Annotated in this window: 51 protein-coding genes, 1 CRISPR repeat array and 1 riboswitch (2 of these 53 only partly in view); of the genes, 42 read left to right on the top strand and 9 right to left on the bottom strand. The window is 34.0% G+C overall.

Going from position 1 to position 57,671, the window contains the following annotated elements; all coding sequences use genetic code 11:
• Together C7P63_RS04165 and C7P63_RS04160 are read right to left on the bottom strand one after the other, a co-directional pair.
• Positions 1-2,320, bottom strand: the 5' portion of a protein-coding gene (locus C7P63_RS04165; RefSeq protein ID WP_279386792.1) for a CRISPR-associated endonuclease Cas3''. The gene continues 20 nt to the left of window position 1, outside the view; only the first 2,320 of its 2,340 coding nucleotides appear in the window; its start codon is at positions 2,318-2,320; the stop codon falls past the left edge of the window.
• Positions 2,321-2,452: 132 nt separating this feature from the next.
• Positions 2,453-3,280: direct repeats of the CRISPR family, unit length 36 nt; unit sequence GTTTTAATACTATGACAAATAGAATGGTTCTAAAAC.
• A gap of 186 nt (positions 3,281-3,466) precedes the next feature.
• A complete protein-coding gene (locus tag C7P63_RS04160; RefSeq protein ID WP_125942889.1) occupies positions 3,467-4,201 on the bottom strand; it encodes an SDR family NAD(P)-dependent oxidoreductase in 735 nt (244 codons plus the stop codon).
• A gap of 456 nt (positions 4,202-4,657) precedes the next feature.
• On the opposite strand from C7P63_RS04160, the gene C7P63_RS04155 reads away from it, so the two are divergent.
• The 7 genes from C7P63_RS04155 (at position 4,658) to C7P63_RS04125 (ending at position 13,157) form a co-directional block, all read left to right on the top strand.
• A complete protein-coding gene (locus C7P63_RS04155) occupies positions 4,658-5,863 on the top strand; it encodes an NAD(P)/FAD-dependent oxidoreductase (RefSeq protein ID WP_125942888.1) in 1,206 nt (401 codons plus the stop codon).
• 120 nt (positions 5,864-5,983) lie between these two features.
• Positions 5,984-6,514: an NfeD family membrane protein gene (locus tag C7P63_RS04150; RefSeq protein ID WP_125942887.1), complete on the top strand. Its 531-nt coding sequence runs from the start codon at positions 5,984-5,986 to the stop codon at positions 6,512-6,514.
• Positions 6,515-6,526: 12 nt separating this feature from the next.
• The gene (locus C7P63_RS04145; RefSeq protein ID WP_125942886.1) at positions 6,527-7,996 is read left to right on the top strand and encodes a flotillin family protein; all 1,470 of its coding nucleotides are present in this window, start codon (positions 6,527-6,529) and stop codon (positions 7,994-7,996) included.
• A 234-nt stretch (positions 7,997-8,230) separates the two neighbouring features.
• Positions 8,231-9,292 (top strand): ABC transporter substrate-binding protein, encoded by a 1,062-nt coding sequence (locus tag C7P63_RS04140; RefSeq protein WP_125942885.1) that lies wholly within the window; start codon positions 8,231-8,233, stop codon positions 9,290-9,292.
• A gap of 64 nt (positions 9,293-9,356) precedes the next feature.
• Positions 9,357-11,009 (top strand): ABC transporter permease, encoded by a 1,653-nt coding sequence (locus C7P63_RS04135; RefSeq protein ID WP_125942884.1) that lies wholly within the window; start codon positions 9,357-9,359, stop codon positions 11,007-11,009.
• A complete protein-coding gene (locus C7P63_RS04130; protein ID WP_125942883.1) occupies positions 10,993-11,943 on the top strand; it encodes an ABC transporter ATP-binding protein in 951 nt (316 codons plus the stop codon). Before C7P63_RS04135 ends, C7P63_RS04130 begins: the two co-directional genes overlap by 17 nt.
• Positions 11,944-11,945: 2 nt before the next feature.
• A complete protein-coding gene (locus tag C7P63_RS04125) occupies positions 11,946-13,157 on the top strand; it encodes a glycosyltransferase family 4 protein (protein ID WP_125942882.1) in 1,212 nt (403 codons plus the stop codon).
• Positions 13,158-13,209: 52 nt separating this feature from the next.
• Here C7P63_RS04125 and C7P63_RS04120 read toward each other — a convergent pair whose 3' ends face one another.
• A complete protein-coding gene (locus tag C7P63_RS04120) occupies positions 13,210-13,863 on the bottom strand; it encodes a hypothetical protein (RefSeq protein ID WP_125942881.1) in 654 nt (217 codons plus the stop codon).
• Between the two features lie 243 nt (positions 13,864-14,106).
• Here C7P63_RS04120 and C7P63_RS04115 point away from each other — a divergent pair, with 243 nt between their 5' ends.
• The 9 genes from C7P63_RS04115 (at position 14,107) to C7P63_RS04075 (ending at position 22,614) form a co-directional block, all read left to right on the top strand.
• Positions 14,107-15,108 carry an aromatic acid exporter family protein gene (locus tag C7P63_RS04115; protein ID WP_125942880.1) on the top strand — a complete coding sequence of 334 codons (1,002 nt, stop codon included), beginning with the start codon at positions 14,107-14,109 and terminating at the stop codon, positions 15,106-15,108.
• Between the two features lie 49 nt (positions 15,109-15,157).
• Positions 15,158-15,721, top strand: a complete 564-nt coding sequence (locus C7P63_RS04110) for a hypothetical protein (RefSeq protein WP_125942879.1) — start codon at positions 15,158-15,160, stop codon at positions 15,719-15,721.
• A gap of 3 nt (positions 15,722-15,724) precedes the next feature.
• Positions 15,725-16,519, top strand: coding sequence for a M15 family metallopeptidase (locus C7P63_RS04105; protein ID WP_125942878.1), 795 nt, complete (start codon positions 15,725-15,727; stop codon positions 16,517-16,519).
• Positions 16,520-16,549: 30 nt separating this feature from the next.
• Entirely contained in the window at positions 16,550-17,158 is a 609-nt protein-coding gene (locus C7P63_RS04100; protein WP_125942877.1) for a glycoside hydrolase family 73 protein, read from the top strand.
• Positions 17,159-17,238: 80 nt separating this feature from the next.
• A riboswitch (purine riboswitch) is annotated at positions 17,239-17,334 on the top strand.
• A 68-nt stretch (positions 17,335-17,402) separates the two neighbouring features.
• Positions 17,403-17,981 (top strand): xanthine phosphoribosyltransferase, encoded by a 579-nt coding sequence (locus tag C7P63_RS04095; protein ID WP_125942876.1) that lies wholly within the window; start codon positions 17,403-17,405, stop codon positions 17,979-17,981.
• Positions 17,982-17,984: 3 nt separating this feature from the next.
• On the top strand, positions 17,985-19,298 hold the full coding sequence (locus C7P63_RS04090; RefSeq protein ID WP_125942875.1) for a nucleobase:cation symporter-2 family protein: 1,314 nt from the start codon (positions 17,985-17,987) through the stop codon (positions 19,296-19,298).
• 132 nt (positions 19,299-19,430) lie between these two features.
• Positions 19,431-20,558 (top strand): 5-(carboxyamino)imidazole ribonucleotide synthase, encoded by a 1,128-nt coding sequence (locus C7P63_RS04085; protein ID WP_243640792.1) that lies wholly within the window; start codon positions 19,431-19,433, stop codon positions 20,556-20,558.
• A gap of 15 nt (positions 20,559-20,573) precedes the next feature.
• Positions 20,574-21,869 carry an adenylosuccinate lyase gene (gene purB / locus C7P63_RS04080; protein WP_125942874.1) on the top strand — a complete coding sequence of 432 codons (1,296 nt, stop codon included), beginning with the start codon at positions 20,574-20,576 and terminating at the stop codon, positions 21,867-21,869.
• Between the two features lie 70 nt (positions 21,870-21,939).
• The gene (locus C7P63_RS04075; RefSeq protein ID WP_125942873.1) at positions 21,940-22,614 is read left to right on the top strand and encodes a GntR family transcriptional regulator; all 675 of its coding nucleotides are present in this window, start codon (positions 21,940-21,942) and stop codon (positions 22,612-22,614) included.
• A 14-nt stretch (positions 22,615-22,628) separates the two neighbouring features.
• Here the strand turns inward: C7P63_RS04075 and C7P63_RS04070 are convergent, their stop codons facing one another.
• Positions 22,629-23,285, bottom strand: coding sequence for an NAD(P)H-binding protein (locus tag C7P63_RS04070; RefSeq protein WP_125942872.1), 657 nt, complete (start codon positions 23,283-23,285; stop codon positions 22,629-22,631).
• A 136-nt stretch (positions 23,286-23,421) separates the two neighbouring features.
• On the opposite strand from C7P63_RS04070, the gene C7P63_RS04065 reads away from it, so the two are divergent.
• Positions 23,422-24,783, top strand: coding sequence for a TrkH family potassium uptake protein (locus C7P63_RS04065; protein WP_125942871.1), 1,362 nt, complete (start codon positions 23,422-23,424; stop codon positions 24,781-24,783).
• Positions 24,784-24,832: 49 nt separating this feature from the next.
• On the opposite strand, the gene C7P63_RS04060 is transcribed toward C7P63_RS04065, so the two are convergent.
• Both C7P63_RS04060 and C7P63_RS04055 read right to left on the bottom strand, forming a co-directional pair.
• Entirely contained in the window at positions 24,833-25,054 is a 222-nt protein-coding gene (locus tag C7P63_RS04060; RefSeq protein WP_125942870.1) for a hypothetical protein, read from the bottom strand.
• A 468-nt stretch (positions 25,055-25,522) separates the two neighbouring features.
• The gene (locus C7P63_RS04055) at positions 25,523-26,281 is read right to left on the bottom strand and encodes an alpha/beta fold hydrolase (protein ID WP_125943074.1); all 759 of its coding nucleotides are present in this window, start codon (positions 26,279-26,281) and stop codon (positions 25,523-25,525) included.
• Positions 26,282-26,442: 161 nt separating this feature from the next.
• Between C7P63_RS04055 and C7P63_RS04050 the strand changes: the two genes are divergently transcribed.
• From C7P63_RS04050 to C7P63_RS04035, 4 genes are all read left to right on the top strand, one after another.
• The gene (locus C7P63_RS04050; RefSeq protein WP_125942869.1) at positions 26,443-27,783 is read left to right on the top strand and encodes a DEAD/DEAH box helicase; all 1,341 of its coding nucleotides are present in this window, start codon (positions 26,443-26,445) and stop codon (positions 27,781-27,783) included.
• A 154-nt stretch (positions 27,784-27,937) separates the two neighbouring features.
• Entirely contained in the window at positions 27,938-29,230 is a 1,293-nt protein-coding gene (locus C7P63_RS04045) for a GntP family permease (RefSeq protein WP_125942868.1), read from the top strand.
• A 39-nt stretch (positions 29,231-29,269) separates the two neighbouring features.
• Positions 29,270-30,409 (top strand): glycerate kinase, encoded by a 1,140-nt coding sequence (locus C7P63_RS04040; RefSeq protein WP_125942867.1) that lies wholly within the window; start codon positions 29,270-29,272, stop codon positions 30,407-30,409.
• Between the two features lie 118 nt (positions 30,410-30,527).
• A complete protein-coding gene (locus C7P63_RS04035) occupies positions 30,528-31,547 on the top strand; it encodes a CdaR family transcriptional regulator (protein WP_125942866.1) in 1,020 nt (339 codons plus the stop codon).
• On the opposite strand, the gene C7P63_RS04030 is transcribed toward C7P63_RS04035, so the two are convergent.
• Positions 31,544-31,981: a GNAT family N-acetyltransferase gene (locus C7P63_RS04030; RefSeq protein ID WP_125942865.1), complete on the bottom strand. Its 438-nt coding sequence runs from the start codon at positions 31,979-31,981 to the stop codon at positions 31,544-31,546. The genes C7P63_RS04035 and C7P63_RS04030 overlap by 4 nt on opposite strands.
• Before the next feature lie 146 nt (positions 31,982-32,127).
• Between C7P63_RS04030 and C7P63_RS04025 the strand changes: the two genes are divergently transcribed.
• Both C7P63_RS04025 and alaS read left to right on the top strand, forming a co-directional pair.
• A complete protein-coding gene (locus C7P63_RS04025; protein ID WP_125942864.1) occupies positions 32,128-33,261 on the top strand; it encodes a DUF7278 family profilin-like fold-containing protein in 1,134 nt (377 codons plus the stop codon).
• Positions 33,262-33,543: 282 nt separating this feature from the next.
• Positions 33,544-36,189: an alanine--tRNA ligase gene (alaS, locus tag C7P63_RS04020; RefSeq protein ID WP_125942863.1), complete on the top strand. Its 2,646-nt coding sequence runs from the start codon at positions 33,544-33,546 to the stop codon at positions 36,187-36,189.
• A 46-nt stretch (positions 36,190-36,235) separates the two neighbouring features.
• Here the strand turns inward: alaS and C7P63_RS04015 are convergent, their stop codons facing one another.
• Positions 36,236-37,060, bottom strand: coding sequence for a Cof-type HAD-IIB family hydrolase (locus C7P63_RS04015; RefSeq protein WP_165863763.1), 825 nt, complete (start codon positions 37,058-37,060; stop codon positions 36,236-36,238).
• A 136-nt stretch (positions 37,061-37,196) separates the two neighbouring features.
• On the opposite strand from C7P63_RS04015, the gene C7P63_RS04010 reads away from it, so the two are divergent.
• The 19 genes from C7P63_RS04010 to C7P63_RS03920 all read left to right on the top strand — a co-directional run bounded on the left by C7P63_RS04010 (position 37,197) and on the right by C7P63_RS03920 (position 56,756).
• Positions 37,197-38,000: a hypothetical protein gene (locus C7P63_RS04010; RefSeq protein WP_125942861.1), complete on the top strand. Its 804-nt coding sequence runs from the start codon at positions 37,197-37,199 to the stop codon at positions 37,998-38,000.
• A 161-nt stretch (positions 38,001-38,161) separates the two neighbouring features.
• Positions 38,162-39,499 (top strand): UDP-N-acetylmuramate--L-alanine ligase, encoded by a 1,338-nt coding sequence (murC, locus tag C7P63_RS04005; protein WP_125942860.1) that lies wholly within the window; start codon positions 38,162-38,164, stop codon positions 39,497-39,499.
• Between the two features lie 20 nt (positions 39,500-39,519).
• Positions 39,520-40,014: a MaoC family dehydratase gene (locus C7P63_RS04000; RefSeq protein WP_424580139.1), complete on the top strand. Its 495-nt coding sequence runs from the start codon at positions 39,520-39,522 to the stop codon at positions 40,012-40,014.
• Positions 40,007-40,690, top strand: coding sequence for a Bax inhibitor-1/YccA family protein (locus C7P63_RS03995; protein ID WP_424580138.1), 684 nt, complete (start codon positions 40,007-40,009; stop codon positions 40,688-40,690). The genes C7P63_RS04000 and C7P63_RS03995 overlap by 8 nt, the downstream gene beginning before the upstream one ends.
• A 107-nt stretch (positions 40,691-40,797) precedes the next feature.
• Complete coding sequence (gene polA / locus C7P63_RS03990) at positions 40,798-43,461, top strand: DNA polymerase I (RefSeq protein ID WP_125942857.1); 2,664 nt, start codon at positions 40,798-40,800, stop codon at positions 43,459-43,461.
• A gap of 58 nt (positions 43,462-43,519) precedes the next feature.
• Positions 43,520-44,344, top strand: coding sequence for a DNA-formamidopyrimidine glycosylase (gene mutM / locus C7P63_RS03985; protein ID WP_125942856.1), 825 nt, complete (start codon positions 43,520-43,522; stop codon positions 44,342-44,344).
• Positions 44,345-44,361: 17 nt separating this feature from the next.
• Positions 44,362-44,979: a dephospho-CoA kinase gene (coaE, locus tag C7P63_RS03980; RefSeq protein WP_125942855.1), complete on the top strand. Its 618-nt coding sequence runs from the start codon at positions 44,362-44,364 to the stop codon at positions 44,977-44,979.
• Positions 44,980-45,101: 122 nt separating this feature from the next.
• The gene (gene nrdR, locus C7P63_RS03975) at positions 45,102-45,590 is read left to right on the top strand and encodes a transcriptional regulator NrdR (protein WP_125942854.1); all 489 of its coding nucleotides are present in this window, start codon (positions 45,102-45,104) and stop codon (positions 45,588-45,590) included.
• A 24-nt stretch (positions 45,591-45,614) separates the two neighbouring features.
• On the top strand, positions 45,615-47,027 hold the full coding sequence (locus C7P63_RS03970; protein WP_125942853.1) for a replication initiation and membrane attachment family protein: 1,413 nt from the start codon (positions 45,615-45,617) through the stop codon (positions 47,025-47,027).
• Positions 47,028-47,034: 7 nt separating this feature from the next.
• Positions 47,035-47,970 (top strand): primosomal protein DnaI, encoded by a 936-nt coding sequence (dnaI, locus tag C7P63_RS03965; protein WP_125943073.1) that lies wholly within the window; start codon positions 47,035-47,037, stop codon positions 47,968-47,970.
• An 89-nt stretch (positions 47,971-48,059) separates the two neighbouring features.
• Positions 48,060-48,623: a YceD family protein gene (locus tag C7P63_RS03960; RefSeq protein WP_125942852.1), complete on the top strand. Its 564-nt coding sequence runs from the start codon at positions 48,060-48,062 to the stop codon at positions 48,621-48,623.
• A gap of 69 nt (positions 48,624-48,692) precedes the next feature.
• Positions 48,693-48,872 (top strand): 50S ribosomal protein L32, encoded by a 180-nt coding sequence (rpmF, locus tag C7P63_RS03955; RefSeq protein WP_125942851.1) that lies wholly within the window; start codon positions 48,693-48,695, stop codon positions 48,870-48,872.
• Between the two features lie 204 nt (positions 48,873-49,076).
• Positions 49,077-50,489 carry an NADP-dependent phosphogluconate dehydrogenase gene (gndA, locus tag C7P63_RS03950; RefSeq protein WP_125942850.1) on the top strand — a complete coding sequence of 471 codons (1,413 nt, stop codon included), beginning with the start codon at positions 49,077-49,079 and terminating at the stop codon, positions 50,487-50,489.
• Positions 50,490-50,646: 157 nt separating this feature from the next.
• Positions 50,647-51,333 (top strand): response regulator transcription factor, encoded by a 687-nt coding sequence (locus C7P63_RS03945; RefSeq protein WP_125942849.1) that lies wholly within the window; start codon positions 50,647-50,649, stop codon positions 51,331-51,333.
• A 5-nt stretch (positions 51,334-51,338) separates the two neighbouring features.
• Positions 51,339-52,853: a sensor histidine kinase gene (locus tag C7P63_RS03940; protein WP_125943072.1), complete on the top strand. Its 1,515-nt coding sequence runs from the start codon at positions 51,339-51,341 to the stop codon at positions 52,851-52,853.
• Positions 52,854-53,501: 648 nt separating this feature from the next.
• Positions 53,502-54,488: a mannose/fructose/sorbose PTS transporter subunit IIA gene (locus tag C7P63_RS03935; RefSeq protein WP_125942848.1), complete on the top strand. Its 987-nt coding sequence runs from the start codon at positions 53,502-53,504 to the stop codon at positions 54,486-54,488.
• Between the two features lie 38 nt (positions 54,489-54,526).
• Entirely contained in the window at positions 54,527-55,330 is an 804-nt protein-coding gene (locus C7P63_RS03930) for a PTS mannose/fructose/sorbose transporter subunit IIC (protein ID WP_125942847.1), read from the top strand.
• Positions 55,331-55,361: 31 nt separating this feature from the next.
• Complete coding sequence (locus C7P63_RS03925; RefSeq protein ID WP_125942846.1) at positions 55,362-56,273, top strand: PTS system mannose/fructose/sorbose family transporter subunit IID; 912 nt, start codon at positions 55,362-55,364, stop codon at positions 56,271-56,273.
• 102 nt (positions 56,274-56,375) lie between these two features.
• Positions 56,376-56,756, top strand: coding sequence for a DUF956 family protein (locus C7P63_RS03920; RefSeq protein ID WP_125942845.1), 381 nt, complete (start codon positions 56,376-56,378; stop codon positions 56,754-56,756).
• Between the two features lie 63 nt (positions 56,757-56,819).
• Here the strand turns inward: C7P63_RS03920 and C7P63_RS03915 are convergent, their stop codons facing one another.
• Positions 56,820-57,671 carry the 3' portion of an inorganic phosphate transporter gene (locus tag C7P63_RS03915; protein WP_125942844.1) on the bottom strand. Its footprint extends 150 nt past the window's final position, so 852 of the gene's 1,002 nt are visible here — the last part of the coding sequence; its start codon lies beyond the right edge, outside the window — the gene reads right to left on this strand; its stop codon occupies positions 56,820-56,822.

The following is a 57,671-nucleotide window of genomic DNA, read 5'->3' as shown; positions in this document are numbered from 1 at the left end:
GCTCAGGTTGAGTATGGAAAGCAATTGGTTCTTCTCCGTATTGTTCTACAAATATTTGTTTTATTTTATAATCTGTTATTTCACGTCGATAGGGATGAAGATTAATGAGAACATTTTTTCGTTTAATGTAATATTCATCATAGAAAGATAAGTCTTCTCCTAATTTTTGAGTGTACTCTTGATATTTTGTCATTAATTGTTTAGCTTCATCATTGCAAATATGATAATAAAAACAACTGTCTGTGGTAATTAGTCTCATCATTTGACTCACGTCTTTGAATGCTAATTGTTGAGTAGCTTGTCGTTGATTAAGATCTTGTTGACTTTTTTTAGCTAAATTTAAGACTTGAGACATAAAAATGGAGTAGTTTTTTTCTTCAAATTGTTGTTGAATAGCATTGACGCCTAGCGAACGGGTATAGGTTGTTTTTATTGGAGATAAAAAATCTGATGGTTCATAATTTATTACATAAATAAGAGAGTCTTCTGGCTTAAATTCATTACTGCGGTTGACTCGACCGCTCAATTGTTCTAATGAATCAAGAGAAGTTAAATTAACAATTGCAAGATTCATAGAAATATCTACTCCAGCTTCAATGGCATTCGTTGTAACTAAAACTAATTGCTTGCAAGTGTAAGAACCATCTGGATTTTTTTCTTTTAATTGGTCAATAATTTTTTGACGATCATGTTGAGAGGTATCTCCAGTATAGAGATGGACTTGCTGATTATTGGGTTTCAAGGCATCATAGATTTCTTGTGCATGTTTTTTTGTAACGGTTTGTATGAGAACTCTTTTATTGCTAATTTCTAATTGATTAAACAAATCTACTGCTGTATATCCTTTGTCATAAAATTCCATATTTAATTTATTTCGCTTAGTAAGTAAGGGTTCTTTTCTAAAAATATCTGGTTCTGACAAAGAAATAGTGGTCTCTAGTTTAGGGAGTGTGGCACTCATGAAAAGTAATTTAAAATGTAGTAATTGTGACATAATGGTTATTTGATTTAAAAATTGATTCATCAACAAAATATCTACACTTTGTAATTCATCAATAATAATTACACTATTTCTAAGAGATAATCTTTTCAGAGCATTTCCTTTAGAATGATTGAATAATAAGTTAAAAAATCTGACAAAAGTAAAAGTAGCATTGCGGTAGTTCATCAATTGATCATTTACGACCATTTTTGAAAAATCTACTTGAAATTCGTGATATTCTGTTCGAATAGGAGTGACACTGTCTAAACGTACTGCTTGGCTATCTAGCTCTTTGTTGGCAAAATCTAATTGGTTAGCAATAGCTAAGTAGGGGACAGACCAGTAAACTTTTTTTATATCATATTGGTTTAATATATAAGTAATAAAACGTTTAGCAGCATGTGTTTTACCAATCCCAACTAATCCTTCTAAATGAAATAAATTATTAATCGGTTTTATTTGTTTAAGGTGTGTATCCATATTTAAAATAAATTTAGACCGAATATCATTAATTGTTTTATCTACTTTAGGTAAAGTCTTTTGATAGTCCATAACTGCCTGACTTAAAGGGGACTGATTATAAGATAGGTTAAGGTATCTTTTTAAGCCATCATCGTAAGTGTCTTCTTCAAATTTAAAATCTTGTGCAAATTTTTTAGTGGCTAAAATATCTGACACACATAAAAGACTGTAAAAAACAAGACCTGCAGAGTAGGCAATCTCTCTAAATTCGGAAGAAGTATTAGTGAGTACCTCCTCAGTAATTCGACTAATATAATTGTTTTTCGCAACTGGTTCATTTAGAAAGTTAGGCATATAAGCAAAATAGTCGAATAATTCTGTTTCCTGTTTTAATGTCACTAAATCAAGTAAGTATTGATCGAAAGATTGTGAAAAAGTTTCAAGATTAGCTAAGGAAGTATGATGTTTAGCTATACATTCAGTCAAAATCAAAAGTAAAAGAGCATAATTAAACATTTCCCCGTTTGGCACATGTTCATTAATGTAAAGCGACATTTGATCAAAATAATAGATAGCTGATAATCTAGAATGATAAGTCAAATGACCACTTCCATGTGGTTTTTTCGCAACTTGTGCCATTTTGTAATATTGAAAATAGGGAGTGGCTTTGCCAAAATCATGCATGTACACTGCACTCTCAAACAGATAAGTCACTATATTTTCATCTAGTTGAAGCTTGTTAGCTATGTGATTAATAGTTCCTTGATTTAGTTGTTGTCTAAAAATTTGTAAGGATAATGCCGCATGGTCTTTTAAGAGTTCGTGTTGTGCTTTGTTTTGATGAGCATAAAGTGTTTCTGTATACTGATTTTTAATAACTTTTTCGAAAAGTCTATCTATATCTATAATTGATCACTCCTTAATTTTTATTGGTTTAAACATGAGATAGTTTTAAAGTTTAATACTATAAGTAAGTAAAAAGTTCGGTAATACAAGTGGTAATACAAGGTTATAATACTGTATCAAATAGAATGATTATAAAATCGCTGCATTATGTATCATAAATTGTCCAGTGTTTTAATACTATGATAAATAGAATGGTTCTAAAACGGGATAAAAATTGGTGGTCGTGATGTTTATGTTTTAATACTATGATAAATAGAATGGTTCTAAAACCTAAACAAAAAAATCAAAGTTTGACATATAGTTTTAATACTATGACAAATAGAATGGTTCTAAAACGTAGAGCTGCTAAAAATCTATCAAGACTTTGTTTTAATACTATGACAAATAGAATGGTTCTAAAACCGGAGGACAAGCAACTAAGACTTTTTACGCGTTTTAATACTATGACAAATAGAATGGTTCTAAAACAGAGAATGAAGTTAACTTAATTGCGTCCATGTTTTAATACTATGACAAATAGAATGGTTCTAAAACAAGCCCACAGACGAATGCGAATACGAGCGAGTTTTAATACTATGACAAATAGAATGGTTCTAAAACATCTTTGAATTTTTCAAAGGCATAGTTTGCGTTTTAATACTATGACAAATAGAATGGTTCTAAAACAGTGACTTAGTTAAAAAGGAGGTGAAATAAGTTTTAATACTATGACAAATAGAATGGTTCTAAAACCTTGCATGGGCGTATTATGTTAAGTGTTGCGTTTTAATACTATGACAAATAGAATGGTTCTAAAACTCCATTTTCTTCATCTTCCGAATAAGCAATGTTTTAATACTATGACAAATAGAATGGTTCTAAAACTTTAAATCGATTTAAATCATCATTTCTTTCGTTTTAATACTATGACAAATAGAATGGTTCTAAAACCTCGGCAAATAAATTTTAGTTAATAAATTTATAAGGTTATCAGCTCTCTAATGATATTTTATCATATTATTTTTCTTTATTCATGTAATAATAGACCTTTTAAAAAATACTGTGCAGTGAGTCTAAAAAATAAATTTTTAAAGCTAATTTTGAAGAGTCGTGGGTTATTTTCTTTAATTAGTCTAATTATTTAGCTGAATAGCCTCCGTCAATCACGACTTCCGCTCCAGTAATATAAGAAGCTTCATCAGATGCTAGGAAAAGAAGGGTGTTCGCCACTTCTTCAGGTTTACCTAAACGACCTAAAGGAGTATGGCTAATTAAGTAGTTAAGAGCTTCTTTCATCTCACTAACTGCTTCTGACATAGGCGTTTGGATGACTCCAGGATACACTGAGTTCACTCGAATATTAAAAGGAGCTAAATCAACTGCAGCTGCTTTAGAAATCGCACGGGTTGCTCCTTTTGAAGCGGTATAAGCATTTGTACCAGAACCAATCAAGGCAGTATAGGAAACAGTATTAACAATGGCTCCTCCGTTATTTTCTTTCATATAAGGAGTGACATGTTTTATCCCTAAAAAAGGTCCTAAAGAATTAATTTTATATTGGAATTCCCAGTCTTTTGGAGTAGTTTGAGCTAATCCTTTATCAGAAGAAACCCCTGCGTTGTTGATTAAAATATCAATTCTACCAAATTCCTCATTAATTTCTTTTAATACTTGTTGCCAATTTTCTTCAGAAGAAATATCTAGTTTTTTAGTAGTAATAGGTACTTCTTTTTTTAGTTGAGTTAAAGCTTCTTCATTAATATCACAAGCAATAACAGTAGCTCCTTCTTGGATAAACAACTCCACAGTTTTTCTTCCGATACCAGATGATCCTCCAGTAACGATAGCAACTTTATTTTGTAGACGGTTCATGTTAATCATCCTTTCCATATTTATTTATATCATTGAGCAGTATACATAAAAAGGTTAATAAAAAGCAAATAAATGAATCGCTTACTTTTGTGAAAAGGTTGTTAGATGATTTTTTTAAAAGTAACTGTTATAATGATGTTGGCAACAACTGTTTCACTTATGTTCTTTTAAAGATGTTTAATCGAATACAAAAACAGTTAATGAAACTGTTTTTCACACAAGAAAAAACGAATAACTGTTGTTATAATAAGGTTATTTCTAAAATGGAATAGAAAAAGTTTGAAATTAAATTAAACAGTTTTTCTGAAAAACAAAACAGATTACTGTATTATTTTTGACAAAAATGGTTTAATATAGTTGATGGGAATTATTTAGTTTAATTCTTAAAAAAGAGTATTACTTAACAAAGATTATAATCATAGATTATTTTAAATCTATTCAGGAGGTAACGAGATTATGAGTAAAACAAAAGTGGTCGTATTGGGTGCTGGTTATGCGGGGATGCGGACTATTAAAGAATTAGAAAAGAAAAATTTAGATATCGACATCACGTTGATCAGTAAAAATAATTATCACCATGAATCAACTGCCTTACATGAAGTAGCTGCAGGTACTTCAACTGCCAAAGATATTACCTTTAAAATTAATGATGTACTAGATCCAAAAAAAGTAACATTTATCGAAGAAGAAGTTACTCTTATCAATAAAGATGACAAAAGTGTCTCATTAAAAAATGGCGAAACAGTTCCTTATGATTTATTAGTTATTGGACTTGGCTTTGAGTCTGAATCTTTTGGTATTAAAGGAGTGGATGAGTTTGGTTGGCCACTAGTAGATATTCCTACTGCTCAAGCAGCTAAAAAACAACTGGATAAAAATCTTAATAATTATCAACTTTCTCAAGATGAAAAAGATTTAAGTATTGTTGTATGTGGAGCTGGTTTTACAAGTATTGAATATCTAGGAGAGATTACTAACCGTTTGCCAAAAATTTCAGATGAATTTAACTTCCCTATTGATAAAGTAAAGATTACTTGTATTGAAGCTATGCCAAAACTTTTACCTATGTTTTCAGAAGAATTATCTGATTATGGTATCGACGTATTGAAAAAACGTGGCGTTGAGTTTAAAGTAGGCACACCGATTAAAGAAATTAAAAAAGACGGAGTTGTCTATGAAGAAAACGGTGAGTTAAAAGAAATTAAAGCAAGTACTATTATTTGGACAACAGGTGTTCGTGGTAGCGGGGTTATTGGCGCTTCTGGTTTTGCAGAACGTCGTGGTCGTGTAATGGTTAATCCTGATTTAACGGTGCCTGATTATCCAGAGGTTTATATGATTGGGGATGTTAGTGCTGTAATGGATGAAAAATCTGGTCGTCCTTATCCAACAACAGCGCAAATTGCGATTGTTCAAGCAGATCATGTAGCTAAAAATATTGAACGACGTCTACAAGGTAAAGAACAAGAAGCTTTTGAGTTCGTTTCACAAGGAACAGTTGCCTCTTTAGGAAATAACGATGGAATTGCCCATGCCTTTGATAAAGATTTTAAAGGTTATGTCGCTTCTGTTATGAAAAAAGGGATTGCCAATAAAGCTGTCTTACAGGTAAGTAACTTTTCAACAATGATGAAAAAAGGTCGATTTGATTTTTATCACTAAGATAAAGAGATTAAAATAGGAAGCACTTAACTAAAAAAAGTTAAGTGCTTTTTTATTTGCTATCCTTTTAGGCTTTTTTTTGATAAACTAAGTGAAATAAGAGAGAAGGAGGAAAGATAAATGATAGGAAATTTATCTTATGAAACCGTCTATCTTTACTTATTAATCGCTTGTGTCGGAATGTCTGTGGTCTTATTAATGATTGGAGATATTTTTCAAATGGATGGACCGGTTGATCCTATGCTATTGGTTCCTTGGTTAGGGATTATTGCGTTGATTGGCTATATAGGTGAACGGTATAATCTGATTCATAGTGGGTTACTACTAGGTATTGCTATTGGAATTTCTACAGTATTAGTTTTTTTATTGAATTTTTATGTAGTTGTTCCATTAAAAAAAACCGAGTCCACCTTATCTAGTTCTGAAAAAGATTTAGAAGGTCAAAAGGCTTTAGTCATAACGCCAATACCTATCAAGGGAATGGGAGAAATTCAAGTTAAAAGTGTGACAGGTTCTATTACACGACCTGCTTCTCTTTATGTGATGCCAGATAAAGAGAGAGTTGCAATCAAGAAAGGTGAATCCGTTTTAATTATTGAAATTCATGACCGGGTTTGTTACGTTGTTCCGTATCAAGAAAACTTTAATTAAGGAGTGAAGAAGATGATTTTTGTGATTGGTTTATTTTTATTATTAATTGTTTTAATGTTGGTAGTTTTTGTTTCAAAATATCAAACAGCTAAGCCAGATGAGGCCCTTATTATTAGCGGAAGTTATTTAGGTAGTAAAAACGTTCATACAGATGAGTCAGGAAATAAAATAAAAATTGTTAGAGGTGGAGGAGCTTTTGTTTTACCAGTTTTCCAGCGTTCTAATCGTTTAAGCTTGCTTTCAAGTAAACTAGATGTTTCTACTCCAGAAGTTTATACAGAGCAAGGAGTACCTGTAATGGCAGATGGTACTTCTATTATTAAAATTGGTTCTTCAGTAGAAGAAATTGCGACTGCTGCTGAACAGTTTTTAGGTAAAACAAGAGAAGAATTAGAAAATGAAGCAAGAGAAGTATTAGAAGGTCATTTGCGTTCAATCTTAGGCTCTATGACAGTAGAAGAAATTTATCAAAACCGAGATAAATTTAGCCAAAGTGTTCAAGAAGTTGCCAGTGTTGATTTAGCTAAAATGGGTTTGATTATTGTTTCCTTTACTATTAAAGAGGTAAAAGATAAAAACGGCTACTTAGATGCTTTAGGTAAACCAAGAATTGCCCAAGTTAAACGAGATGCTAACATTGCAGAAGCAGAAGCGGAAAAAGAAACACGTATTAAAAAAGCAATGGCAGAAAAAGAATCTCAACAAGCAGAATTGGAAAGACAAACAGAAATTGCAGAGGCTGCGAAAGAAAAAGAATTAAAATTAGCTATCTACAAAGAAGAACAAGATATTGCTAAAGCTAAAGCAGACCAAGCTTATGGACTGGAAAGTGCTAAAGCACAACAAGAAGTAGTAGCCCAAGAGATGGAAGTTAAAGTCATTGAGCGTCAAAAACAAATTGAATTAGAAGAAAAAGAAATTATTCGTCGTGAAAAACAATATGATTCAGAAGTGAAGAAAAAAGCAGATGCTGACAGATATGCTAAAGAGCAAGAAGCGTTAGCTGCTAAAGCTAAAGAAATTGCAGAAGCAGAAGCAGAAAAATTTAGAATTGAAGCAATGGCTCAAGCGGAAGCAGAGAGAATTCGTTTAGACGGAGAAGCTCAGGCTCAAGCTATTGCGGCAAAAGGTCAAGCGAAAGCTCAGGCTAAAGAACAATTAGCTCAAGCGTTTAAACAATACGGAGAAGCAGCTGTATTAAGTATGGTAGTTGAAATTTTACCAGAGTTAGTAAAAGAAGCTGCTCAACCTTTAGGTAATATCGATAAAATTTCAGTAGTAGATACTGGACAGGGAGAAGGAACTACAAGTGGGGCTAACCGCATAAATCAATATGCAACGAACTTGTTAGCTACTTCTCAAGAAACCTTAAAAGAAACGACTGGCCTAGATTTAAAACAATTAATTGAAGGTTTTTCGAGTCAGGCTACAACTCAACAAGAGTCAAAGGATCATGTGACAGTAAATAACGAAAATAATTAGATAATCATTGATAAAAAACAATTCTTATTTTGTAAGAGTTGTTTTTTATTTTTCTATTAGGTGGTTAATCATAGGAATCTCATCATTTTATCATGGTATTTTATTAAAACGATATATTTTCGAATAAAAAAACGAATTAACTAGAATTTAATTGACAGTGTTATATTTATTTTTTAATATAGGGATATAAGGAAAAAGCGTTTTATTAATGTTTGACTAATAAGGAGGAAGATCATGAAAAAGTGGTTGAAATTAGGGAGTTTTGCGTTAATTAGTGCTTTATTGTTAACGGGATGTGGAAAATCTCAAGAGGATTCAAAAAAGGTAGAAACTAAAGAAGATGATACAGCTAAAACAGAGCAAGTATTTAAAGGGAAAACCATGAATGTTGTGACAACATCAGATAAGTATGTAGAATTATTTGATGAGTTTTCTAAAGAAACTGGAGCTAAGGTTGAATTTTTATCTATGTCTAGTGGAGAAGTATTATCTCGAATGAAAGCTGAAAAAGAAGAACCAATGGCAGATTTATGGTTTGGTGGTGGTTTAGATGCCTTTATGGAAGCTAAATCAGATGATTTATTAGAAAAATATCAAACTAAAGAAATTAAAGCATTGCCTAAAGATTACCGAGATGAAGATGGGTATTGGTTATCAAAAGGTATTACAGTGGCTGGTTTGTTAATTAACGATGACGTATTAAAAGAAAAGAATTTAGAACAACCTACTTCATGGGAAGAATTAAAAGATCCTAAATACAAAGATGAAATTATTATGAGTGACCCAGCAGTGTCAGGAACTATGTATGCTGTAGTTAAAGGGTTATTAGATAAGTACGGAGATGAGGGTTGGGATTACTGGAAACAAGTAGACCAAAACATTTCATTCTACGGTAAACGAGGAAAAGATCCACAAGAAAAAACAGCTGCTGGTGAATTTGGTATTGGTATTATTCCAGTGGACCAATCTGCTTTTGATGTAGCTGAGGAAGAAAAATTAACAGTAGTTTATCCAAAAGATGGTGTTCCTTGGGTACCAGAAGGTGTCGCTATTTTTAAAGGAAGTAAAGGAAAAGATGTTGCTAAAGGCTTTATCGATTTCATGTTAGAAGATAAACAATTACAAAAACTAGCAGAATTAGATGGAAAAGATAGTAATCAAGTGGTTAAACCTGGTATTAAAGGACTAGATTTAGGACTTAAAAAAGATCAATTAATTAAAGAAGATTTGTCAACTTTCGGTACAGACCGAGAAGCTATTTTAGAAAAATGGGCAACAATGGTTGGCGACAAATAAGTAAATAGATAGAGAAAGGGTCAATTTTGACCCTTTTTTCATATCAGAAAGTAAAGGATTAAATATGGATTTAAGGAAAAGACATCAACTTCATCAAGCAGTTGACCGAGGTATAAGATGGTTGATTGCAGGACTGGTACTATTATTTATTTTGTATCCTTTTATCATGGTATTTAAAGAAGCCTTAATGTCAACTAATCATTTCATGACAGTTTCTGAGATGGGAGAATTTGTTTTAGCTAATCAATCTCTTATTAAAAATTCGTTGTTGGTAGCAACGACAACTTCGATTTTAGCCACAACTTTATCAGTTGGGATAAGTTTGTATTATTTTTTAGCACCAAATTGGTTGCAAAGAGGGCTAAGTCTTTTATTTATGATTACCATGATTTCCCCACCTTTTGTATCTTCCCTTGCTTATATTCACTTATTTGGCCGAAGGGGATTTATCTCTCACCAGTTACTTCACCTTACTTGGAATCCTTACGGGGCTCACGGAATTATTATGATGCAAACTTTAGGGTATCTCTCTTTGAATACTTTATTGCTAATTGGTTTTTTAAAAGCAATGGATAAATCTGTTGTGGAAACAGCTCAGTCTTTAGGAGCAGATACTAACCATATTTTACTAGATATTATTTTACCTCTTATGCACCGCGGGATTGTTATTGTTGCTTCTTTAACTTTTATTAGAAGTTTAGCAGACTTTGGGACGCCTAGTATTATTGGGGGTTCTTTTAAGGTGTTGGCTACAGAAGGATATTTAAATGTTATTGCTAGAGGTAATATCCAAGAAGCAGCAAGGATAAATCTATTGATTTTTATACCAGCTATGCTTGTTTTTATTTTATACACTCATTATCTAAAGGATTTGACTAACAGAGATCACGGTAATCCTGCAGGTAAATTTTCATTAAGACGTCAAGGCTGGTTGTTTCAACTAGTCCGTGTAATCTCTATTCTATTGATTGGTGCTCTTATTTTACAATACTTATCGATTATTATGAACGGCTTCACAGTTAGGTATCAAGGAAAATCTAGTTTATCTTTGGCTAATATTTATGAAAGTCGGCCTTATATTAGTAGTACCTTTATCAGAAGTATTGTTTATGCTCTGATTGCCGGTGTAGTGGGAAGCTTTTTAAGTTTTACCTTAGTGTATTACAGTCAAGTTAGACAGATAAAATGGATGAAATGGATTGATTTTATTGCCATGATGCCTTACATCATGCCAGGAACATTTTTTGGATTAGGTTATATTTTTGCTTTTTCTAAATCCCCTCTGAAATTAGTTGGGACTTCTTTAATTGTGGTATTAAATGTTACCTTTAAACAACTTGCCTTTGCTACAAAAATGGCAAGTGGTAGTCTAAGCCAAATTAATCCAGAACTTTATCAAAGTACCCATGATTTAGGTGGCAGCTATTTGAACGAGTTGAAAGATGTGGTCTTTCCTTTAAGTAAAGAAGGATTATACGTTGCCTTTATTAACGGATTTACCTCTACTATGACAACAATTGGCTCGATTATTTTCTTAATTTATCCTAGTCAAAAAGTGGCTACCTTAGTTTTGTTTGACTTAGTTCAAAGTGGGAAATATCGTTTAGCTTCTGTGATAGCTTGTTATATTATGCTGATTTGTTTAACAGCGAATGGGTTATATTATCTAGTATTAAAATGGATGAAGAAGGTGAGAGGAAATGTATCTATCCGTTAATCATTTAAGTAAATGGTATGGGGATTATGAAGCATTAAGAGATATTACATTTGAAGTCAAAGAAGGAGAGTTACTAGCTGTTTTAGGGCCGAGTGGATGTGGTAAAAGTACCTTATTAAGATGTTTAGGAGGATTTGAACCTGTTCAATCAGGAGATATTTATCTTAATCATGAAAGAATTACAGATTTACCCCCAGAACTACGGCCAGTTGCCACAGTGTTTCAATCTTACGGCTTATTTCCTCATATGACTGTGTTAGAAAATGTGAAATACGGGTTGAAATTTTTATCTCTAAGTCGACAAGAAGCGACGAAAAAAGCGTTAGCTATGTTAGAAAGAGTGGAATTGGCTCAATATGCTCACCAGGCTATTCATGATTTAAGTGGTGGTCAACAACAGCGTGTAGCTTTAGCCAGAAGTTTGGTGATTGAGCCTGATTTATTATTGTTAGATGAACCATTATCTAATTTAGATGCTAAGTTACGGGTTTCAATGAGAGAAGAAATTAAACGAATTCAGCAGGATTTACATATTACGACTATTTTTGTGACCCATGATCAAGAAGAAGCTTTTTCAATGGCAGATACTATTTTGCTCATGAATCAGGGAAATGTGGTTCAAACAGGAAGTGCTATTGATATTTATGAGCATCCTGCTGAGGTGTTTGTACTAGATTTTATAGGTAAAAGTAATCTATTAGCTGAAAATTGCTACGTTCGACCAGAAAAAATTAGGATGGGTTTACCAACAAAAAATCAACCAGCTCAAGGTGAAATTTGCCAAGTGGTCTTTAAAGGTGAGATAATAGAGTATGATATCCATTGTTTTGATGGTAGCAACTTGTCTGTTGTGACGTTAAATCAGTCAGACTATTTATTTCAAGTAGGAACTAAGGTGTGTTTATCTTATACAGAAAAAACATTAGGAGGCTAGTCATGAAAATTTTACACATTATTGCACAGTTACCTAGTAAAACAGGAAGTGGCGTTTATTTTACGAACATCATTAAAAATTTATCCCATACTGCTGAACAAGCTTGCGTTTATGGCTGTTTTTCCGATTATGACTATGAAGTGTTACCAAAAGATAGACAGTACCCTGTTCTATTTCCAAATGAAGAGGCTCCTTTTTTATTACCAGGGATGAGTGACGTTATGCCTTATCCTAGTACTGTATACGGTGAGATGACAGAAGAGATGATTGAGCAGTGGCAACGGGTTTTTGAGAAAAAAGTTAAAGAGGCTTATGCCGATTTTCAACCTGATATTATTATCTGTCATCATTTGTGGATGTTAACTTCTTTAGTTAGAAGTTGGTTTAAAACGGATAAAGTTTATGCATTTTGTCACGGTACTGATGCTAGACAAGCTGAACAACATCCTCAATTAAAAGAAAGATATGTCAAAAATTTAGGAGAGTTAGATCAAGTTTTCTCTCTTAGTTCTTTACAAAATCAACGTATTTCAGATATTTTTAATATTCCATTAGACAAGATACAAGTTATAGGTGGAGGCTATGATGAAACTATTTTTTATCCTCCTACCAATAAAACTAAAAATGAATGTATTGAAGTAGTTTATGCAGGGAAAATATCTCAAGCAAAAGGAGTTTTTCAATTAGTAGAAGCTTTTGAACAAATTATTAAACGTCATGCTTTTGCTAGGTTATCTATTATTGGTAATGTTGGCCCAGAAGACCAAGCTTGGTTTAAACATTATACCGATCGTTATCCGCAAATTAGAGTGTTTAATGTAGACAATCAAAGAGCTTTAGCAGATTGTTTTAGACAGGCAGATGTTTTTGTGCTACCGTCTTACTTTGAAGGATTAGGTTTAGTAGCTATTGAAAGTTTAGCTTGTGGAAACCGAGTGGTAGTAACGGATATTCCTGCTTTAAAACAGCAATTAGGAGAGCAGGTCAATGACAGTGGTGTAATTGAATATGTTTCTTTACCAAGACTTTATAATAAAGATGAACCTTATCCAGAAGATTTAGAAGATTTTAGAAGACGATTAGCCAATGCTTTATGTAAACAAATTATTTTTGTTGAAAATGAGCAGCCAATTGATCCGGCTATTTTTGAAAAAATAGAAGAAAATTCTTGGTCACAATTAATAAAAAAATTATTGCCTTTTTTAGTTAAATAAAACACTAAGTAGCTCAGTTAATTGACTGGGCTACTTAGTGTTTTAATCAGAATTAATGTGTGGTAGGTGTTTTTCTAGCTTCTTTTTCAAAGTGTTTAATTAAACTCAAGGTGTAATCAATATTAGGTTGTGCTTCTTCGTTGAGTAAATGAATGGATCCATAAGTGCGTTGGATTAAAGTGGCTTCTTCTTCCGTTTGCTCTGATAAAGGTTGAGAGAAGTAATCTGCTTCTTGTTTAAAACTAGACTCTGCATAGGTATTAATTGAATTTAAGTCAGAAAAAATAATATCTAAGCTTTGAGCAATAAGAGCTAGTTGTTTATTGTCAACATCTACTCCTTGTTTTTTGACTAACTTTTGTAGCTGTTTTTGTTGTTTTGACATTTCTTTTTGAATTTGAGCCATATCAGCTAATAAAGCTTGCCTTTTTTCATAATTAGCATAAACTTCTCCTTCTTTGTTGTCATAAAGGGAGTCTGTTTCATCTTTTTCTTCTTTTAAAGTAAGTTGGTCTTGTTGGATAGCTTCAGGCAAGTCTTGCAGAAGTTTTTCTAATGTTTGATAATGTTTCTTTTGAGCTGTTAATTGTTCTGTTAGTTCTGTGTTGGTTAATTTAGCCATTTCTAGTTCTTCTGTAATACCACAACTTATTAAAAGAAATAACAGTGGAATAAAGAAGAGTACGAGATAGGGTGTTTTTTTCATAAGCGTTCCTCACTTTCTTTTTACTCTTAAAGCTAAACTAGATAAGCATAAAAATTATGTTAACTAGCATGTTTATTCAGAGTAAGTGACGATTTTATTCAAATAGTCGGATTTTTTTATTTAATAAGACAGGCTAATTATAACGTAGAACAAAATAAAAAAGCAACAGCACAAAATTGAATTAAATTATCGGAAATAAGCTCAAAACATGATATGCTATAAGTTAGAATGGGAGGGGTGTCTATGAAAATTGGTATGCGAACCATAAAAACCGCGATTAGTGCTTCTTTAGCCATTATCTGTGCTCAATTTTTTGGTTTATTATATCCAACAGCTGCAGGAATTATTGCGCTACTGAGTGTGACTAACACAAAAAAATCTTCCGTTTATGTAGGAGTATCTCGAGTAGGTTCTCTCGTTTTAGCTACAAGTTTAGCATTTATTTGCTTTCATTTATTTGGCTACAATGCGGGAGCTTTTGGCGTTTATTTGCTGTTTTTTATTCCTCTTGCAGCAAAATGGCATATGCCTGAAGGAATACCAGTTAGTTCGGTTTTAATTACCCACTATCTAATTGAGGAAAGAATGGATGTAGCTATTATATCCAATGCTTTTTTCTTGATGTTTTTAGGTGTTGGTTTTGCTATATTAGCTAACTTATATATGCCAAATATGGAGAAACAATTGCGAGATAATCAACAAGAGATTGATAAAAAAATCAGACATTTGCTCCAAAGTATGGTTGTTCATTTGAAATACCCAACACAAAAATTTGAAGGTGAAACCTATTTAATCGAGATGGAAACCTTGCTAAAACAAGCAGAAAAGTGGGCAAAAAACCATGGGGACAACAGTTTCTTTTCTAATGATAATTACTATTTAGACTATTTTAATATGAGAAAATTGCAAGTAAGTATCTTGAAACAAATGACGATTATCCTGACAAGTCTAGAAGTAGCACACACACCAGTGGCACCTACTGTTGAGGTGTTAGCTTACGCTTCTCAGACTTTTGCAGAGGAAAATGACGGTCAAAGTATTTTAAATAAAATCGACCAAACTTTGCAAAGTTATAGTCAATCTTCTCTACCTAAAGATAGAGAAGAATTTGAAAATCGTTCGAAATTATTTCAATTTCTACATGAATTTCACCGATTTATTGAAGTGAAAGCCGATTTTTATGAGGAACATCAGCCAACTGTTTTAGAGAAAATGAAATTGTCCAAAGAAGGACCTGAAAACTAGATGCTTTTTTTTGAAAGTCATTGTAAAATACATAAATGAGGTGATAGAGATGCATCAAGCATTAGTAATGATTATTATGGATGAAATATTGAGTCAATTTGAAAGTGAAACAGTTTTTTGTGAAAATTATTTAACTATTCCTCTAGCCGATTGGAACAGATGGAAAGCTGGATTAAAACCTTTAGATAGTGAAAAAATGCAAAAATTAAAAGCGTTGTTTTCAGATTATGAATGGATGCTTATTCAAAAAATCATTCGTCAAACCATTTTATTCCCAGAGAAACGACATATTGTGGTGTCTGAGTATCGCCGAGTTAAAACGTTAATAGCCAATAAATGGATCCAAACAGGTAGTGCCGAGGTAGAGTTGATTACGCAAAAGAATAGTCGGAGTCAATACTGTTATGGTAAACTAGCACAAGGGACTATTACGCTAAAAGTATCATTAGAATACGAAGGTTGGGGATATGATGATATCTTAGAATTTAGACTACCAGCTGTGGTACAAAAACAAATTGAAGATGCTCCAATTGATTTACTGGAGTGGGTAAATGAAAATTTAACAGATACTTATGTGGCTAAAGAAGCCGTTGAAGAGGATGGAGAAGCGTAGAGAATGTCCAAAAAACTATTAAGTCTGATTGGTATCTTAACCGTGATTTTTTTAGGACTGATATTCTTTATGCCAGATGAAACTTTGGTTGTTGGCAAACAAGCTCAGCCAAAAACTCAGACAGTCAAAGAAAACAAGTCGTCAGACAAAGACAAAAAACAGGCAATGGCACTGCCTTCTGTCAAATCCACGGATTGGAATTTAATTTTGGTGAATGATACTCATCCGATAAAAGAAGAAAACAAACAATTAAAGTCCTTACCTAATGGTTATGAAGTGGATGAGCGTGTGTTACAACCTTATTTAGACATGGAAGCCGCTGCTAAGAAGGACGGAATCCAATTAACAGTGATTTCAAGCTATCGTTCGGTAGCCTATCAAGAACAGATTTATAAAGAAGCTTATGACAGACATATTAATGAAGGGCAAACCCCTGATGAAGCTAAAAAATCAACAGCTGCTTATATGACTACACCAGGACAAAGTGAACACCATACAGGTTTAGCTTTAGATGTGGTAGATCAGGATTGGTATAATAGTGGACAAGGCTTAGAAGAGGAGTTTATTGAAACCCCTGCAGGTAAATGGATTCAAGCCCATTGTTCTGAGTATGGTTTTATTGTTCGCTATCCGCCAAATAAAGAAAGCATTACTAAAATTAATTACGAACCCTGGCATATTAGATATGTGGGACGAGAAAATGCTGAATACATAACCAAACATCAGCTAGCTCTAGAAGAGTATATTGACTTAATCAGGGAAGAAGAAAAAGTGATGGAAGAAAAGAATCAAAAGTAGGATAACGCAAATAAGGAGTTTTTTAAAATTATGGCAAAAAATAATCGGAAACGTCGCAGAAAAAAAAGTAGTTTTTCTTTTTTTCTTTTTATTGTGTTTTGTGTTGGTAGCGTGTATTTATTTAGTAACTTTTTGTTTGCAGCTCCCTCTGAACCAGTTGAGACCTCTGAAGAAGTTAGTCGGGAAGAATTTATTACTCACTTAGCTCCTCACGCTAAGGAAATTCATGAAAGGCAAGGCATTTTGGCTAGTATTATTTTAGGTCAAGCTATTTTAGAATCTGATTGGGGACAAAGTGAGTTAAGTCAAAAGTATAATAATTTATTTGGTATTAAAGCTTATGGAAAGGGAGATAAAGTTTATCTTAAAACAAAAGAGTTTGTAGATGGTAAATGGATTGAGATATCTGCAGATTTTAAAGTTTACCCTGATTGGGAAGCTTCTATGGATGACCATACTGCTTTATTTTTAAACGGTGTGTCTTGGAATCACGAGATTTACTATCCAGTTATTGAAGCAACCACATATAAAGAAGCAGCCAAAGCACTTCAAACATCAGGTTATGCGACTGATCCAGATTATAGTGAAAAAATTATAAATGTCATTGAAAGTTATGAATTATATCGCTATGACCAGTAAAACCTGAACATTAAATGAAAATTAAATAAAAACATTCATAATTAACTTGCAAATTTACAATAATTGGTACATAATGTAGTCAATTCCATAAATTGTCAGCTTATATATGCTCAAGATTGGTTGAGCGTTTCTACCTGATACCGTAATATCAGACTATAAGCAAATCAAGGCTATTGTTATACCTTTTTTTGCTATTGTCCTGTAATAGTAAAAAAAGGTTTTTTTATTATTAAGGAGGAAGAAAATGGAGTTATTAAAAGAAACAATTCAACAAGAAGGACGGGTATTAGGAGAAGGGGTATTAAAAGTTGATAAATTTTTGACACATCAAATTGATCCTGTTCTTATGCAAAAAATTGGAGAAGAATTTAAAGAGTTATTTCAAAATGAAGGGGTAACTAAAATTGTGACGATTGAATCATCTGGTATTGCTCCAGCTGTTTTTGCTGGATTATCTATGGGAGTGCCAGTTATTTTCGCTAGAAAAGCTAAAAGCTTAACACTTAATGATGAGTTGTTAACAACTACGGTGTACTCTTTTACTAAACAAGTTTCCAGTGATATTTCGATTTCTAATCAGTTTTTAGAGCAAGGAGATAAAGTTTTAATTATTGACGATTTTTTAGCTAATGGACAGGCTGCTTTAGGGTTAGCAGATTTATGTCAACAAGCTGGAGCAGATGTGGCAGGGATTGGAATTGTTATTGAAAAATCTTTCCAAAATGGACGAGATTTATTAATCCAAAAGGGTTACCGAGTAGAATCTCTAGCCCGCATTGCTTCTTTACATGAAGGAGTGATTGAATTTATCGAGGAGGAATAATCATTGGACAAAAAGAACAATGGTAAAGCAGCTCTTTTAGGGATGCAGCATTTACTAGCAATGTACGCAGGAGCAGTGGCCGTACCACTATTAGTTGGTCAAGGATTGGGATTAACAGAAGAACAGATGACCTATTTAATCTCAATTGACATTATGATGTGTGGTATAGCGACTCTGCTTCAACTTACGACTAACCGATTTTTTGGAATAGGCCTTCCGGTAGTGTTAGGTTGTGCCATTCAAGCAGTTGGTCCTCTTATTTTAATTGGCACTACAAAAGGAATAGGAGCGATGTACGGCGCTATTATAGTAGCAGGTCTTTTTATTATCGCTATTTCAGGTGTTTTTTCTAAAATAAAAAAATTCTTTCCACCTTTAGTTACGGGAACAGTCATCACAGTGATTGGTTTGACTTTAATTCCAGTGGCGATTGAAAAAATGGGGGGAGGAAACTTACAAGATCCTTATTTTGGTGATATGAAAAATTTAGGCTTAGCTCTATTTACAATTGTTCTTATATTGTTTGTTCAAAGCTTTGGAAAAGGCTTTTTAAAATCAATCGGGGTTTTAATAGGTCTAGTTGGTGGAACTGTTTTAGCATATTTTTTAGGCATGGTTGATTTTACTGTGGTAAAAGAAGCAACTTGGTTTCACTTTCCAAAAGTCTTTTATTTTGGTAAACCAACTTTTGACTGGAGTGCTAGTCTATTGATGATTGTTATTTCAATGGTTAGCTTAGTAGAATCTACAGGTGTTTATTTTGCTTTGGCAGATATTACTGGTAAAAAAGTTGGAGTCAAAGAATTAAAAAAAGGATATGTAGCAGAGGGGTTAGCGGTTATATTAGGAGGTATTTTTAATACTTTTCCTTATACTGGTTTTTCTCAAAATGTTGGCTTAGTTCAACTATCTGGTATTAAATCTAGACGCCCTATTTATTTTTCTGCTTTCTTTTTAATAGCTTTAGGATTATTACCTAAAGCAGGTGCTTGTGCGCAAATTATTCCTGAACCTGTGTTAGGTGGCGGTATGCTAATTATGTTTGGAATGGTGGCTGTTCAAGGAATGAAAATGTTAGCTAAATCAGATTTATCAGATGAACGTCATTTGTTGACAATTGCTGTTTCTATTGGTTTAGGCTTGGGATGTAATATTGTTCCGACTTTATTTGCTAAGTTTCCTGAAACCTTGCAAATGTTTACGGGAAATGGAATTGTTATGAGTAGCTTTACTGCCATTATATTAAATGTTATTTTAAATCGCAAAGACTACCAAAAAAATGTAACGACTTCCACTATTCAGCAGCAGGTTCAATAAAAAAAGAGTGGAGCTTTCCACTCTTTTTATTTTGACACGTTATCTGTGCATTGGTAAAATAAAGACGCAATCAATAATAACTTTATCAGAAATAAACAGATAAAACTGTTATAATAAAGGTAGGTAAAAACATTGGCGAAATTATTTATACCAGGTCAAACAATTGGCATTATAGGTGGAGGGCATATTGCACGAATGCTAACATTAGCAGCCAAGACATTAGGATTTCATGTAGGAATTTTAGATAGTGAAGAAAACAGTGCAGCAGGACAAATAGCAGATTGGCAAATTGTAGCAAAAGTAACAGATGAGCTTGCTCTTGTTAAATTTGCTGAAAGATGTGATGTGCTGACTTATGAACATGAAAAAATTAGTCTGTCACAATTTAGGCAGCTGCAAAACATTGTAGATATTCCTCAAGGTTTCGACACATTGTCTTTTATGCAGGATCGTTTTTTGGAACGCGCTTTTTTAGAAGAAATAAACATGAATATTGCTCCTTATACCACCATTGTTCAATTTACAGATATTGAAGATTCGATTGATAGTATTGGATTTCCTTGTGTGTTAAAAACAACACAAAATTTTTTAGGTGACAATATGTATCACGTGATGAATAGTATTAAAGACATTAAAGGTTGTTTGCCGCTGATTCATTCAGGGACTTGTATTCTAGAGGCTGTCATTCCCTTTGAACATGAAGTATCTATTGTAGTAGTAGGCAATGGGTTAAATGAGTATAAAGTCTATCCGGTAGCTGAAAATCAGTTGGACGGGGAAAAACAGTGGTATCAGACCCATGTGCCAGCAGTGTTAGATTTAGAAGTGTTAAAAGAACTTGAGAGAGTTGCTTTGACAATTGCTCAAGGGCTACATTTAAAAGGTGTTTTAACAGTAGAATTATTTGTGACGGAAAGTGGTATGATTTATGTTAATCGGTTGATATCTTTACCAATTGAATCGGGTAGTTATACATTAGAAGCTACTAGCTTATCACAATATGAAGCTCATATTAGAGGTATTTGTGGCTGGCCATTGCCAGAAATTAAATTGATCAGTCCTGCTATTACATTAGGGATTCGTGGCGGAGAATTAGCCCGCTCAATTGGTCAAATTCCTTATCATCCAAATTGGTATTATCATTATTATTCGAAAAATAAACAAATATTTAACCAGCTTATGGGCCATGTAACCATTTTGACTCAAGATATTCAAAGTAGTTTAAAAGAGGTTAAAGAGTCTCGTATCTGGATAGAATAAAGGAGCTAATCAAACATGATAGATCGTTATACCCGCAAGGAAATGGGAAACATTTGGACAGAAGAAAATCGTTACAAAGCATGGCTAGAAGTGGAAATTTTAGCTAGTGAAGCTTGGGCAGATCTTGGCGAAATTCCAGCTGAGGATGTAAAAAAAATTCGTGATAAGGCAGATTTTTCTGTGGATAGAATTCATGAAATTGAAGAACAAACGAGACACGATGTTGTAGCCTTTACTCGAACTGTTTCTGAGTCTCTTGGAAAAGAGCGAAAATGGATTCACTATGGTCTAACGAGTACGGATGTAGTAGATACAGCTTATGGCTATTTATTAAAGCAAGCCAATGATATTTTGCGTCAAGACTTACTAAACTTTACAGAAATTATTGGTCAAAAAGCAAAAGAATATAAGTATACTGTTATGATGGGGAGAACCCACGGAGTTCATGCAGAACCTACAACATTTGGGCTAAAATTAGCTCTTTGGTATGCAGAAATGAAACGTAACCTTGAACGGTTTGAGCATGCTGCTAAGGGAGTAGAAGCTGGAAAAATCAGCGGAGCAGTTGGAACATTTGCTAATACTCCTCCTGAAGTAGAGGCTTATGTTTGTGAACATTTAGGCATTCGGGCTCAAGATATTTCTACCCAAGTATTACCTCGGGATCTTCATGCTGAATATGTAGCAACTCTAGCTTTAATTGCCACGAGTATTGAAAAATTTGCCACAGAAATTAGAGGCTTACAAAAATCTGAAACTCGTGAGGTAGAGGAATTTTTTGCAAAAGGACAAAAAGGATCTTCAGCTATGCCTCATAAACGTAATCCAATCGGTTCTGAAAATATGACTGGATTAGCTCGCGTGATTCGTGGCCATGTGGTGACAGCTTATGAAGATGTTTCTTTATGGCATGAACGAGATATCTCTCATTCATCAGCAGAGCGAATTATTTTACCAGATACTACTATTCTACTAGATTATATGTTGAATCGTTTTGGTAAAATTGTGAAAGATTTAACGGTATTCCCTGATAATATGAAACGAAATATGCAAGCAACTTTTGGCTTAATTTATAGTCAACGAGTGTTGCTGAAATTAATTGATAAAGGTATGACTAGAGAAGAAGCTTATGACTTAGTACAACCTAAAACAGCTTATGCTTGGGACAATCAAACAGATTTTAGACCTCTTTTAGAAAAAGATACTAAAATTATGTCTGTTTTAACTGAAGCTGAATTAGATGATGCTTTCAATTATGAGTGGCATTTAAAACATGTGGATACTTTATTTAAACGGGTTGGTTTAGACTAAATAAAAAGATACATCTATCTATTTTAGGATAGATGTATCTTTTTATTGGGAAAAATAAGGAGATGATTTTTTGAGACAAAAAAAAATGGAAGAGAAAGTGTATAAATATATCAAGGGTCGAATTGAAGATGGTTTATTTGTCGCCTATTCTAACATTATTGAAACAGAGATTGCTCAAGAACTATCTGTTAGTCGTTCTCCTGTTCGAAGTGCTTTAAAACGGTTAAAAGAAGAAGGCTTGGTAGAAATCATTCCTTATAAAGGAACGTTTGTAAAGCCAAGAATGTTAACTAAAAAAGAAATAGTCAACCAAATTCAGGTTTTAGAATTATTGGTTATTCAATATATTTTTCAACTGGAAACAAAGTTTAAAGAACTTCCCTTAACACAACTGTGGAAGTTAAATAAAGCTATGACCATTTCTCAAGATTTAGGAGAAAAGCAACAACTAGCTAATCAGTTAATTCATGAATTGATCAGTCAACAAGACAATCAGTATTACCGAGAATTATTGACAGAGATGTTTAAAACAATTATTGAGAGTCAATTAATAGATGAGGAAACATCTGGTAGAAAAAGAATTGCAACGTTTGAAAAACAAATCCCTAAAGTGTTATCTTTTTTACAAAAAAAAGAGTACCCTTACGCTCGCAAAGAGCTACGGATTCTCTTTAATCAATGGAGTCTGGATTTGATTGATGAGCAAGAAGTACATCTAGGTAAATATACTGAAGAAAACAGTTAGGCTAGTCTACTCGCTTAATTTTGATAGTTTTTGGGAATTAAGTTAAGAGTATAGTGACCAGTTTTTTGAACGTACTCTAAACAAAGGGTGGTAACTTTATGGATGGAAGTCGGATACACTTCTCTAAACCGATTGTTTTTAGTAGGGATAAAAGCCAATACTTTGATTAAACTGCCTAAAAAAATGGAACTAGGACGTTGTCTGCCTGTTACCATTCCAGGTCTTAAAATCGTGTAATGGTTTAATTCTTTTTTGATTTCTAATTCCGCATGTCGTTTGTTTAATAAATATCGTTGGGAAATAAATGGGCCTGTTCCATAAGCTGATAAAAAGACATAAGGAATGTTAGGATAATTTTTGAGAGCCTGGACAATGATATGGTTAGGATGTGTGATATAGGTTTCATAGGTCCTGTGTTTATTGGGGTTTTCCTTTAATAAACCAATTAAATTAATCACTCCATGAATATGTGGCAAGTATTGCTCCCACTGATTATGAAGTAAAATATCTTCTTCCACCCAACTTACTTGTGGGTGGAATTTTAATTGAGATGCGACATGTTGGTTACCAGAGCGAGAGACACTAATAAAGTGATGGCCTTGTTTGATGCCTTCTTGAATAATTTGTTGGCCCAAAAAACCACTGCCTCCAAAAATTAATAGACTACCCATAAAATCACCCTTTCTTGTTACCTATAGTATAGCATAACTAGGTTATTTCATTAATTTTAACGAGAGACTGGTTTATTATAATAAATATGATACAATATCTTTTGTTATAAATTTTGTGTAAGATTCGAGGAGAAAAATGAAAAAAGTAACGAATAAACAACCTTTACATGTTCGTTTTAGTACAGTTCAACTCATTACGATGAGTTTTTTGCTAGTGGTTTTAATTGGAACTTGTTTATTATCACTACCAATTGCTACCGTTAGTGGAAAATCTAGTGGATTAGATGCTCTATTTGTAGCAACTTCCTGTGTATGTGTAACGGGGTTGACCACAGTAAACACTGCGGCTCATTGGAGTTTGTTTGGTAAGATTGTCATGATGTGTCTAATTGAAATTGGGGGCATGAGTTTTATGTTAATGACCTTGATATTAGCCATGGTGACTAGAAAAAAAATTAATTTACACACTCGTTTAATTTTAAAAGACTCTCTTAACTTAGGTAATCAAGGAGGAGTGTTAAAATTAGGGTTATACGTGGTAAAATTTTCTTTTACAGTTCAACTGATAGGGGCTATTTTACTATTTAAAGCCTTTTATCCAAAATTCGGCTTACAAAAAGGCTTATTTTATAGTATTTTTCATGCAGTATCTGCTTTTTGTAATGCTGGTTTTGATTTATTTGGTAATAGTTTAGAAGGATTCCAAACCCAACCTTATGTCTTAATGGTGATTAGTTTATTAATCATTTCTGGAGGGATTGGTTTTGTAGTTTGGCGAGATTTATTTCAATGGTTTTATGATCGTAGATTGATGTTACATACTCGTTTATCTTTAATTGTGACATTATCTTTATTAGTTGGCGGTTTTGCTGTGTTTCTGTTACTAGAAGGAAACTTATCTGCCTATAAAGATAGCTTAACGCCTTTTCAACGAGTGGTGAATACTTTCTTTTTAGCTGTCACTCCTAGAACTGCAGGTTTTAATAGTATTCCTTATACGGAACTATCACAAGCTTCTCTTTTAATTACGATGGGCTTGATGTTTATAGGGGGAAACTCAGGTTCTACTGCTGGAGGATTGAAAACTTCAACACTTGGAGTTTTGATTTTACATGCTTGGTCCACTATTCAAGGGAAAGAAGCTACTGTGTTTCATGAACGGACTATTAGTCGGCAAATCGTGTTACGTGCTTTTGCACTTTTCTTTTTGTGTACATTTATGGCAATTTTTGCCATTGAAATTTTGACTATTACCGAAACCATCCCAACAGGTTACGGGATTGAATACATTGCTTTTGAAGTATTTTCAGCTTTTGGTACTGTAGGAGTAACATTAGGCTTAACTCCTCATCTAACTTTATTAGGTAAAATTGTTATTATGTTGTTAATGTTTATTGGTCGAGTAGGTGTTTATACTTTCTTATTATCTATTGCTAAAAAACAGCGGGCTAAAGAATCCTTGATTCGTTTCCCAGAAGAACATATTATGATTGGATAAAAATATCCCTCAAGTTTAAAGACTTGAGGGATATTTTTTGTATATAAGATTAAGATACTTCTGAAATAGCTTCAAAAGGCACAATAAGTCTGTGATTTAATTCGATTAGCCGGGCATCTTTTTGAACCTTAGAATCTGCTACAACGATTAAGGCGGTTAAATCGTATTTTTTTTCCACGATGCCAATAATGCTATTGTCAAGTATTGGGCTTTTACATTGATAGGAATTACCGATTGCGATTTTTTCTGCTTGCATAAAAAACACCTTCAATTCTCACTTTTTTAAATAAGTCTGTTTTTCAGACCAAATGTTATTGAACATATCTTACGATAAATAGAAAGAAATTTCAACTAAAAAATCAAAAAAAATAAAAATAATTTAGCTTTTAATCAAAAATGAGATAAGTTATATAAAATAGTGTATTTTTGAAAAAATAAAAGAAATAAAAAACTAATAATAAATTTAAATATGTGTGGTATTCGCAAACATTTCACGCTTTCATTGTTTTTAAATAGATTATCGTCATAAAAAAATAATAAAAATAAAAAAACATATAAATTATATATATGAATCTGTTTATATTTGTTCATTTATGTTTTTTTAAAAGATAAATGAATGAAATAATCAGTTGATTTACTAGAATTTTATAATAAGATAACCAAAATTATAAAAACACTCCATATTTTTCAATAAAAGTATATATTAAATAAACTTTTTGAATTAAATGACAAATAATTATTATGTTAACAGTGAGGTGGTAAAAAAATCTGTGATGGTATCCATAGTTTCTGGAGTTACTAAATGGCCTTTATCTTGTCCAGTTAGCAAATGAGTTTGACTACCAATTAGTTTCTTTTGAACTTTTAGATAAAATTCTTGAACGTCTTGATAGGGAATTTTGTAGTCTTCTGTTCCGTGCCATAGTAAAAAAGGACGTTGATTTAATCGATCAGGATGTAAAGATAAATCAAAGTGCTCAAGCCAAGTTAATGTTTGTTTTAAATCTGAAGGAATAGGCCTTCCGTGTTTATTAGCAGATTTAAAAATAAGTTGGCTATATGCCACAGGAGCAGGAGTTCCCATGATACAAGCCGCTGCTGTAATTTCTGGATGTTCTACTAATAAACCACTTGCAGTAATTCCTCCCATAGAATAGCCACCTACTCCAATCAAATTATCGGCGATTAATCTTTTTTTATGATAATAGTCAATTAAACTATCAAATTCAATGAAATTAAATTGGATGCTAGTCCAAAAAGTAGCAGAAGGAATAGTAGAAACAGGCATTTTTCGTTCTCCGTGAAACATAGCATCTGGGAGTATAACTCGTATACGATGCTGGGCTAGTTTCCGAGCTTGTGTTAACACTAGTTCTTTAGAAGTTTGCCAACCATGATAAAAGATAATTAATGGTAAAGGGGTATAGCGTTCAGAATCTAACACTACTTCTAAAATAGGAATCTGACCAATTTGTCTTTCAAAAACACTGATTTTCATCATGAGTTCCCTCCTTTATGTTCCTTATCATACTTATTTTTTTGATTATTGCAACGAATATCTATTGCTAGTTTAAATAAATCGGAAGTTATTCCCCTAAACATTTAAAACTGTGTTATAATGCATAAAGATTTTTTATTTATAAAGAAAGAGGTGAAAGGATGGGTTCATTTCAAACGTTTGGTTTCCGTCCATTTTTACAACAGGCTTTAAAAGAAAAGGGATTTGAACAACCAACTACTGTCCAAGAGCGATTGATTCCTATTATTCAAAAGGGAAAGAGTGTGGTTGGACAATCTCAAACTGGATCAGGAAAAACACATACCTTTTTATTACCCCTTATGAATCAACTTGATATGCAAAGTGATTCCGTTCAAGTGGTTATTACTGCACCAAGTCGTGAGCTAGCTACTCAAATTTATGAAGCAGCAGTGGAGCTTGCTTCTTATTCAGAAGAACCAATTCGAATTGTTAATTTTGTAGGTGGCACTGACAAAGCGCGTCAACTGGCTAAACTATCTCATGAACAACCTAAGATAGTGATTGGAACTCCAGGTAGAATTTTAGATATGATTAATGAACAAGCCTTAAAAATTTATACAGCTAAGACTTTAGTGATTGATGAAGCAGATATGACATTAGATATGGGATTTTTAGCAGATGTAGATCAAATTGCTAGTCGATTACCAGAAAAACTACAAATGTTAGTATTCTCTGCAACGATACCAGAGAAACTTCGTCCATTTTTAAAAAAATATATGGCTAATCCAGTGATTGAAGTGATTGAATCTAAATCAGTTATTTCAGATACGATTGACAACTGGTTAATTTCCACAAAAGGAAAAGATACTAATCAGCTGATTTATCAATTATTAACAGTGGGAAATCCTTATATGGCCATTGTGTTTGCTAACACTAAAAAACGAGTAGACGAAATTAGTGACTATTTAAAATCACAAGGGCTGAAAGTGGCTAAAATTCATGGAGATATTACTCCGCGTGAACGCAAAAGAGTCATGAAACAAGTTCAAAATTTAGAGTATCAATTTGTAGTAGCTACTGATTTAGCGGCTAGAGGGATTGATATTGAAGGGGTTTCTCATGTAATTAATGCGGAAATTCCAAGAGATTTAGATTTCTTTATTCACCGAGTAGGTCGGACTGGCCGAAAAGGATTACCTGGTACAGCTATTACTTTATATGAACCTCATGATGAAACTGCTGTTCAAAGTTTAGAGAAACTAGGCATTCAATTTAAACCAAAAGAAATTAAACAAGGGGAAATTGTAGATACTTATGACCGAAATCGCCGAACTAAACGGGAAAAACGGGCAAAAGAGCTAGATCCTCATACGATTGGTTTAGTTAAAAAGAAAAAGAAAAAAATTAAACCAGGGTATAAAAAGAAGATTAATTGGGCTATTGAAGAACGAGAAAAGCAAAAACGTAAAGTAGAACGTCGGGCGCAGGCACGGGCTATTAAAAAGAATAAAAAGAAATAAAAAAACAATTCGTTAAGTGATTAACGAATTGTTTTTTTACGTTAAGTTTAAAAAGCTAAATGTGCATTTGCACAAAAAAAAACGTCTTTCTGCTAATAGTCAAGGAAGACTTGTCTATCTATAATAGACAAGAAATGAAAAAGGAGGAGAAAGAATGGAAGGATTAACTATTCCATGGTTTGCAGCTATTATCGGTCTTGTTTTAGCGATTATTCTTATTTTGAAAAAATTTAACCCAGTTTACTCACTATTTTTAGGAGCAATTGTTGGGTGTTTAGTGGGAGGCGCGTCACTAGAAGCGACAGTGGATGTGCTAGTTAACGGAACACAAAGTATTATTGGAACAGCCATTAGAGTATTGGCAGCAGGTATGTTGGCTGGTGTTATGATGGAATCAGGAGCAGCTGAGTCTATTGCTCACGGAATTGTTTCCAAATTAGGAGAGAAAAAAGCTATTTTATCTTTAGCTTTATCAACTATGGTGATTACAGCAGTTGGAGTTTTTATTCCTGTCGCGGTTTTAATTGTAGCTCCGATTGCTTTATCAGTTGGGAAACAAACCAATATCAGCAAATTAGCCTTAATGACTGCTTTATCTGGTGGGGGAAAAGCAGGTAACATTATTTCACCTAACCCTAACACAATTGCAGCTAGTAATGGCTTTGATTTAAATTTAAGTCAAGTCATGTTAGCAGGATTTATTCCAGCTGTTTTTGGACTTATTACAACAGTATTAGTAGCTAACTTGATTAAAAACAAAGGGGATAAAGTGAAAGATAGTGACATTGAAGAAAAAGAAGTTGGAGATTTAGTGCCTCTTCATAAAGCTTTAGTTGCCCCTGTTTTATCTATTATCTTATTATTAATTAATCCAATAGGAACATTGTTACATATTCAAGTATTGGCTGACTTAAAAGTGGATGCGATGTATATCTTACCTTTTGCATCAGTGATTGGAACGATTGCAATGGGTAAAAAAGAGCATGTGGCATTATATGCATCTGAAGGGTTGAAACGTGTAACGGATACTGTATTAATTTTAATTGGTGCAGGAGCTGTTGCAGGTTTAATCGCTCATTCAGATTTATCTCAACAAGTCGTTTCTCTTATTGATGCAGTAGGTATCTCAGGAACATTCTTAGCACCTATTTCAGGTATTTTAATGGGATTAGCTGTTGGATCTACGTCTACTGCTGTTATTTTAGCAACAGGTTCTTTTGGAGAGTCCATTTTAGCCACAGGAACAAGCGCATTAAGTGCAGCAGTTATGGTGCATACAGGGGCTGTCGTCATTGATAGTGTACCACAAGGAAACTATTTCCATATCAGTGCTAATAGTATGCATATGAGCATTAAAGATCGTTTGAAAGTTGTTCCTTATGAAGTGTGTATTGGATTTACGATGACAGCTGTTGCTACCATTTTATATGGATTTATCTTAAAATAAAGTATCACTTTATTAAGACAAGATAGGTGGGATTTAATTATGAGTAAAGTGTTTGTGTTAGCGCCTGACTCCTTTAAAGAAAGTATGACAGCTAAAGAAGCTTGCGAAGCTATGGAAAAAGGAATACGCCGAGTTTTTAAAGAGGCTAAAATCATTTCTATTCCTATGGCTGATGGCGGGGAAGGGACTGTGGATGCATTAGTTGATGCTACTAAGGGTCAACGTCTATTTGTTGATGTGGCAGGTCCTATTCCAACTGAAAAAGTGAGAGCTTATTATGGATTATTAGGAGACAAGAAAACAGCAGTGATTGAGATGGCTAAAGCAAATGGTTTAGAACTACTTTCGCCTAATCGGAGAAATCCTTTAGTGACTTCTACTTACGGAACAGGTGAGTTGATTCAAGCCGCTTTAGACCAGCAAGTTGATAAAATAATTATTGGCATTGGTGGAAGTGCAACCAACGATGGTGGTGCAGGTATGGCTTCAGCTTTAGGTGTGCGTTTTTTCGATCAGACAGGCCAAGAACTTCCTTTAGGAGGAGGTTACTTGAAACAGTTGGCTCACATAGATGTCACTCAATTAGATCCTCGTTTAAAAGAAGTAGAAATAATTGTAGCGTGTGATGTAAATAATCCACTAATCGGGGAAAAAGGTGCTTCTCATGTTTTTGGTCCACAAAAAGGTGGAAGTGCTGAGATGATTTCGGTTTTAGAGGATTCTTTAAGTCACTACGGCACTTTAATTGAAAAAGAATTAGGTGTTTCAGTTATCAATGAAGCTGGTGCAGGGGCAGCAGGAGGCTTAGGTGCTGGATTGTTAGCATTTACCTCTGCTAAGTTAAAATCTGGTATTGATATTGTAACGGAACAAGTCCAGTTAGCTAAGTACATTTCTGAAGCTGATTATGTGTTAACAGGTGAAGGTGGGATGGATTTTCAAACTAAGTTTGGAAAAACTCCTTACGGTGTAGCCAAAATTGCTCAGCAGTATCAAAAACCTGTGTTTGCTTGTGCAGGTTATATTGGTCAAGATGTGGATGTTTTATATGAAGAAGGCATTACTGCTATTTTTGGTATTTTATCAGCAGCTGAAAACTTAGAAGCGGCTTTACTAAAAGGTTCTAGTAATTTAGAGAGAACCTGTGAAAATATTGCGAGAATGTTACAAGTAAACTAAAAAGATATCAGGTTTTCTAAGAGTGTGTTAATATAGTCATACGAATACAGACAAGGGTTTGAAAAGTTCATTTTCAAACCCTTGTTTGTTGAATGTTAATTGAAGGAGTTTGTTAACAATGATGACATTGACCCATGAACAAGCTAGTTTGATTGTGACAAAACTAATGGGAGATATTCCCTATAATATCAATATCATGGATCACCAAGGAAAAATTATTGGTAGTGGGGATAGTCGGCGAATTGGCCATATTCACAGTGGAGCTAAGCGAACCATTAAAGAAAAACGAAAAATTGAAGTGTTTCAAGATAGCACCTTAGAGAAAAAAGGGATTCATGAACCGATTGTTTACCACAATGAAATTATAGGGGTAGTCGGTATTACAGGAGATCCAGATGAGGTAAGACCCTTTACTAAATTGGTTCGAACGATTGTCTTATTATTTATAGAAGAGTTAGATATTTATAAAGAGCAGGAAAAACGTCGACTAGATAAAGAAAATTTTATGAGAAAATTAAAAGAACAACCTGTTCCTTATGAAGAAGAGTTTAGAAATGAGGCATTTCTTCATTATCATTTAAAATTAGGGGCAAGTTATGTGGGAATTTTGACAGGTTCGTTGACAACAATGTCTCAATTAGTACCAAAAGAGCAGATTTTTGAAGAAAATCATTACTATTTAGGTTTTTTACGTGAGGAAATATTTAATCTTGAGAAGGTAAATGAACTAAAAGGAGAGGACTTAATCATTGTCACTACTCCTAACAGTCATTTAGCGAAGCTGATTAGTGAATTAAAAAATAATTATTTGGCTATTCTGTTTTTAAATAAACAAGCCAATCAAGTTTATTGTACAAGTGAGTGTTTTATTGGTCATTGGTTTGATTTTCCTATTGAGGTCAAGGAAGAGTTGCTGTTACCTTTAAAACAAGAAAAAGAGTTAATGACGACACTCATTCAATTTGTTAAAAATAATGGAAATATGAAGCAAACAGCGGCTGATTTACATGTTCACCGAAATAGTATCAGTTACCGGTTGAACAAGCTACATGAGTTAACTCAAAAAAATCCTAATGACTGGGCAGATTTATGGGAATTAATGTATCATTGTGCTTATTTATATAAAAAAGAACATTAAGGGTGCAAGTTTTTTATCATAGTCACACATAAAATACCATCTTCCTTAAAAGGAGAAGAAGCCACGTGATAACCAAGTTTTTCATAAAAGGGAATAGCTATAACTTCGGCACTTAAACAAGATTTTTGATATCCTTGTTCTTTACCTATTTCTTCTAGTTGGGTTAAAAGAGCCATTCCAATGCCTTTTTTCCGGTACGGAGCTAATACACATAGTCTATCTGGTTTAAGTGTAGTAGCATCTGCTTCTTCGTACCGAATTGTTCCAACAGGTTTTCCTTTATCCAATGCTAATAAAAAATAGCGTTGAGGAGTATCGTAATGATCAAATTCTTCTTGGGGAGAAATACCTTGCTCTAAGATAAAAACTTGTGTTCTCACATAACTAGCTAAATGTTGTACCCAAGTTTCTTTTGAAAAAACATAAGTTATCATAAATTTCCTCCTGTTTATTATGAGTTAATCTTATGTCTAGTTTAACTAATAACTTGAAAAAGTCATAGAAATTTTCTGGTTTAATTTTTATTCCATCCTTTTTTTTGATATGATAAAGAAGAAATGGGATAAAGGGGGATTAGACTGTGGAATTTTTTGATAGTTTAGAGATAACTAATTGGAAAAATCTGGCTGAAGAGGAACAACAAGCCCTTGTTGAGTCAATTATCATGTATTACGTAAGTCCATTAGCTAAAGTAGAGCATTTGAGACGAAAAAATTTTCATATGTGTGGGATGAAAGGTGATTCCTACGAATTCACTATTGACGGGGAAGCGTTTGTTTTTGTGCCAGGGAAAAAAGAAGCTATTTTAGGTTGGGATTTTGGGGTTCAAGGACTTAAAGCTCAAGATTTGTTGGGTAATCGTGATGTAATAAACAGCCAAGAAGATCAACAAACCACCTATAAAACAAATTTAACAAAAGAAGAATTGGATAATTTACATGAACATCATGGTAGTAGTAAAAATCTATTCTCTTTTCATACCTTAGAAGACATTGGTGAGTATATCAATTGTTATACCACGCCTTTAAGAAAAGCAGATATTCCGCCTATGATTGTAGCTAAACGAGCTTTACCTGTTGGAGTTAAACACCAAGGAACTTATGATTGTGTAACAGGTGAATGTCAAGGGAATCATGAATTTTTAAGTCTGTACCGAGAAGAGATTCGGCAAGAATTAAGCCCTAATTTATCCTTAGAAGAAAGCTTGTACTGGACTTATCCGAAAAAAGTTTGGCAGTCGGGCAAATTTTACTTAGAGCAGCATCCAGATAATAGTGACATTTATGATATTTATCAAGATTTAACTCTGACCCATAGTGAATTAGTTAAAAAAATAGGTCAGTTAAATTATAGTTTATTATCAGAAGATGCGTTTGAATATGTGATAGGTGGAGGTACTCGCCGTTTATTCCGTTGGGGAAATGAGATAACTGTAGACCCTAGATACCCTAAACATTCAATTTTTTATCAGGCTCATCGTCCTAATATGTTTGGCTTGTATGTTAATTCAGATCGGGATACATTTGAATTAACAGATGATCCAGAGGTAGTGAAGCTAGGTATTGTTCATGAGGATGAAAAAAATATCATCCAACAAGTTTTACCGCTGTCTAGTTATTATCAGTCTTGGTTCAAACCTAAAAGTCATTTGCCACTTAATCCTAGTGTTTATACTTATCGTAAGGCAATTATCATTGAACCTGTTCAGAATTAAGATTGACAAATTTTTTAAGATTGCTTATAATTTTTAATTAGTTAAGGATATGTGTTAAAGCATAAAATAGATATTAGAGACTTTTTCATTTGGTGAAAGAAAAAGCTATTTTCTTTATCATGCTCCCTTTTCTTATGAGTCAGAAATGATTCCGCTACTCTGCGTTATAGAGTTTAAGAGGTAATGATACAAGCATCATTGCAAGCAAGGTGGTACCGCGTGAGTCGTCCTTGCCTTGCAGGGTGCTTTTTTATTTTGTGAAAAAGAAAGGACGAATAAATCATGAAACAATTAACAAGTAGCGACATTCGCCAAATGTTTTTAGACTTTTTTAAATCCAAAGGCCATAGTGTTGAACCAAGTGCATCTCTTGTGCCAGTAGATGACCCAAGTTTATTATGGATTAACTCAGGAGTAGCCACTTTAAAAAAATATTTTGATGGCTCTGTTGTGCCAGAAAATCCACGGATTGTCAATGCTCAAAAAAGTATCCGGACTAATGACATTGAAAATGTTGGTAAGACTGCTCGTCACCACACCATGTTTGAAATGCTAGGCAATTTTTCTATTGGAGATTATTTCAAAACTGAAGCTATCCACTGGGCATGGGAATTTTTAACTGATGAAAATTGGATGGCCTTTGATCCTGAAAAACTATATGTAACAGTCTATCCAAAAGATGAAGAAGCTAAACGAATTTGGGCAGAGGAAATTGGTTTAGCCAGTGATCATATTATTGAAATAGAGGATAATTTTTGGGAAATTGGAGTAGGTCCAAGTGGTCCAGACTCAGAAATTTTTTATGATAGAGGAGAGTCTTTTAATGATTTAGCCGAAGATGATCCAGAAAACTATCCTGGCGGTGAAAATGAACGCTATTTAGAAATTTGGAATTTAGTATTTTCTGAATTTAATCATAAAGAAGACGGCACTTATGAACCACTTCCTCATAAAAATATTGATACTGGCATGGGACTTGAACGGATGGTATCAGTTGTCCAAAATGCACCGACTAACTTTGAAACAGACTTATTTATGCCAATCATTGAAGCGACAGAAAAACTAAGTGCTGATAAAACCTACGAAGACAGTGACGGGATTAAAACTTCTTTTAAAGTTATTGCAGATCATACGCGGGCTGTTTCTTTTGCTATTGGAGACGGGGCACTACCTTCTAATGAAGGCCGTGGCTATGTTTTAAGAAGATTATTACGTCGGTCAGTTATGCACGGTAAAAAATTAGGCATTCATAAACCTTTTATGTACCAATTAGTTCCAGTAGTAGGTGGTATCATGAAAGATTACTATCCAGAAATTTTGGAAAAACAAGATTTTATCGAAAAAGTTATTAAAACAGAAGAAGAACGGTTCCACGAAACCATTAATGAAGGGTTAGATATGTTAACTAATTTCATTGATACGTTAAAACAGCAACAAGAAACAATCCTAGACGGAACAGTTATCTTTAAATTATATGATACGTATGGTTTCCCTGTTGAATTAACAGAAGAAATTGCAGAAGAGGCAAACTTAACAGTTGACCATGCTGGTTTTGAAAAAGAAATGGAAGCCCAACGTCAACGAGCTAGAGCCGCTAGACAAGATGACACATCGATGAATGTTCAATCAGCTGTTTTAACTGATATTACTGAACCAAGTCAGTTTGTTGGATATGATCAAACTCTTGTTCACAGTCCTTTAGTAGCAGCAGTTGTTGGGGAACAACAAGTTAAACAAGTGCCAGTAGGGGAAGCTCAATTAGTGTTTACTGAAACACCTTTTTATGCTGAAAAAGGGGGACAAGTTGCTGATACAGGCTATATTTATGACGAAGCAGGAACATGTGTGGCAGAAGTAACAGATGTCCAAACAGCTCCAAACGGTCAGCCGCTTCATCAAGTCAAGGTGTTAAAAGAAATGACTACTGACACGACTTATCAGTTACAAGTAGATGAACAACGTAGAAATAAAGTGATTAAAAATCATACAGCGACTCATTTACTTCACCAAGCATTAAAAGACGTGTTAGGTGAACACGCTAATCAAGCTGGTTCTTTAGTAACAGCGACTCATTTACGGTTTGATTTTACCCATTTTGGACAAGTAACAGCAGCAGAGCTAGAAGAAATGGAACAAATTGTTAATAAGAAAATTTGGAAAGCTATTCCGATTAAAACAGTTGAAACAGATATTGCCTCTGCTAAAGAAATGGGAGCGATGGCTTTATTTGGCGAAAAATATGGCAAAGATGTTCGAGTGGTTACAGCTGGGGATTATTCTTTAGAATTATGTGGAGGAACCCATGTAAGCAACACATCTGATATTGGTTTATTTAAAATTATTTCTGAATCAGGTATTGGTGCAGGAGTTCGCCGGATTATTGCTTATACTAGCGAAGAAGCTTATCAAGCATTTAAAGAAGAAGAAGCTATTTTAAGAGAAGTGGCATCTTTAGTGAAAGCTCCTCAAGTAAAAGAAACAACACATAAAGTAGAACAACTTCAAAAACAATTAAAAGATGTGGAACGAGAAACAGAACAATTGGCAGCTAAATTAGCTAATCAACAAGCTGGGGATGTATTTAAAGAGATAAAAGAAGTAAATGGTTACCGCTACATTGCAGCTAATGTTCAGGTGAAAGACATGAATCAGTTACGTCAATTAGCTGATCAATGGAAACAAAAAGAGTTATCAGATATTTTAGTATTAGGAACTTCTCACGGAGAAAAAGCGAATTTATTAGTTGCTATGACTAAAGAAACAGTTTCTAAAGGCTTAAAATCAGGTGACTTGATTAAAGCAATTGCCCCTTATATTCAAGGTGGCGGTGGTGGCCGACCAGATATGGCTCAAGCAGGAGGAAAAAATCCAGCAGGCTTACCAGAAGCCATTCAAGCAGTATCTACTTGGTTAGAAACACAAGCTTAATTTAAAAGAGGAAAAGACTGGAGTCTTTTCCTCTTTTTTTAGTTAGCTAAGTGACGGGGTTTAAAATAAAGCGGTGAATGACTTCTGATAATGCATGTTCATTGTGGGTGCTTTGGGTAATATAGTTAGCAAGTTCTTTTAACTCTGGCACTGCATTGGCTACTGCAATGCCTTTACCAGCATAATCTATCATTGTTCGGTCGTTCATATTATCTCCCACTGCAATAATGTCGGTGGGATTAATGTGAAGTTGAGTCGCTAATGTTTTTAAGGCATTTCCTTTATGAACACCTTTTGCATTAAATTCAATATAGCGATTAGATGAATAGTTAATGTCTAGTTGCTCTTTTAACGAATTATCTAAAGCATGTTCAATACTTTCTAAAAAAGAACGATCTAAATGTTGAAAACTGATTTTGATAATAGGATCTTGTTCTAGGTGATCGATACTAGCCTCAGTAAGGGGAAGCATACCTGTTCTGTCACTTAAATAAGCTTCTTCTTCTAGGGTCATTTGATAAGTATAGAGATGATTTAATGTGAAAACATGAATTAATAAGTGGTGAGCAACACCTAATTGAAAAATTTGTTGAGCTAAGGGAAAAGCAATGGCTTGTTGCTTTAATAAATAAGTTCCCTTATTTTCTGAAATCAGTCCTCCGTTATAAGAAATAACAAATTCGTTGGGTTTATCTGCTAAATCTAATGAACTTAAAATACGTTGCACATTATGAATGCTTCGTCCAGTTGCTAGTACAATTTTAGTGCCGCAAGCCATAGCTTGCTGAATAGCTAGTTTATTTGGTTGTGAAATAGTTCCATCTGATGAGAGTAGTGTTTCATCTAGATCAGTTGCTAGTAGTTTATACATAATGAACCTCCTTAACTTTTCATATGGTAACATATTCTCTGTACAAAAATGAATAAAAATAGCAGATTTCCTATAAAATATGGTACACTAAGAGCAAGTATTTAACTAAAAGATTGCAATAAAGGAATGATTCGAAATGGATACATTTGAAGATAAAAGACGTCATTTCCGGTTTCCAGCTTTTGATGATGTAGAAGGAGTTAAATTAAACGAAGGAGAAGGTCGGGTTTTGTTTGAAAATGAATACGATAATGTATTTAAAAAAGAAACTACCTGCGGCTTTGATATGACTAGAAGAACTTCTCCAGGTCGTTATCATGATATTCCTGAAAATATTACATTAGAGTCAAAACCAGGAACGTTTGATGAAAATAAATTACAAAAAAGAAAAGAAGAGGACACCAGTCGTAAAGCTTTATTAAACTACCAAGGACCTCCTATTAAAAAAACATTTAAAGAAATGAATAAACCAATGTTTAGGCAAGGTTATGTTTCTTGTTTAGAGAAAAAAAAGGCAAGAGAGTCTGGGGAACCTTTACGGGAACAACGATACATCCCAGCTCATCAACAAAAACATCAACCAACTAAACGGTTTGTTCCTACTCATATTCCTAAGTCGATGATTCCAGATGATCACAAGGAGCATGTGTCAAAAACTGATTTATTAGCAAGCATGAAAAAAAATGAAAAAAACTACTTATTAATAGATGACTCAGACCAACCTTTTAAAGAGCATCCTATTCAAAAAAAATATGTTTCTCCAAAAAGAAGTCAAAAGACAGAGGTTCCCTTTGCCAAACGGGAAACCCATGAATTAGATGAAAAAAGAAATCCTAAAATGAAAGAGTCCTCTCATCGTTTAGAAAAATCCTTAAGTGGTATCATGGAAGAAGCCGTTGCTCAGCCGGTTCAAAATAAATATTTTGAACAGTTTAAATAAGCTAGGTCTCAAGACCTAGTTTATTTTTATTGAAAAACAGACGTATTTGTAAGATAATATAGTTGTTTTTCATAAGTGAATGAGAATCTTCCTGAAAATAGTTTGTTAGTTAAAGATAATGTGATAACCGAGAATGAATCACAAGAAAAGAGGAGTTAAGAGTGAATACTCAATTAGATAAAACGTATCATTTTGTAGGAATTAAAGGATCAGGTATGAGTGCTTTAGCCTTAGTTTTACATGAAAAAGGCTATCATGTTCAAGGATCTGATATTGAAACTTACTGCTTTACCCAAGTTGAATTGGAAAAAGCTAACATTTTAATGTTACCATTTGATGAAAAAAATATAACAGAGGATTTAATCGTGATTGCAGGGAATGCTTTTCCAGATAGTCATCCAGAAATTCAAGCAGCTCATGAGAAAAATATCTCAGTTATTCGCTATCACACATTTATTGGGGAATTTATTAAAAATTATACTAGTATCGCAGTGACAGGTGCTCACGGAAAAACTAGTACAACTGGTATGTTAGCCCATGTATTAAGCGGTGTTGAGCCTACTAGTTATTTAATTGGAGATGGAACTGGTCATGGTGTACCTGATGCTCGCTTCTTTGCGTTTGAAGCTTGTGAATATCGTCGTCACTTCTTAGCTTATTCTCCAGACTATGCTATTATTACTAACATTGATTTTGATCACCCAGACTATTATAAAAGTATTGAAGACGTTGCAGAAGCTTTTCAAACATTTGCTTCTCAAGTTAAAAAAGGAATTATTGCTTTTGGAGATGATGTTTATCTGCGTCAGTTAAAAGCGGATGTACCTGTCTATTATTACGGGGTAAAAGATGAAGATGATTTCCAAGCGATTAACATTGAACGAACTGTTAATGGTTCTGCTTTTGAAGTGACTTATAAAGAGCAAGTGATTGGTCAGTTTACAGTACCAGCTTTTGGTTTTCACAACATTTGTAACGCACTAGGTGTGATTGCTATCTCTTACTTAGAAGGTCTTGATATGAGTTTAGTTGCTGAAGAATTGTTAAGTTTTAGCGGTGTGAAGCGTCGTTTTACAGAAAAGAAAGTCAATGATATGATCATTGTAGATGACTATGCTCACCATCCAGCTGAAATTAGAGCGACAATTGACGGTGCTCGTCAAAAGTATCCAGATAAAGAAATCATTGCGGTATTCCAACCTCATACCTTTACTCGGACTATTGCCTTAATGGATGATTTTGCTAAAGCGTTAGATTACGCTGATCATGTTTATTTATGTGATATTTTTGGTTCTGCTAGAGAACAACAAGGTAGTGTGCATATTGAAGATTTAGGGGCTAAGATAAATAAAGGTGGCTCTGTTATTACAGAGGACAATATGTCTCCGCTACTAGCTTATGAACAAGCTGTGATGGTGTTCATGGGAGCAGGAGATGTACAAAAATTTGAAAGAGCCTATGAATCATTGTTAACATCTACTCGCAAAAGTATGATGTAACTGGAATAGAAGGGAGGTTTATTGGTATGAATGATCACTATAAATTAGGAAAAACGATTGAAGACATTCAAGAAGGAGATTCACTGAGTTTAACAGAAGCAATAGATGACAGTCAGCTAATGCTTTATTTAGGGATGACCAAAGATACCAACCCACTCAATTTATTACCAGATTATGCTAAACAAACTCATTTCAAAAAACCTGTTATTCCATCCGGTATTTTGATGAATATTATGTTAGCAGCAGTGTCTAAACACTTGCCTGGTGCAGGCTCACATGTGGTTAATATTTCCAGTAATTTTATAGAACCTGTGTATCATGATGAAACCATTACTTTTCATTTTGAGGTAATAAAAATTGACAAGATGAAAGGAGTTGTCACTATTTCAGTAGAGGCAACTAAAAAACAGGATGAAGATAATAACCGAATTATTGATGCAGTTATCATGGTTCGGCCTCCTCAATTAGTCGTTGAGGAAGAAGAAGGAGGAATTTTGAATGAATCAAGTGAATAATCAAACCATTGATCGTGGTTTACAAAGCTTTTTTTCTAGAGTTTATGCTATTTTAGCAGGAGGAATTGCGTTAAGTGCTGTGACAGCCTTTATGATTACTAATGTTTTTAAAGTAGAATTTATGACGATAATGGGAAGAACACCGTTACTGTTTTGGATTTTATGGATTGCTGAACTAGCCTTAGTTATTCGTCTAGGTAAACAAGCGATGTCTAATCAACCAAGTAAAGCATTAGGTGGCTTTCTAGCTTATTCTGTTTTAAACGGTGTGACTATGAGTGTGACTTTAATGATGTATACATCAGGTACAGTGACAACCGCTTTTATCGCTGCAGCTAGTACATTTGGAGCTATGGCCTTATTTGGTACTCGTACTAAAAAAGATCTAACTGCTATGGGACATGCTTTTAGAAGTGCGGTTTGGGGCATTATTATCGTTATTTTATTAAATGCCTTCATCCTACATAGCCAACCAGTTGATTTATTTATCTCACTAGTAACAGTAGTTATCTTTTCTGGCTTAACAGCTTATGATCACCAAATGATTCGACGTTATTATGCACAGGCAGATAGTTCATCTGTTCAAGGGTTAGCTGTTTTTTGTGCTTTACAATTATATCTTGACTTTATTAACTTGTTTATCTCTTTCTTAAGAATTTTAGGGATTAAAGAGTAAAGTTAAACCAAACCCCCTTTGCCAGTTAGCAAAAGGGGTTTTTCTTTTCGCAATGTATTCTTTTTTTTGTTAGAATAGAACAAGAATAGAAAATAAGGAGTATCTACATGTCTAAAAATAAACTTTTACTAATAGATGGCAATAGTGTTGCCTTTCGCGCTTTTTTTGCTTTACATAATTCATTAAGTCGATTTAAAAATAAAAATGGGTTACATACCAATGCTATTTACGCATTTCATAATATGTTTGATAATGTTATGGAACGAGAAAAACCTACCCATGTGCTAGTGGCCTTTGATGCAGGGAAAACTACTTTTAGGCATGAAACATTTACAGAATATAAAGCTGGTCGCTCTAAAACACCTAGTGAGTTTACTGAACAAATGCCTTACATAAGAGAATTAATTGAATGTTTAGGAGTTAAACATTATGAATTAATTAATTATGAAGCAGATGATATTATTGGAACATTAGCTAAATCTGTAGATCCAAAGGAATTTGATGTGATTGTATTAACAGGAGATAAAGATTTAACACAACTAGCTGATGATCATATTCGAGTGGATGTAACAGTTAAAGGGGTTAGCGAAGTGGAATCTTATACCCCAAGTCATATTGAAGAAAAATACGGGTTGGCTCCTTTACAAATTATCGACATGAAAGGACTAGCTGGGGATACCTCTGATAACTTACCAGGAGTAACTGGTATTGGAGAAAAGACAGCAATTAAGTTACTAAAAGAGTATGGTACAGTAGAGAATGTTTACCAACATGTGGATGAAATGAAAAAAAGTAAACGAAAAGAAAATTTAATTCACGACAAAGAACAAGCTTTGATGAGTAAAGAGTTAGCTACGATTAATATTTCAGCACCTATCACCATTCAAACAACTGATCTTGTCTATCAAGGTAAAGATTTAGACAGATTAATCCCGTTTTATCGAGAAATGGATTTTCAATCTTTTTTAGATAAATTGGATTATCCAGATTTAGATATTATGGAAGAGTCTTTGCCAGATATTTCTTATACAGTTGTAGATTCAAAAGAAGATTTGACACAAGGTATGTTTAGACCAGGAATGAGTTTTTATGTGGAAACATTAGATGCTAACTATCATTTAGCCGAGATTGAGGGGCTGTGTTGGGGAGATGAGAGAGAGATTTACGTTTCTAAAAACCCAGAGCTTTTACAAAATCCTTTGATGATAGACTGGTTGCAATCAGAAAACAGTCAATTAACCGTATATGATGCTAAAAGTACTTACTGTTTGTTGAACCGACAAGGAATTATTTTAAAGAATATCGTATTTGACATATTAATTGGAGCTTATTTATTAGATACTAATGATAATAGTGATGATGTAGCAGCGATTGCTTACCACTATGATTATAAAACTATTTTAAGAGATGAAGAAGTTTATGGTAAAGGAGTTAAAAAAGGTTTACCAGAAGAGGCTGATTCTTTTGAAAATCATTTAGCTAGAAAGATTGGGGCGCTAAACTTCTTAAAAGAACCACTGAAAAAAGAGTTAACAGCTAAAAATCAATGGGAACTTTTTTGGGAGATGGAACTTCCTTTAGCTAAAGTGTTAGCAGATATGGAGATAGCTGGGATTAAAGTAGATAGTCACAGACTGGAAGAGATGAAAGTTGAATTTGCTAGTCGCTTGAAGGAAATCGAAAGTCGGGTGTATGAGCTAGCAGGAGAAGAATTTAACTTAAATTCACCTAAACAATTAGGAGTCATTTTATTTGAAAAAATGGGCTTACCAGTCATTAAAAAAACCAAAACTGGCTATTCAACTGCTGTAGACGTATTAGAACAACTAAAAGAACATTCTCCTATTATTGAGGAAATTTTAAGTTACCGTCAACTAATGAAAATTCAATCGACTTATGTAGAAGGATTATTAAAAGTGATTCACCCAACAGATGGTAAAGTCCATACACGTTATCTTCAAACACTGACTCAAACCGGTCGTTTAAGCTCTGTTGATCCTAATCTGCAGAATATCCCTATTCGTTTAGAAGAAGGACGAAAAATTAGACAAGCCTTTGTACCAAGTAAAGAGGGTTGGCAAATATTTTCTTCAGACTATTCTCAGATTGAACTACGTGTGTTAGCTCATATTAGTGAAGATGAACATTTACGGCAAGCTTTTATTGATGGAATGGACATCCATGCAAGTACAGCTATGCGCGTGTTTGGGGTAGAAACAGCAGATGAAGTCACAGGTAATCTACGCCGACAAGCTAAAGCAGTTAACTTTGGGATTGTTTACGGGATTAGTGATTATGGATTATCCCAGAACTTAGGAATTTCAAGACAACAAGCGAAAACCTTTATTGAGACTTATTTTGACAAATATCCAGGTGTTAAAGAATATATGGAAAAGGCAGTGGAAGAGGCAAAAGAGAAAGGGTATGTTGAAACTCTTTGGCATAGAAGAAGATATTTACCTGATATTCATGCTAGGAACTTTAATGTACGTTCTTTTGCTGAACGAACTGCTATTAATTCGCCTATTCAAGGGAGTGCAGCTGACATTTTGAAAATAGCTATGATTGAAATGGCTAAACGCTTAGAAGAAGAAAAAATGGAAGCGACTATGTTATTGCAAGTACACGATGAGCTAGTTTTTGAAGCACCAAAATCTGAAATACCTAAACTAGAGCAATTAGTTAAACAAGTAATGGAGCAAACAGTTACGCTAAGTATTCCTTTAAAAGTGGATAGTAGTGTAGGAAATACTTGGTATGAAGCAAAATAAACAGTAGATAGAAGCCCTTGTGTAACATAGTACAAGGGCTTTTTTTAGGAGGGATACTATGCCAGAATTACCAGAAGTAGAAACCGTTCAAACTGGCTTAGAACAACTAGTGGTACATAAAACAATTCAACAAGTAGAAGTATTATGGCCAAGCATTATTGAAACTACAGATATTGAGCAATTTAAATTAGATTTACAAGGGGAAGAAATTCAACAAGTTACTAGAAGAGGCAAATTTTTGATTTTTCATTTAACGCATCATGATTTGATTTCTCATTTGAGAATGGAAGGAAAATACGAATATCATCTCGATCATCCAGCTATAAGTAAACACACGCATGTGATATTTAAGATGAATGATGGAAGTGAATTAAGATATTTAGATGTTAGAAAATTTGGTAGAATGGCTTTAGTTCCTAAAGGAGAAGCCAACCAGTATAAAGGAATAAAAAAACTAGGGCCAGAACCTGTTTTGCCTGATTTTGATTTGGACAAGTTTACTAAAGAGTTAAAAAAACGTCAGATGGGGATTAAACCTTTATTATTAACCCAGCAATTAGTGACAGGTTTAGGAAACATTTACGTAGATGAAGCGTTGTTTCGGGCCAAGATTCACCCTGAACAAGTAGCAAGTGACTTGAGTAAAGATGAAATAAAAGTGTTACATCAAAGTATTATAGAGGTGCTAGCAGAAGCAGTAAAAGCTGGTGGCACAACTATTCGAACCTATAAAAATGCACTAGGCGAGGCAGGAAAATTTCAAGTCGCATTAAAAGTTTACGGGCAAACAGGAGAGCCTTGTCCTAATTGCGGGACACCTATTCGTAAAATAAAAGTGGGACAACGAGGAACTCATTTTTGTCCACACTGCCAAAAAAGATAAGGTGAGGAGAAAAACAGATGACATTTGTACTTGGGTTAACAGGAAGTATTGCTACTGGTAAATCTACTGTTAGTCGTTACTTTATGGCGCAAGGTATTCCAGTTGTAGATGCTGATTTAATTGCTAGAGAAGTAGTGGCTCCTAGAACACCAGGGCTAGAAGCTTTAGTTTCACATTTTGGAGAGGGGATTTTAACTAATGATAAGGAGTTAAACCGTCAAGCTTTAGGACAAATAGTCTTTAGTGATAAAAGGAAGCGAGCAGAATTAGATAATTTGTTGGAACCCTTTTTAAGGACAGGGATTAAAGAGGGGATTACAGCCTATGTTCAAACAGGAGTTCCTTTAGTTGTGGCAGATATCCCTCTTTTGTTTGAAAAAAATTACCAAGAAGGTATGGACGGAATAATGGTAGTGTACTTGCCAGAAGAAGTTCAACTGGCACGATTAATGAAGCGGGATAATCTTACCCTTCAACAAGCACAAGCAAGAATAAGTAGCCAATTATCTATTGAAAAAAAACGACAATTAGCAGATGTGGTAATTGATAATAGCGGGACTATAGCTGAAACCCAACAACAAGTTCTAACTTGGTTAAATCAAGGCGATAAAAAGTCAGATCTTACTGTTAAGTAGAGCTTTTTTACATAGAGAAACTATTTAAAGACTATCCGAAACCTTTCATTTCATGCTATAATAACACTGCATTCTTATGTATATTAATTAAACAATGAATAAAATGAATAGAGGTGATTCTCATGCAATGTCCTAAATGTCACTATAATGGTTCACGCGTTGTTGATAGTCGTCCTGCAGATGATGGACGAGCAATCAGAAGACGAAGAGAATGTGAATCATGTGGGTACCGATTTACCACGTTTGAACGTGTAGAGGCAACCCCTCTTTTAGTTATTAAAAAAAATGGCGGTCGAGAAGAATTTAGCCGTGATAAAATTTTACGAGGTTTAATTCGTTCTGCAGAAAAACGTCCAGTGTCAATGGAACAAATGGAACAAATTGCAGATCAAGTTGAGAATCAAGTTAGAAGTTTAGGTGAAAATGAAGTCTCTACTGAATTGATTGGTGAATATGTGATGGAGCATCTTAAAGGGTTAGATGAAATTGCCTATATCCGTTTTGCTAGTGTTTACCGTCAATTTAAGGATATGAGTGTTTTTCTAAAAGAATTACAAGATATTGTTAAGGATGACAAATCTAAGGACTCATCGGAAGATGATCCAGCATAATATATAGAGTAAGGAGGAGTCTATTTGAATTACCCTTGGAAACAAATTAGACCCAAAGATACCTTCTTTGTAAAAAAGGCGACTCCTATCACTAGTGAGCATTTAAAGGTATTAAGTTTTTTGTATCAACCAATTATTGGGATAGATGCTTATAGTTTTTATCAAACGTTATTGACCTACATTGAAGAATGGGAATTTGATAGTGAAGAAATTTTTCATGCTGATTTATTAAACCAGTTAGATATTGACATTCCACGTTTTTTTAAAGGGCGAGTTCGCTTAGAAGGGATTGGCTTGTTACAAGTGTATGTTAAAGAATTACCAGACAGGAAGCAGTTTATTTATGAAGTGTGTCCTCCTTCTTTAGCAGCTGATTTTTTTAAAGATGATGTGTTATCTATTCTCTTGTTAGAAAAAGTAGGGGAACGACGGTTTAAACGGTTAGTCCAACGTTTTGCTATTCCACCAGTAGATACTAAGGAGTATCAAAATGTGACAAAAAAATTCTTAGATGTTTATCCTTTACAAACAGATTATTTAACTAGTCAACAACCTATATTAGATGAGACAAGTGATAAGTTTACTTTAGACACTTCTAAGCCAATTAGCGTGATTTCTGACACATTTGATTGGTCATATTTTATCGATATTTTAAATGGCTTATTAGTAAATAAAGATCAGATTACTAAGGAGCTTCAAGAAGGCATTTATTTATTTCATCGCTTATATGGGATAGATGAAGTGGAAATGAAGGAACTAGTAGAAGGGGCAGTCGACTTAGCGACTGGCCAAGTTGCTCTAAAAGATTTTAGACGAGAGGTTTTAATCAAGTACCGAGAGTCAAATAAAACTGTTCAGCAGCCTCAAGCAGAGGTCTCTAACCCAAAAACAAGAGAGCAAAGACAAACGGAGTTAAAAGAACAAGGCTTTTCTGATATAGAAATTGCTATTATTTTATCTAGTGAAGAATTTCCACCTATGCAGTATTTACAATCGATTAGAACTCAAACAAAAGGTTTTATTACTCAGAATGAAAAATGGTTAGTCGAAAATTTGGTGAAGGAGTCAGGCTTACCTAACTCCGTTTTAAATATTTTGATACATTTTGTTTTAGTAGTGAAACAAAAGGCAACTTTAAGTCAGCAATATGTGTTAACTATTGCTAATAACTGGGCACAAAGTGATATTCGTACTCCAGAAGCTGCTATGAAGAAAGTAAAAGAAGTTTCTAAAAAAGCCTCATCTAAGTCAAGTAGTTCTCCGACTTATAACAATAGAAGAGGAGCATCTAAACGAGTGGAAACTTTACCTGATTGGGCTACTCAAGTTGAACCTCGTCAAGAAACTCCGTTATCAGAGGAGCAAAGACAACAACTACAAAAAGAATTGCAGCAATTGCGACAACCAGGAACGAATACTTTAGGAGGTGACAATTAAAATGGATCTGGAAAATATTGGAGAACAAATGTCTAAAACCATGGGAACAAGTAGGTGGTCACAGCATTTTGAACGTTTAAAAGAAACTGTTAAGCGAGATCCTGATGTCATAAGTTTTGTAAAAGAACATCAAGAGGAATTAACTCCAGAAATTATTGAAAAAAGCTATGCTAAATTGTATGAATTTGTTCAGGAAAAAGAAAAATTTAAACGACAAGATCCAACTATGATTGCACCAGGTTACGAACCTAAATTATTTATGAATTTTCGGTTTATTGATGTGAGCTATGTTCCTACTCAAACATTATTGGCTAAACAAGAAGTGCAAAAAGTAGAAAGCCGTATGCAACTAGAAAATATGCCAAAAGGAATCCGAAATGCGCGAATGGATCAATTTGATCTAACTGAAGAGCGGGCAGGAGCACTTAAAGCAGCTATGTTATTTATTAAACACTATAGTCAGCATCCAGATAAATTTCAACCAGGTCTTTACTTACAAGGATCTTTCGGTGTTGGAAAAACATATTTACTAGGAGCTATTGCTAGAGAATTAGCTGAATTAGGTTTTTCAACTTATTTGATGCACTTTCCAACTTTTGCTGTAGAGATGAAAGCGTCCATTAAAGATGACACCACAAGTGCTAAAATCAATCAAGTTAAGCAGGCTCCTATCCTTATGTTAGATGATATAGGAGCAGATTCCATGAGCAGCTGGATTCGAGATGATGTTCTAGGTGTTATTTTACAATATAGAATGCAAGAACAGTTACCAACTTTCTTTAGTTCAAACTTTAGTATGCAGCAGTTAGAAGAGGAACATTTAAGAATTACGCAAAGAGGGGAAGATGAACCTTTAAAAGCCCGAAGAATTATGGAGCGTATTCGTTATTTATCTAAAGAAGTTGAAATGGTTGGTAGAAATAGACGACAAGAAAATAACTAACAAAAGCGAATTAAGACTGTCAAGAAAAATTCATTGACAAACTTTTTTTATCCTAGTATAATAGCTTTTGTTGTGTAGAGGTGATAACTATGAAATGGTCTTTATTAGAATTAAAAAAATATCAAAATGAGCTTATTGCCTTTGAACAGGTATTAGATTTAGAAAGTCAGTTAATGGCTCGAGATGATCAAGTATTAGCTTGTGAACCTGTTCAAGTTAAGGGAACTCTTTCCGTTGAACCGGATTGTTATATAGCTTACTTTCAGATTGTAACCACCTTAACATTGCCATCTTCACGTTCCTTAGATCCTGTTAAGTTTGCTTGTGATGAAACTATTACAGAAATTTACATGACTAAAGAACAATTCTCTGAAAAGAAAGAATTTTTAGAAGATAAAGAAGCGATTCTAGTCCTCGATAAAGATATCATTGATTTAGAAGAAGCAGTCGAAGATCATGTGTTATTATCGATTCCTTTACAAGTTTTAACAGAGGATGAGAAACATGGAAAAGCAATGCCTAAAGGAAATGATTGGGAAATTATTTCAGAAGAGGAATATTTCCAACGCAAAGCGCAACAAGATCAAAAAGAATTAGATCCTCGTCTTGCAAAATTGTCAGCTTTATTAGATAATGATAAAGATGCTGATTAAGCGTAAGATTGGAATAAATGCATAATACCTAGTGTTATTATGTAAGTGTTATGAAGGAGGTGTAGTAAAATGGCAGTACCTGCAAGAAGAACTTCTAAAGCTAAAAAAGCAAAACGTCGTACTCATTATAAATTAACTGTACCTGGCATGAGCACATGCTCAAACTGTGGTGAATTAAAACGTAGTCATCACGTATGTCCAGCTTGTGGTCAATACAATGGTAAAGATGTCAATGCACAAGAAGCATAATACATTTGAAGAAATGTTTGAAAAATCCTTAGACAACCATGGAGTCTAAGGATTTTTTTTGTCTGAAATACATGAAATAACTAACCTATCAGTTAGCTAATTTATTACAAGAAAGTTGGACTAGTTCACTTTAGGTAAAAAATACGATATAATGAAACCAATATTATATCAATAATCCGTTCTGATAGAACAAGGAGGAAAACTATGTCGAAACAACAAATTGGTGTCGTAGGAATGGCTGTAATGGGGAAAAACTTAGCATTAAATATTGAAAGCCGTGGTTACACTGTTTCTATTTACAACCGAACAAATAGTCGGACAGAAGAAGTAATGGAAGAACATGGAGATAAACAATTAGTGCCAACATATTCTATTCAAGAATTTGTGGATTCTTTAGAAAAACCTCGTAAAATTTTATTAATGGTTAAAGCAGGGGACGCTACAGATAAAACCATTCAATCACTACTGCCTCATCTAGATGAAGGAGATATTTTAATTGATGGTGGGAATACCTTCTTTAAAGACACTATGAGACGGAATGAAGAGTTAGCTAACTCAGGTATTAACTTTATTGGAACAGGTGTGTCTGGCGGGGAAGAAGGAGCTTTAAAAGGCCCAGCTATTATGCCTGGTGGACAACGTGAAGCTTATGAATTAGTAGCGCCTATTTTAGAACAAATTGCTGCAAAAGCAGAAGACGGGGAACCATGTGTCACTTATATTGGGCCAAATGGTGCAGGTCATTATGTTAAGATGGCTCATAACGGAATTGAGTATGGAGATATGCAGTTAATCGCAGAGTCTTACGATTTATTGACAAAATTATTAGGGCTATCTGTTGAAGAATGTGCAACGATTTTCTCTGACTGGAATGAAGGAGAACTAGATAGTTATCTGATTGAAATTACAGCAGATATTTTAACTCGTAAAGATGAAGAAACAGGGAAACCGATTGTTGACGTGATCTTGGATGCAGCAGGAAATAAAGGAACTGGTAAATGGACTAGTCAAAGTGCCCTTGATTTAGGTGTGCCACTACCATTAATCACAGAATCAGTTTTTGCTCGTTATATTTCAGCAATGAAAGAAGAACGTGTAGTGGCTAGTAAAGCCATTAAAGGTATGGACTTACCTCGGTTTGAAGGCAATCAAAAAGAGTTCATTCAAAAAATTAGAGAAGCCTTGTATTTCAGTAAAATCATGAGCTATGCTCAAGGATTTGCTCAATTACGTGTAGCTAGTGAAACATTCAATTGGGATTTGAAATACGGTGAGATAGCTAAAATATTTAGAGCAGGCTGTATTATTCGGGCAAAATTCTTACAAAAAATTACAGATGCTTATGACAAACAACCTGATTTACAAAATCTGTTGTTAGATGATTATTTTAATGACATTACTAGTCGTTATCAAAAATCAGTTCGGGAAGTAGTAGCTGTTGCAGTACAAGCAGGAGTTCCTGTTCCAACTTTTTCTTCAGCAATTGCTTATTATGATTCTTACCGAAGTGAAAATTTACCAGCTAATATTATCCAAGCACAACGGGATTATTTTGGTGCTCACACTTATGAAAGAAAAGATAAAGAAGGCATTTTCCATTATTCTTGGTATGAATAAAGTGTCACTTAAAACTCAAAAGGACAATTGTTTCCTTTTGAGTTTTTCTCTCTTAACCTTTACTTAATTATATCATAGCTTTTTTGTGTGAATATCGTTATAATATATGAGGAAGATAAGTGATGCATAAGGCACATACAGAAAGGAATATAAGATAATGAGTAATATTTTAATCATTGAAGATGAAAAAAACTTAGCTCGTTTTGTCGAGTTAGAATTACGTCATGAAGGTTATCAAACAGAAGTTCATTATAATGGACGAACTGGCTTAGAAGCAGCTTTAAATGGGGATTGGGATGCAATCTTGTTAGACTTAATGTTACCAGAGTTAAATGGCTTAGAAGTGTGTCGACGTATTCGTCAAACACAAAATACGCCAATTATTATGATGACAGCTAGAGATTCAGTTATTGACCGAGTATCTGGTCTAGATCACGGAGCTGATGACTATATTGTGAAACCATTTGCTATTGAAGAGCTATTAGCACGTTTACGCGCATTATTACGCCGAATTGATATTGAGGGAGATAAAAATATCACGAAGCAAACGACCATTACTTATCGAGATCTAACTATTGAAAAAGAAAACCGTATTGTTCGCCGAGATAGTGAAGTGATTGAATTAACTAAGCGTGAGTATGAGTTATTACTTACTTTAATGGAAAATGTCAATGTGGTCTTAGCAAGAGATGTATTACTTAATAAAGTTTGGGGCTATGAAACAGAAGTAGAAACGAATGTGGTAGATGTATATATTCGTTACTTGCGAAATAAAATTGATGTTCCTGGAGACGAAAGTTACATTCAAACGGTTAGAGGAACTGGTTATGTGATGCGTTCATAATGGGAATGAAATGGGAAAAAATAAAAGATAAGTATCATTCTAATCTTATATTGACGATGAAATGGTCCCTTTTCACAACAGCTTTTATTTTTATTATTTTAAGTGCTTTTTCTTTCTTTACCTATAAAACAAGTACCAATGCTATTGTAGAAAAAGAACAAGCCCATTTAAACCGCACATTAGATCAGATGGTTCAACGCTTAGCGAGATCTAGTGATGAATTAACTATTCGGGAAGCCGTTTATTATTTAAAAGAGACCAATCCTCGGTTAAAAGATGAAGGAAATGCAGAAACAATTGAAGCCAATTTGATTCAATTGAATACGTTTATCGCAGAATTATCTCAACCTGAGTTAAGTGTATTTATTTATAACACGGAAAAAAAACTAGTGTTTGAGACAAGGCGAGAAGATTTTCAATATATTGGTCACAATAAACGAGAAATTTCACAAAAAATTTTAGGAGATCGAGCAGGATTTGTAGCAACTACGTCGATTTATTCTAATAAAAGCAATAAAAAAATTGGTTATGTGCAATTATTCTATGATTTGACCTCTGTTCATCAAATTGAAAAAGAAATTTTGAGAACGAATATGTTTATGGTAATATTAGCTGTCATTTTAAGTTTGATTATTGGCTTTTTCTTGTCCTCTTATTTCTTGAGACCATTAAAACAGATTACTCAAACGATTAATATTATTAAAGCAGATCCTCAAACAGATGTTAGAATGCCAGAAATGCATACAAAAGATGAATTTGCTGATTTGGTTGAGGTATTTAATGATATGATGGACCGTATGCAGCGGTTTATTATTCAACAACAACAGTTTGTGGAAGATGTGTCTCATGAGTTAAGAACACCTGTAGCTATTATTGAGGGGCATTTAAAGATGCTAAATAGATGGGGCAAAGAAGACCCTGAAATTTTAGAAGAGTCTTTAGAAGCTTCTCTTCAGGAAATTATTCGCATGAAAAGTCTTGTTCAAGAAATGTTGGACTTATCTCGAGTAGAACAAGTAGAATTTCAACATCAAAATGATATTTCTTACGCTAAAGAAGTCATCCATCAAACCTATAATAATTTTCAGTTACTTTATGAAGACTTTACCTTTATTTTAGATGATGACTTGAGTCATGAAGTGCCAGTAGGAATTTACCGAAATCATTTTGAGCAGTTATTGATTATCTTGTTGGATAATGCAGTGAAGTATTCAAGAAATAGAAAAGAAATTCATATTTCTGTTTCTTCTTCCCTATCTTATTTAGAAATTGCTATTCAAGATTTTGGAGAAGGTATTTCAGAAGAAGATATTGATAGAATTTTCCATCGGTTTTATCGGGTAGATAAAGCTAGAAGTCGTCAAAAAGGCGGTAATGGCTTAGGATTATCTATTGCTAAAGAACTGGTTGAAAATTACGGAGGCTCTGTTCAAGTTGAGAGTTCTATAGGAAAGGGCTCTATTTTTAGAGTATATCTGCCTATTAAAGAAGAAACTTCTGAAGAAAATTTAGAAGAATAAAGGAAAACCTTTCATATTATCAGTCTATTTAACCTGATAGTGTGAAAGGTTTTTTTGTGGAATATTTGACCAAATTTAGAGAGTGTTAAATTAGTGTATCGTTGACTAAATGAGAATAATTTCATTAAAGAACAAAAAGAATGGTATAAAAATTGAAGTAGATGTTATTTGATAAATGCTATGTGAAAACGTGTTTATTTTACCTTCTTTTTAATAAGTGTGATAGAATGATAATAAGTGAGAGTGTTTATGTAAAAAATAGAAACAAAAGATTAAAATGTGGAATTATCCCAATAGAATTAGTAGTTAACTAAATAAAGAGTCAAGAAAATTTAATATACCTCTTTATTTATGGTAATTACAAGACATTTTTCACTAATTAAAAGAATTAAACTAGTTTATCTAATGATACACTAATAAATGAAAATAGTGTATCTAAAAGTAATACACTATTTAGTGTATTGTTTTAGGTCTTTTTTTACGTAAAACCCCTAAGCAGAACAATTTAAAAGTAATACACTAATATGGCATGATTATTGCTTATATAGATTCGAGGTTATTTAGGGCAGTTTTACTGGATACCTTAACAGGATTACACAAGTAAGAGATTACTTTGTAATATAAATGTTTAATAGGAGGGAGAAAAAAATGGTAGGAATTATTCTTGCAAGTCACGGCAAATTTGCTGAAGGAATTATGCAATCTGGCGAAATGATTTTTGGGAAACAAGAAAAAGTAGCTGCAATTACATTGATGCCAGGTGAAGGACCTGACGATTTAAAAGCAAAATTTGAATCGACAGTCAAAGAATTTGGTGCAGATAGTGAAGTGCTATTTTTAGTTGATTTATGGGGCGGAACCCCTTTTAATCAAGCCAATCATTTATTAGATGGTCATGAAGAAAAATGGGCAATTGTTAGCGGGTTGAATTTACCGATGCTAATTGAAGCGTATGCTTCTCGTTTATCTATGGAATCAGCTCATGACATTGCCACACACATTATTGAAACAGCTAAAGACGGGGTTAAAGTAAAACCTGAATCTTTAGAACCAGTTGCACCAGTTGTGGCTAATCAAGCACCGACTACGCAACAAGCTATCCCTGAAGGAACTGTTTTAGGCGATGGTAAAATTGAATATGTATTAGCGCGAATTGATTCTCGTTTATTACATGGACAAGTGGCGACAGCTTGGACAAAAACGACCAATCCAACTCGGATTATTGTTGTGTCTGATGCAGTAGCTAAAGATGATTTACGTAAAAAATTAATTGAACAAGCAACACCACCAGGAGTTAAAGCAAACGTTATCCCTATCCAAAAAATGATAGAGGTAGCAAAAGATCCTCGTTTTGGTAATACTCGGGCGCTATTATTATTTGAAAATCCAGAAGATGTGCTAAGAGTTGTTGAAGGTGGGGTTCAATTAGATGAAATCAACATTGGTTCTATGGCTCACTCAGTAGGCAAAGTTGTTGTAAACAAAGTATTGTCAATGAGTCAAGAAGATGTGGATACATTCGAAACATTAAAAGCTAAAGGTATTAAATTTGATGTACGTAAAGTTCCTAATGATTCTCGTGGCAGTATGGATGAGATTTTGAAAAAAGCGAAAAGTGAATTAGGCAAAAAATAACTAGCTGTAAACAAATAATTAAACATAGGAGGGTTATTATGTCTGTTATATCAATAATTTTAGTTATACTTGTTGCATTTTTAGCTGGTATGGAAGGTATTTTAGATGAATTCCAATTTCACCAACCACTAGTAGCATGTACCTTAATTGGTTTAGTAACAGGTAATTTAGAAGCAGGCGTTGTATTAGGCGGTACGCTTCAAATGATCGCACTTGGTTGGGCAAATATCGGTGCTGCAGTTGCACCAGATGCTGCTCTTGCTTCAGTTGCATCGGCAATTATTTTAGTTTTAGGTGGTCAAGGTGTTAAAGGAGTTCCAGCAGCGATTGCGATTGCTGTACCATTAGCTGTAGCAGGTTTATTTTTAACAATGATCGTTAGAACATTAGCCGTTCCAATAGTTCATAGAATGGACAAAGCAGCAGAAGAAGGTAACATTAAAGGAATTGAATTATGGCATATTTTAGCTGTATGTATGCAAGGGATTCGAATTGCTATTCCAGCAGGCGCACTTTTATTTATTCCAGCAGAAACAGTTCAAGGGGCGTTAGAATCTATGCCTGCTTGGTTAACTGATGGAATGGCTATTGGTGGGGGTATGGTTGTAGCAGTAGGTTATGCTCTTGTTATCAACATGATGGCAACAAAAGAAGTTTGGCCATTCTTTGCTATCGGATTTGTGGTAGCAGCTGTTTCAGATTTAACTTTAATCGCTTTAGGAGTATTAGGTGTTGCTTTAGCCTTAATTTATTTGAATCTATCTAAACGTGGTGGTTCTTCAAATGGTGGCGGTAGCAGTAATACAGGTGATCCTTTAGGGGACATCCTAAATGACTATTAGTCGGAATGAATAAGAAGGAGGAATAAGAATAATGGCAGAAAAAATAGAATTGACAAAAAAAGATCGTTTATCTGTAGCATGGCGTTCCACATTTATTCAAGGTTCATGGAACTATGAACGGATGCAAAATGGCGGTTGGTGTTTCGCAATGATTCCCGCAATTAAAAAATTATATAAAACAAAAGAAGACCGCTCTAAAGCATTACAACGTCACTTAGAGTTCTTTAACACTCACCCATACATTGCTTCTCCAATTCTTGGGGTAACCTTAGCATTAGAAGAAGAGCGTGCTAACGGTGCACCTGTTGATGATGTAGCTATTCAAGGGGTAAAAGTTGGGATGATGGGACCATTAGCAGGTGTTGGGGACCCAGTGTTCTGGTTTACTGTTCGTCCTATGCTAGGTGCTTTAGGTGCATCACTTGCAATGGGTGGTAGTATTTTAGGTCCAATTATTTTCTTCGTAGCTTGGAACTTAATTCGTTGGGGATTCATGTGGTATACACAAGAATTTGGTTATAAAGCAGGTTCTAAAATTACTGAAGATTTATCTGGTGGATTACTTCAAGATGTAACAAAAGGGGCTTCGATTTTAGGGATGTTCGTTCTGGCAGGTTTGGTCCAAAGGTGGGTATCCATCAATTTCATGCCAGTTGTCTCTCGGGTAAAATTAGATGAAGGTGCTTATATTCATTGGGATAAATTACCAGAAGGTTCAGCAGGTATTCAAAAAGCCTTTGAATTAGTTAACTCTGGATTATCCTTATCTCCTGAAAAAGTTACAACCTTACAAAATAACTTGGACGCGTTAATTCCAGGACTTGTACCACTACTATTAACTTTCTTATGTATGTGGTTATTGAAGAAAAAAGTTTCTCCAATTGTGATTATTTTAGGCTTGTTTGTAGTAGGTATTTTAGGTCACCTTATCGGCTTATTATAAAAATAAAACAGCTAGACTCAGGAAATTTCCTGAGTCTTATTTTTTAGAAATATGATACACTAAAGATAGAAATAAACGGAAGTAAAGAATGGGGAAATAGATATGGTAGAATCTTTAAATACACAGGTGGATTTAGTTATTGATGCCACTTCATTTATGGGCTTGACGGATTATGGTAGTGTTATGATAGGGGATAAAGCCTTTGAGTTTTATCATAGTAGAGATACTCGGAAGTTTATTCAAATCCCTTGGGAAGAAGTCGACTATGTCATAGCCTCTGTCATGTTTAAAGGAAAATGGATTCCAAGATATGCTATTCAAACGAAACAAAATGGAACTTTTACATTTTCTTCTAAGCAGCCTAAAAAGGTGTTACGAGCTATCCAACAATATATAGAACCTAGCCATATGGTACAGTCACTAAGCTTTTTTGATGTGGTTAAAAGAGGGATCAAATCCTTAGGTAAGAAAAATAAGACATAAAAAAACTTCTCACTACATGAATAGTGAGAAGTTTTTTTAGTCTAAGTAAACAAGATTTCTTTCTTAGGGAATAACTATGTTTAAAAGAGTAAAAATAAGAGCTGAAAGCATAACAGATATTGGTAAAGTAATGATCCAAGTAATAATCATGCGTTGACCAGTATCCCATTTTACTCCACGCTTTCTGTGAGAAGTTCCTACTCCCATGATAGCTGAACTAATAACATGAGTAGTACTAACTGGTAAATGGAATAGTGTGGCAGTGAAAATAACTATTACTGAACTAATGTCAGCAGCTACTCCGCTTACTGGTTTTATTTTCATGATTTTACCACCAACTGTTTTAATAATTCTCCAACCACCAATACTAGTACCAATTGCCATTGCAGTAGCACAAGCAAATTGGACCCAATGCTGGACTTCAGAACCTTGTTGGTACCCATTAGCCATTAAAGCCATAGTAATGATTCCCATAGCTTTTTGGGCATCATTTGTTCCGTGAGTAAAGGATTGAAGAGCTGCTGTCAAAATTTGAAACAGCCTAAACCGATTATTTGCCTTGGACAAATTCAAATTTTTAAAAAGGGTCTTGATAATGGTGTAGACAATAAAACCAGTTACAAAGGCAATGACTGGAGAAAGAACTAATCCGACAATAATTTTAATAAAGCCAGCATAATGAATGGCATTCACTCCAGCCGATGCAATAGCAGCACCTGCAATTGACCCGATTAACGCATGAGAAGAACTACTAGGTATTCCTACATACCAAGTGACTAAATTCCAAATAATAGAAGAAATCAACGCAGCTAAAATTACCACTTCTCCTTTTGGAAGGGCAATTGGGTCTACGATACCTTTTGTAATAGTCTTAGCTACACCGGTAAAGGAAACCGCACCTAAAAAGTTCATACA

The sequence above is a fragment of the Vagococcus humatus genome (assembly GCF_003950325.1).
GTDB classification, from domain to species: domain Bacteria; phylum Bacillota; class Bacilli; order Lactobacillales; family Vagococcaceae; genus Vagococcus_C; species Vagococcus_C humatus.
The sequence above is the reverse complement of the archived record's forward strand: the minus strand, read 5'-3'. Positions and strand labels throughout refer to the sequence as shown.

Bases quoted from the DNA above. Each gene is read 5' to 3' on its own strand.
- C7P63_RS04030 (WP_125942865.1), bottom strand. From the start codon at position 31,981: ATGATAACTTATGTTTTTTCAAAAGAAACTTGGGTACAACATTTAGCT.
- C7P63_RS04145 (WP_125942886.1), top strand. From the start codon at position 6,527: ATGATTTTTGTGATTGGTTTATTTTTATTATTAATTGTTTTAATGTTG.
- nrdR (WP_125942854.1), top strand. From the start codon at position 45,102: ATGCAATGTCCTAAATGTCACTATAATGGTTCACGCGTTGTTGATAGT.
- C7P63_RS04155 (WP_125942888.1), top strand. From the start codon at position 4,658: ATGAGTAAAACAAAAGTGGTCGTATTGGGTGCTGGTTATGCGGGGATG.
- C7P63_RS03930 (WP_125942847.1), top strand. From the start codon at position 54,527: ATGTCTGTTATATCAATAATTTTAGTTATACTTGTTGCATTTTTAGCT.
- mutM (WP_125942856.1), top strand. From the start codon at position 43,520: ATGCCAGAATTACCAGAAGTAGAAACCGTTCAAACTGGCTTAGAACAA.
- C7P63_RS03960 (WP_125942852.1), top strand. From the start codon at position 48,060: ATGAAATGGTCTTTATTAGAATTAAAAAAATATCAAAATGAGCTTATT.
- C7P63_RS03940 (WP_125943072.1), top strand. From the start codon at position 51,339: ATGAAATGGGAAAAAATAAAAGATAAGTATCATTCTAATCTTATATTG.
- C7P63_RS04040 (WP_125942867.1), top strand. From the start codon at position 29,270: ATGAGTAAAGTGTTTGTGTTAGCGCCTGACTCCTTTAAAGAAAGTATG.
- C7P63_RS03920 (WP_125942845.1), top strand. From the start codon at position 56,376: ATGGTAGAATCTTTAAATACACAGGTGGATTTAGTTATTGATGCCACT.
- C7P63_RS04150 (WP_125942887.1), top strand. From the start codon at position 5,984: ATGATAGGAAATTTATCTTATGAAACCGTCTATCTTTACTTATTAATC.
- C7P63_RS04015 (WP_165863763.1), bottom strand. From the start codon at position 37,060: ATGTATAAACTACTAGCAACTGATCTAGATGAAACACTACTCTCATCA.
- C7P63_RS04110 (WP_125942879.1), top strand. From the start codon at position 15,158: ATGCATCAAGCATTAGTAATGATTATTATGGATGAAATATTGAGTCAA.
- C7P63_RS04120 (WP_125942881.1), bottom strand. From the start codon at position 13,863: ATGAAAAAAACACCCTATCTCGTACTCTTCTTTATTCCACTGTTATTT.
- C7P63_RS04065 (WP_125942871.1), top strand. From the start codon at position 23,422: ATGAAAAAAGTAACGAATAAACAACCTTTACATGTTCGTTTTAGTACA.
- C7P63_RS04140 (WP_125942885.1), top strand. From the start codon at position 8,231: ATGAAAAAGTGGTTGAAATTAGGGAGTTTTGCGTTAATTAGTGCTTTA.
- C7P63_RS03935 (WP_125942848.1), top strand. From the start codon at position 53,502: ATGGTAGGAATTATTCTTGCAAGTCACGGCAAATTTGCTGAAGGAATT.
- C7P63_RS04095 (WP_125942876.1), top strand. From the start codon at position 17,403: ATGGAGTTATTAAAAGAAACAATTCAACAAGAAGGACGGGTATTAGGA.
- coaE (WP_125942855.1), top strand. From the start codon at position 44,362: ATGACATTTGTACTTGGGTTAACAGGAAGTATTGCTACTGGTAAATCT.
- C7P63_RS04115 (WP_125942880.1), top strand. From the start codon at position 14,107: ATGAAAATTGGTATGCGAACCATAAAAACCGCGATTAGTGCTTCTTTA.
- C7P63_RS04010 (WP_125942861.1), top strand. From the start codon at position 37,197: ATGGATACATTTGAAGATAAAAGACGTCATTTCCGGTTTCCAGCTTTT.
- C7P63_RS04070 (WP_125942872.1), bottom strand. From the start codon at position 23,285: ATGGGTAGTCTATTAATTTTTGGAGGCAGTGGTTTTTTGGGCCAACAA.
- polA (WP_125942857.1), top strand. From the start codon at position 40,798: ATGTCTAAAAATAAACTTTTACTAATAGATGGCAATAGTGTTGCCTTT.
- gndA (WP_125942850.1), top strand. From the start codon at position 49,077: ATGTCGAAACAACAAATTGGTGTCGTAGGAATGGCTGTAATGGGGAAA.
- C7P63_RS04105 (WP_125942878.1), top strand. From the start codon at position 15,725: ATGTCCAAAAAACTATTAAGTCTGATTGGTATCTTAACCGTGATTTTT.
- purB (WP_125942874.1), top strand. From the start codon at position 20,574: ATGATAGATCGTTATACCCGCAAGGAAATGGGAAACATTTGGACAGAA.
- alaS (WP_125942863.1), top strand. From the start codon at position 33,544: ATGAAACAATTAACAAGTAGCGACATTCGCCAAATGTTTTTAGACTTT.
- rpmF (WP_125942851.1), top strand. From the start codon at position 48,693: ATGGCAGTACCTGCAAGAAGAACTTCTAAAGCTAAAAAAGCAAAACGT.
- C7P63_RS04055 (WP_125943074.1), bottom strand. From the start codon at position 26,281: ATGAAAATCAGTGTTTTTGAAAGACAAATTGGTCAGATTCCTATTTTA.
- C7P63_RS04050 (WP_125942869.1), top strand. From the start codon at position 26,443: ATGGGTTCATTTCAAACGTTTGGTTTCCGTCCATTTTTACAACAGGCT.
- C7P63_RS04125 (WP_125942882.1), top strand. From the start codon at position 11,946: ATGAAAATTTTACACATTATTGCACAGTTACCTAGTAAAACAGGAAGT.
- C7P63_RS04160 (WP_125942889.1), bottom strand. From the start codon at position 4,201: ATGAACCGTCTACAAAATAAAGTTGCTATCGTTACTGGAGGATCATCT.
- C7P63_RS04045 (WP_125942868.1), top strand. From the start codon at position 27,938: ATGGAAGGATTAACTATTCCATGGTTTGCAGCTATTATCGGTCTTGTT.
- C7P63_RS04130 (WP_125942883.1), top strand. From the start codon at position 10,993: ATGTATCTATCCGTTAATCATTTAAGTAAATGGTATGGGGATTATGAA.
- C7P63_RS04035 (WP_125942866.1), top strand. From the start codon at position 30,528: ATGATGACATTGACCCATGAACAAGCTAGTTTGATTGTGACAAAACTA.
- C7P63_RS03945 (WP_125942849.1), top strand. From the start codon at position 50,647: ATGAGTAATATTTTAATCATTGAAGATGAAAAAAACTTAGCTCGTTTT.
- C7P63_RS04100 (WP_125942877.1), top strand. From the start codon at position 16,550: ATGGCAAAAAATAATCGGAAACGTCGCAGAAAAAAAAGTAGTTTTTCT.
- C7P63_RS04135 (WP_125942884.1), top strand. From the start codon at position 9,357: ATGGATTTAAGGAAAAGACATCAACTTCATCAAGCAGTTGACCGAGGT.
- C7P63_RS03925 (WP_125942846.1), top strand. From the start codon at position 55,362: ATGGCAGAAAAAATAGAATTGACAAAAAAAGATCGTTTATCTGTAGCA.